Here is a 57,059-nt window from a genome sequence, read left to right as displayed (position 1 = left end):
CATCGGAGTTTGCGGCCGCGGCGGGGCGGATGCGCCACCAACCGTCATGTCCCGCGCCATCGCCTGCAGGGCTGCGATGCGGTTATCGGTGTTTGGGTGGGTGGAAAACAGACTGTCCATGCGCTCGCCGGATAGGGGATTGATGATGAAGAGGTGGGCGGTCGCCGGATTGCGCTCGGCATCCGGGTTGCGGATGCGTTCGGCGCCGCGGGCGATCTTGTCAAGCGCCGAGGCAAGCCAGAGTGGCTGTCCACAGATTTCGGCACCGCGCCGGTCGGCCTCATACTCGCGGGTGCGGCTGACCGCCATCTGCACGATCATGGCCGCGAACGGCGCCACGATCATCGCCACCAGCACGCCGACAAAGCCGAACGGATTGTTGTTGTCGCGGTTGCCGCCGAAAAAGAAGGCGAAATTGCCGAGCATCGAGATCGCGCCGGCAAGCGTGGCGACGATCGTCATGGTCAGCGTGTCGCGGTGCTGCACATGGGCGAGCTCGTGCGCCATCACCGCGGCGACCTCTTCAGGCGACAGCTGCTGCAACAGTCCGGTGGTGGCGGCGACCGCGGCATTCTGTGGGTTGCGGCCGGTGGCGAAGGCGTTGGGCTGCGGGTTGTCGATCAGATAGGTTTTCGGCATCGGCAGGCCGGCCTGTTTGGCCAGGCTCTGCACGATGGCGTAATATTCCGGCGCGTTCCTTTCGTCGACCTCGACGGCGCGGTTCATCGACAGCACCATCTTGTCGGCGTTCCAATAGCTGAACAGGTTCATGCCGGCGGCAATCAGCAATGCGATCACCATGCCGCCCGATCCGCCGATCATATAGCCGACGCCCATGAACAGCGCAGTCATAGCGGCCAAAAGCATGGCGGTGCGAAGTGTGTTCATTGTCTGCTCCGTTTCTGCCTGCGCTGCGTAAAGGGAGTCGATCCTTGTCGACTGATCGCTATATGATGGGAAACACTGGCCCCTGTTTCAATTGGCGCCGGTTTCTCTGTCGGGAATATCGCATGATCGACGAATCCAGTAAAACGGGCCAAACCAGCAATACAAATGCCGATCCCGGCCACGATGCGCCGCGAAAGGCGCTGACGCCGGCAGCCCGCCGCGCTTTGGTGGAAGCGGAAGCACGGCGCGACCGCTATCGCCAGCAGGAAGCCGCGATGCCGCGGGAGGTTGGTGGCCGTGGCGGCAAGGAACCCGGCCGCTATGGCGACTGGGAGGTCAAAGGCCTGACCAGCGATTTCTAGGGCACGATGAGATTCAGGTGATGCCGGCCCGCGAATGGGCGGGCTCCTGCGCTTCCGGTACTCGTGTTGCCGATCACGCATCTCGGAGATTAGCGGGAACGCCCTTCCCATTCGTCATCCCGGGGTCTCCGCTACGTCGCTTCGCTCCTGCTCCGCCCCGGATGACGAAGCTGGGACGGCTTAGAAGGCTGCGGCCGCCAGTTGTTGCGGCTCAAGGGCGATCCAGCCGCGGTCGTCAACGGCGATGCCGATCGCATCGTAACCGGCGATCGCAGCATGCGGCGTTTGCAGCGGGTGCTGATGCGTGGCGCTGATCACCATGACACTAGCCCCTGCGGCCTCGGCCGCCGATATTCCGGCCGGCGCATCTTCGAAAACGAGGCAGTCGCGCGCGTCGACGCCCAGCTGCTCGGCCGCCAGCTGGAAGCAATCGGGCGCCGGCTTGCCTCGGGAAACATCCTCCGCTGCAACGAGCACGGCGGGAAGCGGGATACCGGCGGCCGCGATGCGCAGGAGCGCCAGTTCGCGCGGCGCGGAGGTGACGATGGCCCAACGCTCGGGCGGCAGCGACGCCAGAAACGCCGCGGCACCGGCGATCGGAAGGACACCGTCGACGTCGGCCACCTCGGCCTTCAAAAGCGCATAGGCTTCGCGCATCGGATCGACGCCTGGCAGCGCCAGTCGGGCGATGGTCTCGATCGCCCGCACGCCGTGGATCGTCGGCAGGAATGCGGCAACGTCGAGGCCTTGCCGGCGTGCCCAATCTGCCCAGACCCTTTCTGCCGCGGCAATCGAATTGACCACCGTGCCGTCCATGTCGAAAAGGAAGGCTGCGAATTTCTTGCCTGCGAACATCTGCTATTCCGGTTGTTTGGAGGGTCAAAGCCTGTCGACCGATCGTAACGTCGCTTCGGCTGCATGGGAAGGCGCGAGACCGCGTTTTCAACGATGCCAGGGAACCACGACGAGCCTCTCGCGTTCACCAGACTGTCTTCCATGACACTCAACGGGGGAACCGCGATGCTGATTAGGCTCGGCTACGAAATCGCCATCGATTGTGCCGAAGCCACCCCAGTGATTTCGCTGCTCGAGATCCACAAGGAGCGCCAGGCCGACATCAAGCGGCAGACGCGCGTGCTGACCTCGCCGTCCGTCCCAACCACGGTCTATCACGATCTTTATGGCAACACCTGCCGTCGCTTCACGGCGCCCGGCGGCGGCTTTCGCATTCTCTACGATGCCGTCGTCGAGGACAGCGGCGAGACCGACCAGGTCAACACACTGGCCAGGGAAGTGCCGGTGACGGAGTTGCCCGACGATGTGCTCTGCTATCTGCTCGGCAGCCGCTATTGCGAGACCGACCATCTCAGCGATCTGGCCTGGCAGGTTTTCGGTCCTGTTCCATCCGGCTGGGCGCGGGTGCAGGCGATCGTCGACTATGTCCATAATCGTCTGTCGTTCGGTTACGGCTATGCGCGCCCGACCCGCACGGCCGCGCAGGCACATGAAGAACGCGTCGGCGTGTGCCGCGACTTCGCTCATCTGGCGATCACGCTTTGCCGCTGCATGAACATTCCTGCCCGCTACGTGAACGGCTATCTCGGCGACATCGGTGTGCCGGTCGACCCGGCGCCGATGGATTTTTCGGCGTGGCTGGAAGTGTTCCTCGAGGGCAAATGGTACACGTTCGATCCCCGCCACAACATCCCGAGGATCGGCCGCGTCGTCATCGCGCGCGGCCGTGACGCGACCGACGTGCCGCTGCTGCACAGTTTCGGGCCGCACCGGCTCGGGCTGTTCAAGGTCTGGACCTACGAGCAGGAAAGCAACCTGTTCAACCCGCCCCATCGCGGCGTCGACAGGACCGTCAGCGCGCAGATGCTGGCGTAGGGACGAAAGCGCGAACGGCGGCGTCCCGTGTTTCCATAATCCGGGCTATCCTGCGGTTCTGATGCGCCTGATCCGCTCCGACACAGCATGGGTGTGCCGGATCGGGACCTAGTTCTTGAGCGCCACTGCACATGGCGGGGTTATGGTAAGCGCTTCGTAAACAAAACTGCCGCAGCGGTGTGTCGTTTACCGGCTGTTCACCTTATCGCATTCCGAAACCAAGCAGAAACAATGAGTTGACGACGAGCCGCTGGCGTTGGCCGCTTGGCGGCGCCGTTTCGGCCGGAATCCTGCAATGCGCCTCGCACGGCCTTGAGGTCGTGGCGAACGGAGGCGAAAGCATGCGGCATTTTGGGGGTCTTGTTGACGGGATCGGCGGCTTTGCCAGCGATCGAAGCGGAAACTTCGCGGTTCTGTTCGGCATGGTCGCGTCGGTGCTGGCGCTGAGCGTCGGCTTTGGCGTGAACGTTTCCCAGCTCTACAACGCCAAGTCGAGCCTGCAAGGTGTGGTCGATGCGGCGGTGACCTCGACGGCGCGCGACCTGACCACCGGCGTCATCAAGGAGGCCGATGCCAGCAAGTCGGTGCAGATGTTTCTCGACGCCAACAACGAGGCAGGCATCCTGCAGGCTGACGAGATCGTTCTCGACAAACTGACCGTCGACAGGACCGCCAAGACCGTCCAGGCGGACGTCCACGTCAACGTCGGCCTTTATTTCCCGTTTTTCAGCATGGGCGATACGCGGCGTGTCGCGGCGTCGACCACGGCGCTCTATTCGGACAAGCAGATCGAAGTGGCGATGATGCTCGACGTGACCGGATCGATGGCGGCCAGCTGGTATAAGAAGACCGACAAAATTGGCGACTTGCGGACTGCGGCCTCGAAGGCAGTGACCGATCTGCTTAAATGGAACCGCGACAAGACCAATCCCCGCATACGCGTTGCGGTCGTTCCTTACGCCGAAGCCGTCAATACAGGCGGCCTGGCCAGCACGGTGTTCGTGGAGACGGAACATGGGCCAAGGGTACCGCCGCCAATCGACGCTGCGGTTTCGGCATCGTTGACGCTGGGGCGTGATAAATGCGCCACCGAGCGCAAGGACAAGGATGGCTACGCCGACTATTCTTCCGACGGGCCTTATACGCGGCGCCAGGACAATAATGGTAAAACCTATCTGGCCAAAGTGAATCGGGACTACGATATGGGCAATTGCCCGTCTGCCGCGCTTATCCCCCTGACGGCCGACGAAGACAAATTGCTCACGACAATCGCCCATTTTCAGGCGGACGGCGTCACGGCCGGTGGTATCGCCGCGCAGTGGGGTTATTATATGCTTTCGCCGTCGTGGCGCTCGGCGATTGCCGATGCCGGTCTGGGTGCCGGTCCCGCCAATTTCGACAGCAGAAGAGTGGCCAAGGTCGCCATCCTGATGACCGACGGCCAGTTCAATACTGCCTTTGCCAAGGGGCGTGGGACGCCCAGGTCACAGGGTCAAGGCCAGATCTCAAGAAACAATGCCGAAGCCATCTGCGATAACATGAAGCGCGATGGGATCGAAATCTTCACGATCGGCTTCGATCTGAACGATCCGACCATGACGGTGAACGAGAGGGACCAGGCCAAGAGCGTGCTCAAGAACTGCTCCACGGCGGACACGTCCTCGCTGAAGCACTATTACGAGGCTGCCACAGGCACGGAATTGTCCGCCGCCTTCGACGAGATCACCGGAAATATCGAGAAGCTTACCATCAAACGCTGATCTACCCCTCGTTCGGGCCCGATACGCGAATTCCAACAAGGAAAAGGCCGCCGCTTCTTTCGAAGCCGGCGGCCTTCCGTGTTTCCGTCCATGGCGCGGCTCATGGCGGCGACGTTTTACGTCACCCGCCGCGCATCTCGCGCCTTAACGGGAAGACTGCTTCCCGAAAGTGCAATCCGCTGAGGCCACGTTCTGGAAAACGAAATCACTCGACATCGGATCACCTCCTTTCGATTTGTTGAACACACACTCATGATGGGGTGTCGGTCGGCAAATGGCAAGGCGCGATGGTGAAAATGCCGCGCAAGCGTGTCGCTAGCGGCTTGCGACGATCCGATCGGACAGGCAAAGTCGGCGTAGGGTCGCCAGCGTGCCAACAGGGGAGGACCAGGGATGGAGGCAGCCGAAAGAGCCGCGCGGATCGTTCGAACCGTCATCGAAACGCTAAAGCCCGGTTTCGCGGTCAAGCTGTGGACCGGCGAGCGGATCGGGCCCGCCACCGGCCCCGTGCTCACCATCAACGACCAGGACATCGTCTGGCAGGTGATGCGCCGGCCCAACCTCTCGACGCTGATCGAAATGTGGATTTCCAAGACCATCGACGTGGAAGGCGGATCGCTGTTCGATTTTTACGCGCTGCCTTCCCAAGGCAAGCTCCGGACAAAGCTAAAGTCGCTGCCCAAGCTTGCGGTCCTGCGCGACCTGCCGGCCGTGCTGTTTTCGAGAAAGCAGATGGCGGCGCGGACCGACCTTTCCGGGCGCAATCCTTTCGTCAGCGGGTCGAACAGGCAAGCGATCCAGCACCACTACGACATTTCGAACGCCTTCTACCGGCTCTTCCTCGACGAACGTATGGTCTATAGCTGCGGCTATTTCACCGATTTCGCCAACGGCATCGACCAGGCGCAGGAAGACAAGCTCGACCACATCTGCCGCAAGCTCAGGCTGAAGCCCGGCGAAAGGCTGCTCGACATCGGTTGCGGCTGGGGAGCCATGCTCATCCACGCCGCGAAAAATTACGGCGTCGTCGGCCACGGCGTTTCGCTTTCGGAAGCCCAGACCCAACTCGCCCGCGAGCGTATCCGCGCCGAGGGGCTGGAGGATCGCATCACCATCGAGATAAAATCCTACGCCGAGCTGTCCGGCTCCTTCGACAAGATATCGTCGATCGGCATGTTCGAGCATCTGGGGCTCGCCAACCACGCCACCTATTTCTCGACCATCCATCGCCTGCTCAAACCGGGTGGCATCTATCTGCACCACGCCATCACCCGGCGCGACAAGGGCAACATCAAGAAGACCCTGCGCAAGGGTCCGGAATTCAAGGCGCTGATCAAATACATCTTTCCTGGCGGCGAGCTCGACACGATCGGCATGACGCTCGGCAATCTCGAAGCGCACGGCTTTCTCGTCTGCGATGTCGAGAATCTGCGCGAGCATTACGCCCGCACCTGCCGCCTGTGGGCTGAGCGCCTCCACGCTCGTTTCGACGAAGCGATCGCCGAGGTCGGCGAAGCCAAGGCGCGCCTCTGGCTGCTTTATCTCACCGGCTGCTCGATCACCTTCGAACGCGCTTCGGCGCAGATATTCCAGACCGTCGTAACCAAGCGGGCGCGGGGACCAAGCGGTCTGCCGCCAACGCGGGCGGATTTGTATCGGTAGCGCGAGAGGGGAGGCATAAATGGCTGAGCCGAAGATCCTAAGAATCGGTGTGCCGTGGCTACTGGCCATAGCAACCCTGGTGATGTGGTTTGTTACTATTTCGCTGATGTGGAACCGGCTCAACGTGGATGAGACCACATGGGGCCGCATGATGTCCATCATGACGGCGCTTCAGTCGCTGGCGTTTGCCGCTGCCGGGGCGCTATGGGGCGTCAAAGTGCAATCCGTCGAGACTGACAAGGCCAAGGAGGGTGAGACCAAGGCAAAAGAGGATAAAAGCAAGGCTGTTGATGTTGCCAGGGAAGGCAAGACGCTTGCAGACATGTTGGACCAGGCGTTGGCCAAGGGCGGCTCTGGAACGATCAATCTTCGCGCGGATAATGTTGGCATGTCAGGCCTAAGGGAGCAGGCCCGGAAAGTCCGAGCGATGGCACTGCCCTAAACCAAGCGCATCGTTGCGCCGAGTTCTACCCGCGCCGGCCTGTCCACCGTGCAATAGACGCCAAGATTGTGCGCGTTGTGGCGAACCAGATTGCGCAGGATTGCCGGGTCGTGGTCGAAGCCGTCCTGGGCGATGATGGTGAAGCCACAGCGGCGGCATGGTTCGGAGATGGTCAGCAGCAGATCGCCGATCGCCAGCTTGCGTCCGATCCATTCCGTTTCCGGGAACGACCCCTCGACTGCTGTCATGTCGATGACGATGTTGGGGCGGAAACGGCGCGGGTCGACGGCGCCTTCCGGATGCAGCGCCTTCAGGCGCGCCAGCGAAGCGGTGGTCAGGAGGTGGACGGGCGCCTTGCGATAACGCTCGGCGGTCAGAAGGCCGGCGTAGTCAGGCGCGTCTTTCTGGCGAAACGGCCGGATCGATGCCGCGAAGCCGAGATAGGCGGAAACGGCATAGTCGCTCTCGACGCTCGGCGCCGTCAGCCACTTGCCACCGGGCACGGCAATCTCAAGCGCGCGGTCACCACTCAGCCGGGTCCGGATGAGCGGCACCTTGTGCCATTTCCCCTCGCGGTCAGGCCGCGCGATCTCACCGTCAGAAGCATCGACGAGGCCGAACAGGCGGTCGCCGTCGATGGTATCGAGGGCGACGGAGATCACATCCTGGCGTTCGCCGGCGAGCGAGCTCGCCGGATAGCGCCAGAGCTCGCTGACAGTGCCGATCTCCGTCGAGGCGGGCATCAGGCCCTCTTGTTCTGCCGGTTGGCGACGAGGTCGTCGACGACCGCCGGGTCGGCCAGCGTCGAGGTATCGCCAAGTGCTGAAAAATCGTCCTCGGCGATCTTGCGCAGGATACGCCGCATGATCTTGCCCGAACGGGTTTTCGGCAGGCCGGGAGCGAACTGGATCTTATCGGGCGTGGCGATGGCGCCGATATCCTTGCGGACATGGGCAACAAGTTCCTTGCGCAGCTCCTCGCTCGGCTTCTCGCCTGCCATCAGCGTGACATAGCAGTAGATGCCCTGGCCCTTGATGTCGTGCGGATAGCCGACGACGGCGGCTTCCGAGACTTTCTCGTGCGAAACGAGTGCGGATTCGACCTCGGCCGTGCCCATACGGTGGCCGGAAACATTCATGACATCGTCGACGCGGCCGGTGATCCAGTAGTAGCCGTCGGCGTCGCGGCGGCAGCCGTCGCCGGTAAAATATTTGCCCTTATAGGTCGAAAAATAGGTCTGCACGAAGCGCTCGTGATCGCCATAGACAGTGCGCATCTGGCCTGGCCATGAATCGGCGATGCAGAGGTTGCCGCTTGCAACACCTTCCAGCACCTTGCCGTCACCGTCGACCAATTGCGGCTTGACGCCGAAAAAAGGCCGCGTCGCGGACCCCGCCTTGAGGTGGGTGGCGCCGGGCAGCGGCGTGATCAGGATGCCGCCGGTCTCGGTCTGCCACCATGTGTCGACGATCGGCACCTTGCCGCTGCCGACGACGTTAAAATACCACTCCCAGGCCTCCGGATTGATCGGCTCGCCGACCGTGCCGAGCACGCGCAGCGACTTTCGCGACGTCCTGGCGACGTGTGTGTCGCCGGCACCCATCAGCGCGCGCAACGCTGTCGGCGCTGTGTAGAAGATGTTGACCTTGTGCTTGTCGATAACCTCCCAGAAACGGGACTGCGACGGGTAGTTCGGCACGCCTTCGAACATCAGCGTGGTGGCGCCGTTGGCAAGCGGCCCGTAGACGATGTAGCTGTGGCCGGTAACCCAGCCGACATCGGCGGTGCACCAGTAGATATCACCGTCATGGTAGTCGAAGACATGTTGGTGGGTCATCGAGACATAGACGAGATAGCCGGCCGTGGTGTGCAGCACACCCTTCGGCTTGCCGGTAGAGCCCGACGTGTAGAGGATGAACAGCGGGTCCTCTGCCTTCATCTTCTCGGGCTTGCATTCCGCCTTAACCGTGGCGACCTCGTCGTGATACCAGACGTCGCGTCCGGCCACCCAGCCGGTCTTGCCGCCGGTGCGTCGCACGACCACGACCTTCTCGACTTTCGTTCCGGCCTTGGCGGCGATCTCGATCGCCTTGTCGGTGTTTTCCTTCAAGGGGATCGGCTTGCCGCCGCGCACGCCCTCGTCGGCGGTGATGACGAAGGTCGATTTGCAGTCGTCGATGCGGCCGGCCAGCGCGTCCGGCGAGAAGCCGCCGAAGACCACCGAATGGATCGCGCCGATGCGTGTGCAGGCGAGCATCGCATAGGCGGCTTCCGGGATCATCGGCATGTAGATGGTGACGCGGTCGCCTTTCTTGACGCCGTGTTTCTTCATCACATTGGCGAGCCGGCAGACATGGGCGTAGAGCTCGTTATAGGTGATCTTCCTGTCGTCGTAAGGGTTGTCGCCTTCCCAGATGATGGCGGTCTGGTCGCCGCGCTTCTTCAGATGCCGGTCGATGCAATTCCATGAGACATTGGTTTCGCCGTCCTCGAACCATTTGATCGAGACCTTGCCGTCGAACGAGGTGTTCTTGACCTTGCTGTAAGGCATGAACCAGTCGATGCGCTTGCCGTGCTTGCCCCAGAACTTGTCCGGGTTCTTCACGCTGTCGGCGTACCATTTCAAATAGGTGTCATTGTCGATCAGCGCATTCTTCTTCCACGCCGGCTGGACGCGATGGACATGAACCTCGGACATATTTTCACTTTCCTCCCGAAACCAGGCCGCCCGGCTTGACCGCCAGCGGCATCGCGGCGAAGCGGCCGCGAATTCGCGCGCATTATTAACAGTTCCGCGGTGACGGCAACATTAGACGTTGGATTTGCGCGGCGGGATGCCGCAGAAGCTTTCCTCGCTGCTGTCAGCACTCAGGCTTGATCGCTGCTAACTGTATGTTTTTATGTAGTAAATCCGGTCTACGCCACAAAAAATCAATAGACGATTAAGCAAATAGCGCGCACAATTTCGCATTGGGAGGAAAGGAGAATCAACCCAGAGGATCGAAATGCGCGACCAATCCGAAATGAACCTGATGCTCAGGGGATATGGCTTGACCACGGCCAAGATTCTTTATCATTTCCCCGATCATCCGCATCTGCTGCAGAGCTTCATCTGGCAGGATTACGACATCGCCCCGAAATTTCCGGTGCTGATCCGGTTCATCGAGTTCTGGCAGACCAAGCTCGATGGCCCGCTGCATTCGGTGAGCTATACGCACCAGAAACTGATTGCGCCGAACGAATGGCGCAAGGTCGATGGCGAGTTCGTGCTGCACTAAGGGCTACCTTAAGCCTGTGGCCGTTTCGGCGCGGTTTCGCTGTCATGGTCGGCACTCTACGGCGCCCCCCTCTGTCCTGCCGGACATCTCCCCCACACGGGGGGAGATCGGCAGCTTCGCCGATAGCGCCATTTCTTTCAACGTTGGAGATTGGCGAAAGCCGTTGCGACATCCGATCTCCCCCCGTGTGGGGGAGATGTCCGGCAGGACAGAGGGGGGCGCTGTCCCGCGAACCTCACGTCCTTGCGGCCCGGCGCCGGTCAAACCGCGGGCGGGCTGAGCCTGGCGAAACCTTCCTGCCGGCGATACGGAAAATAAGGATAGGGCGCGGTGACTTCGCTTGCCGCGTCGAGCTTCTTCATCTGGTCTGATGTCAATGACCAGCCGACGGCGCCGAGGTTCTGGCGCAGCTGTTCCTCGTTGCGCGCACCGATGATGACGGACGACACGGTCGGGCGTTGCAAGAGCCAGTTGATGGCGATCTGCGGCACGGTCTTGCCGGTTTCTTCGGCTATCGCGTCGAGCGCATCGACCACCCGGTAAAGCTGCTCGTCCACGACCGGTGGCCCGAAGCTTGCGGTGTCGTGCAACCGGCTTTTCTCCGGCAGCTTCTCGCCGCGGCGGATCTTGCCGGTCAGCCGGCCCCAGCCGAGCGGGCTCCACACCAGCGCGCCGACACCCTGGTCGAGGCCGAGCGGCATCAGCTCCCATTCATAGTCGCGCCCGACCAGCGAGTAATAGACCTGATGGGCGACGTAGCGCGGGTAGCCGTGCTTATCCGCCAGACCGAGCGATTTCATCACTTGCCAGCCGGAAAAGTTGGAGACGCCGACATAGCGCAGCTTGCCGGCGCGCACGAGACTGTCCAGCGTCGACAGCACCTCCTCGACCGGCGTTGCGGCGTCGAAAGCGTGCAGCTGCAGCAGGTCGACGTAATCGGTGCCGAGACGCCTGAGCGCGTCCTCGACGGCCTTGATGAGACGCGAACGGGAGGAGCCGGCATCGTTGGGTCCGTCGCCCATCGGCAGCGAGGTCTTGGTCGAGATCATCACGGCGTCGCGGCGGCCCTTGATGGCCGCGCCGAGCACCTCTTCGGAGGCGCCGTTCGAATAGACGTCGGCGGTATCGAACAGGTTGACGCCGGCCTCCAGACAGATGTCGACCAGCCGCCGCGCTTCCGTAGCATCGCTGTTGCCCCAGGCGCCGAACAGCGGGCCTGAACCGCCGAAGGTTCCAGCGCCGAATGAAAGCGCCGGGACCTTCAGGCCCGATGCGCCGAGACGTCGATAGTCCATGATCTTATCCTTTTGAGTTGCGAGCTAGGCAGCCGATGTTCCGCTCAGTTTTTGACCAGCATATTGAGGTCGATGGCGTCGGCCATGGCCCGGTTTCCGTTGTCACCCGGATGAAGATGGTCGCCGGAATCGAACTCGGGCAGCAGGCGCGTCGGATACGACGGGTCGCGGAGCAAGAGGTCGAAGTCGACGACGGCATCGAAGGCGCCGCTGGTTCTGATCCAGCTGTTGACCTTCTGGCGCAATGCCTCCTTTTCAGGCGTGTAGTAAGCATTGAGAGGCGTGCCGCTCAACGCACCCTCGAACGGGGTCAACGTGCCGCCGACAATACTGAGATTGTGAGCGTGAGCCTGGGCAGCGAGTTGCAGGTATCCGCTAATCAAGGTTTCGAACGAAGGCAGGGATTGTTCGGGCGCGAATGGCGTTCCGGGCCAACTGATGTCGTTGATGCCGATGAGCAGGATCACGGCCTTGACACCGGGCTGAGCAAGGACATCGCGGCTGAAGCGGGCGGATGCTTTCACTCCCATTGCATCGTCCAGCAGCCTGGCCCCGGATATGCCCGCGTTGACCACCGCCATCTGTTTCGGGACGAGGCGCTCGGCGAGGAAGTCGGGCCAACGGTTGTCTGTGTCCAGCGAAGCCCCGTTCCCGTCGGTGATCGAATCGCCGATGGCGACGATGGCACCGTCATTTGCGGGCGCATCGACCACGATTTCGGTAAGCAGGATACGTGCGTCGGTGGTTTGGGTGGTCGCGAATGCTTCCGAAGCCGTCTGGTTGCCGGCGCCGATGTAAGCAGTCTGCTTGCCATCCCAATGGAAGGTGGAGAGCGGCGTTTCCTGCGGCAGATAGACCGACACGGAAAGGTGGCTCAGACCGTCGACGGGCAAGTCCACTGGGTCGCTGGTCAGGGATGCGCCTGACGGAATTATTGCCTTCTCCCGCCCGCCGAAAGTCATTACGCGATCGGTGCCGGACACGATTTTTGAGCCATCGCCGGCGACCGCCACATGAGCTTCGCCGATCTGCACCGGCGTGCTTGCATACTCGTTCGACAACACGACGCGCAACCTCTGGCCGCCAAGGCTGATCCTGGCTGTCTGGCGGATGGTCTGGTTCCCAAGCTTCGGCGGTATCTTAACCGGCAGGGCAAAATCGGCTTCCCATGTCGATTGAGGACTGGCCAGCCAAGTGCCCACCCAAGCCTGCCTTTCGCCGGCGATGGCCGGATCGAATATGAAGGAAGCTACCAATGCGAGCAGAGCGAGCTTCAAGTGCTTGGTTGTCACGGCAGTGATGGCGCGGCGAACCGGGTATCTCATGCTGGTCACAACGGTCTCTCCTCTTGGGTCGTGTCGTGGTTTCTGTCGGGATCGGGCATTCGGATCATTCGGGCAGCAGTTACTCCGTTGTGCCGGGGCAGACAGCGACCGGTGCGAATCGCTCTTCGCTTCTTTCGAGACGCAGCGCCAGTGTGGCGACGCCGAGCGCCGCGACCGGCAGCAGGGCGGCGACCCAGGTGACGGCGCCGAGGCCGGGGCCGTGGGCGATGACCACGCCGCCGAGCCAGGCGCCGGCGGCATTGCCGAGATTGAAGGCGGCGATGTTGAAGGACGAGGCGAGGCTCTGGCCTGCGCCTTGCGCCTTTTCCAGCACCCACATCTGCAGCGGCGCTACGGTGGCGAAGGCGGCGGCGCCGAGCAGGCCGACATAGATGACGGCCATCGCCTGGCTATGCAGGGCAAAGGTCATTGAGCCGAGCACCAGCGCCAGCACGACGAGACTGCCGAGAACGGAAGGCACCAGCCAGCGGTCGGCGAACTTGCCGCCAAGCAGGTTGCCGGCGATGAGGCCGCCGCCGAAGACAAGCAGGATCGGCGACACGGCGGCTTCCCCAAAACCGGTGATCTCGGTCAGCAAGGGGGCGATATAGGTGAAGACGGCGAAGACGCCGGCATAGCCAAGCACGGTGGTGGCGAAGCCGAGCAGAACCGGTGCGCGGCCGAGCACGGCGAGATCGCCGCGCAAATTGCTCTTCTCAGGCGCCGCCTGGCTGCGCGGCACCAACAGCAGAATGATGGCGAAGGCGACGATGCCGACCAGGGTTACCGCCCAGAAGGTCGCCCGCCAGCCGAAGGCCTGGCCGAGCCAGGTGCCGAAGGGCACGCCGAGGATGTTGGCAATGGTCAGTCCGGTGAACATCAGCGCGATCGCCGAGGCCTTCTTGTTCGGCGCCACCAGGCCGGTCGCAACGACCGAACCAACGCCGAAGAAGGTGCCGTGGGCAAAGGCGGTGAGCACGCGGGCACCCATGAGTGTCCAGTAGTCTGGAGCGAGCGCGCAGGCGAGATTGCCCAGCGTAAAGATCGCCATCAGCGCCAGAAGCACGGTCTTGCGCGGCCAGCGGCCGGTGGCGATGGTCAGCAGCGGTGCGCCGATGACGACGCCGAGCGCATAGCCTGAAATCAGCTGGCCGGCGGCCGAGATCGAGACGCCAAGATCGGTGCTGACGTCGAGCAGCAGGCCCATGATGACGAATTCGGTGACACCGATGCCGAAGGCACCGGCGGCGAGGGCATAAAGAGCAAGAGGCATGGCGGTTCCCACTTCGATCGCGGCCGTTTTACGAAGGGACGCCGCGTCCTCCAGCGCCCCGGCCCGAAAGATCATGTCGCCATGTGCTGTGAACCAGTCTTGCATTGGGCACATTGTCTGTGAAATAGATTCACGAATGGCGAGACCTGACATCAACCGCTCCGGCGAGATCGAAGTGTTCGTCCGTGTCGTCGAGGCCGGCAGCTTTTCGGCCGCCGCACGCGCGCTGCGCATGACGCCATCGGCGGTCAGCAAGCTGATCGCGCGGCTGGAGGCGCGTCTTGGCGCTCGGCTGATCAGCCGTTCGACACGCAAGCTGCAACTGACACCGGAGGGAGTGGCCTTCTTCGACAGCGGCGTGCGCATCCTGGCCGACATGGCGGCAGCCGAGCGCGAGGCGGCGGCGGGCGCCGCGCCGCGTGGGCGGTTGCGTGTCAACAGCTACGTGCCGTTCGGGCAGCACCGGCTGATCCCGCTTTTGCCGCGCTTTCTAGAGCGCTATCCGGAAATCGTGATCGATCTGGTTTTGACCGACAGTGTCATCGACCTGATGGAGGAACGCGCCGATATCGCCATCCGCGCCGGGCCGCTCGGCGAATCACGGTTGGTGGCGCGCAAGCTCGGGCAAAGTCCGGTGGTCGTCGTCGCCGCGTCATCCTACCTCGGGAGGCATGGCACGCCGCAAACGCCGGCCGATCTCGATCGTCACAATCGGATGGGCTTCTGTTTCGTGCGCCATGTCGACGGCTGGCCTTTCGTCGACGCGACCGGCAAGGCTGTTGTCGTGCCGATCACCGGAAATGCACTGGTCAGCGATGGCGAGGCGATGCGGCTAATGGCGCTCTCCGGAGCGGGCATCGCCCGGCTGGCGCGCTGGCATGTGGAACCCGACATCGCAGCCGGGCGGCTGGTACCGCTTCTGGAGGACTTCAACCCCGGCGACGAGGAGCTTACCCACGCCGTCTATGTCGGGCAGGGCAAGCATTTGCCGGCGCGGGTGCGGGCCTTTCTCGATTTTCTGGTCGAGACGGTCCGGCTGCCGTGAGGCCAAAAGGGATCGGGAGCCCTGCCGGCTCCCGAAACATCAATCGAAGGGTAAGATTGAATTATTTTTTCGGCGCAAAGGGCGCCGGCCGCCGCCCCGCCGCCTGACGCTCGAGCATCCAGCCCGGATATTCGGCCGGCAGAGCGCTGACCTCGTCGAGGCGAGCAAGATCATCGGCATCGAGCTTCAATTCGGTGGCGGCAAGGTTCTGTTCGAGCTGCTCCATACGGCTGGCGCCGATGATCACGCTCATCACGAACGGTTTGGCCAGCACATAGCCCAGCGCGACCGTGGCGACACTGACGCCGTGCTTGCCGGCGATCTCGCGCATGACGGCAACCGCCGCCCAGGCGCGATCTTCATTGACCGGTGGGAAATTGAAGCTGGCGCGGCGGCCCTCGCCATTGCCGGGAGCACCCGGTCCGTATTTGCCGGAGAGCAGGCCGCCTGCCATCGGCGACCAGACCATCAGCCCAAGCTTTTCCTCGTTTAGCAGCGGCACGATCTCGCGCTCCAGGTCGCGGCCGGCAATCGAGTAATAGGACTGGACGGTCTCGAAACGGGCAAAGCCTTTGCGGTCGGCAATGCCGAGCGCCTTGGCGATGCGCCAGGCTGCCCAGTTCGAGACGCCGACATAGCGGACCTTGCCGCTGGCAACCAGATCGTCGAGCGCCCGCAGCGTCTCGTCGATCGGCGTCACCGTGTCGGTGCCGTGAAGCTGGTAGAGATCGATATGGTCGAGTTGCAGCCGCTCGAGGCTGGCATCGACCGAGTCCATGATGTGGCCGCGCGAGGAACCGCGCTGGTTGGGGCCGTCGCCCATGGCGCCATGGACCTTGGTGGCGATGATCACATCCTGCCGCTTGATGCCGAGGCTCCTCAGCGACTGGCCGAGAAGCCGTTCGGATGCGCCGAAGGAATAGACGTCCGCCGTGTCGAAGAAATTGACGCCGGCCGCGAGCGAGCGCTCGACGATCCTGTCGACGCTATCCTGGTCGAGGCTGGCGATCAGGCCCCATTGGGCGTTTTCGCCAGCGGCGCCGAAGGTCATGGTGCCGAGGCAAAGTTCGGAGACGAACATCCCCGTGTTTCCGAGTTGGTTGTAGCGCATGGTGCGGCTCCAGAAGTTTGGTGGTGACGTCTGGCAAATAGGAACGGAACGTTTCGTTTCAAGTCTGCTAGCGGAACGAATTCGACCCGGCAGAAAGGTGCCGTTACGAACAGCAAGGCGCCGCCTCAACCAGCCAGGCGCGCCACGATCGCAAAGGCCGTCATGCCGAAGGCGACTGCAGCGAGCGCCAGGAGGAGCTCGACCAGCGCGGTCTTGGCGCTCACGCGACCTTGGCCGGTGTCGAATTCGCCGGCGATCCAGTCCTCGAAGCTGTAGGCGGCTGTGCCGCCACGGTGATGGTGCCGAAGCCGGACACGCCCGGCAATGGCCGGCAGCGCCACCGAGATGATGATGAATCCGGTCATGATGACGAGAAGATAATCGGTATAGCCGCCGTCGCCGAAGCCTATCCAGGCCGACAGCGCGTACCATGCAGCAAGCCCGACCATCGCCAGATAGACGTGCGGGTGCAGCCCGTGGGAGACATATCGATTATAGGGAATGCGTTCAGTGCTCATGATGCCCTCCTTCGGCGTGCAAAGGAACGGCCATGCTTGGTCGCTCGGGTTCTCCTCGGAGCTAGCGCGCACCCAGGGCCTCGCAACGCGGTGCTATGACGCGGCCGCATTGTCCCTGCTACCGAAGATCGCCGAGCCGACCCTGACGCTGGTTGCGCCGAAGGCGATCGCCGTCTCGTAATCGCCGGACATGCCCATGGAGAGCTTTTCGACCCCGGCCTCAAGCCCAAGTTTCTCCAGCAACGCGAAATGCGGACCGGGATTCTCGTCGGCCGGCGGAATGCACATCAGGCCCTCGATGGCGAGGCCGTGAACCGTACGGCAGCGCGCGACGAACGCGACGGCTTCGCGCGGTTCGATCCCTGCCTTTTGCGGTTCCGAACCGGTGTTAACCTGGACGTAGAGTTTTGGTGACCGACCTTGTCTGGCGATTTCCTTGGCGAGTTCGGCGGCGATCTTTTCGCGGTCGACCGTCTCGATAACGTCGAACAGCGCGACCGCGTCCTTCGCCTTATTCGATTGCAGCGGGCCGATAAGATGCAGCTCGATGTCGGGGATGACTTCCTTCAGCGTCGGCCATTTTCCTTGTGCTTCCTGGACGCGGTTCTCGCCGAAGATACGCTGGCCGGCCTCGATGACCGGGCGGATATCGTTAGCGTCGAAGGTCTTCGAGACCGCGACCAGCGTCACCGCGCCGGCCTGCCGTCCCGCCTCGCGCTCGGCAGCTGCGATCTTCGCCTTGACCGTGAAAAACTGTTCGACGGCGCTCGTCATGCCTATATCTGCCTCTAGTTTTGACACTCGTCGGATCGCCGCAGTTGACGGGTCCGGCAATCCATGGTGAACACCGCGACGACATTTCCTGAGCCGCCGGGCATTGTCCGGCCGTTTGCGCCTGCTTTTAAGTGAAAAACATCCAATGGCAACCGAACGATACAATCCGCGCGCATCAGAGCCCAAATGGCAGAAGGCCTGGGCTGAAAAGAAGCTGTTTGAAGCGCACAACGACGACCCGCGCCCGAAATACTACATGCTGGAGATGTTCCCCTATCCATCGGGGCGCATCCATATCGGCCATGTGCGCAACTATACGATGGGCGACGTGGTGGCGCGCTACAAGCGGGCCAAGGGTTTCAACGTGCTGCACCCGATCGGCTGGGATGCCTTCGGCCTGCCGGCCGAAAACGCGGCGCGCGACAACAATGTTAATCCACGCGATTGGACCTACGCCAATATCAAAACGATGAAGGGCCAGTTGAAGTCGATGGGTCTGTCTTGGGACTGGGCCCGCGAGTTCGCCACCTGCGATGCGAGCTACTACAAGCACCAGCAGAAGATGTTCCTGGATTTTTGGAAGGCCGGGCTGGCCGAGCGCAAATCGGCGAAGGTCAATTGGGATCCGGTCGATATGACGGTGCTCGCCAATGAACAGGTCATCGATGGGCGCGGCTGGCGATCCGGCGCACTGGTCGAGCAGCGCGACCTGACGCAATGGTTCTTCAAGATTACCTCGATGGCGCAGGAATTGCTGGACGGCCTGTCGACGCTGGAGCGCTGGCCGGACAAGGTCAAGCTGATGCAGGCCAACTGGATTGGCCGCTCGGAAGGCCTGCTGATACGCTGGCCGCTGGCTGCCGCTACGGCGCCCGCCGGCGAGCGCGAGCTTGAGGTCTACACGACCCGGCCCGACACTATTTTCGGCGCCTCGTTCATGGCAATTGCGGCAGATCATCCGCTGGCGAAAAGGGCTGCGGAAGACAACTCCGAGTTGGCCGCCTTCATCAAGGATATTAAGCGCGGTGGTACGGCGACTGCTGAGATCGAGACCGCCGAGAAAAAGGGATTTGATACTGGCATCCGGGTCGTTCATCCGTTTGACGAGAGCTGGACGCTGCCGGTTTATGTCGCGAATTTCGTGCTGATGGACTATGGCACGGGTGCCATCTTCGGCTGTCCGTCTGGCGATCAGCGCGATCTCGACTTCGCCAATAAATACGGGCTGCCGGTCATTCCGGTAGTGATGCCGGAAGGCGCCGACGCCACGACCTTCCAGATCACTGAGGAGGCCTATACCGACGACGGCGTGATGATCAATTCGCGCTTCCTTGATGGTATGACGCCAAAGGCCGCATTCGATGAGGTAGCGACCAGGCTGTCAGGCATCGCTATCGGCAATCGGCCGCAGGCTGAGCGCAAGGTGCAGTTCCGGCTGCGCGATTGGCTGGTGTCGCGCCAACGTTGTTGGGGCGCGCCAATACCGGTGATTTATTGCGACGATTGCGGCGCCGTGCCCGTGCGCGCCGAGAATTTGCCGGTCGAGTTGCCGGATCACCTGTCCTTCGACAAGCCAGGTAATCCGCTAGACAATCATCCGACGTGGAAGCATGTCGACTGTCCGCAATGTGGCAAGCCGGCGCGACGCGACACCGATACGATGGACACGTTTGTCGATTCATCGTGGTATTTCGCGCGTTTCACAGACCCGTGGAACGAGGCTGCGCCGACGACGATGGCCGCGGTCGATGGCAAGAACGGCTGGCTGCCGGTCAACCAATATATCGGCGGTGTCGAGCATGCGATCCTGCACCTGCTCTATTCGCGCTTCTTCACCCGCGCCATGAAGGCGACTGGCCATCTCAATGTGGTCGAAGAGCCGTTCGACGGCCTGTTTACCCAAGGCATGGTTGTGCACGAGACCTACCGTATCGGCAGCGGCGCCAACGGCCAGTATGTCACTCCGGCGGAGGTCAGGGTTGACATGGTCGAAGGGGAGCGAAAGGCGGCTTTGATCAGCGACGGCACGCCGGTAGAGATCGGCGCGATCGAGAAAATGTCGAAGTCGAAGAAGAATGTCGTCGATCCCGACGATATCTTGGCAAACTACGGCGCTGATACCGCACGCTGGTTCGTGCTGTCCGACTCGCCGCCCGACCGCGACGTGATTTGGACGGAAGCTGGCGTCGAGGGCGCACACCGCTTCGTACAGCGCGTCTGGCGTCAGGTGTCGGAGGCAGCGCCCGCGCTGGCAGGGGTATCACCTGCACAAGGCGTTTCCGGTCCTGCGCTTGAACTGTCGCGTATGGCTCATCGTGCCGCCAAGCAGGTGGCGGAGGATATCGAGAGGATCGCTTTCAACAAAGGCATCGCCCGGCTCTATGAATTGGTCAATGCTATCCAGGCGCTTGCGCCCGCCGGCGCCTTCACGGCCAGCAAAAGTGAGCTCAGCGGGGACAATGTCTTGGGTGGCAGAAGTCTGAACCCGGAAAATGCTCCAGCGTTGCGTCAGGCACTGGAAATGCTCGTCATCATGATCGCACCCATGATGCCGCATCTGGCTGACGAATGCTGGTCGACCTTGGGCGGGACAGGATTTGTCGCCGAACGGCCGTGGCCGGTCTATGATCCGGCGCTGGTCGTCGACAGCGAGATCGTGCTGCCGGTCCAGGTCAACGGCAAGAAGCGCGGCGATTTGACAATTGCCCGCGACGCGGACCAAGGTGCCGTCGAAAAAGCGGTTCTGGCTCTCGACTTCGTGCAGAAAGCGCTCGAAGGTAAGGCGCCGCGCAAAGTGATCATCGTCCCGCAGAGGATCGTCAATGTCGTTGCCTGACTTAGGGAAGACAGAAGTGACGCATTTGCTGCGCCGTATCGCCCTTTGCGGCCTGGTCGCTTCGGTTGCGCTGGTTTCGGCCTGCACGGTGCGCCCGCTCTATTCGAGCGCGCCGCTGTCGGCCGGCTCGCAAGTTGGCGCTGCCGCCGAACTCGCGTCCATCTCGATCAAGCCGGTCAACACCCGCTACGCCCAGCAGGTCCGCAACAACCTGATCTTCGCGTTGGGCCAGGGTGCGGGGGAGCCGGCTTCACCTGCCTATTCGCTCGACCTCGGCGTTTCCGAAATTGTTGAGTCCGCCGCAACTGTGCAGATCACGACCGATGAGGACGAGCCGACGGCGGGCACGGTGACACTGACCGCGAATTATGTGCTGACCGACGCCAAAACCGGCACGAGGATTGCGACCGGCAGGCGCTCGATAGCGTCGTCCTACGACAAGCCCCGTCAGGAGTTTGCCACCTATCGGGCGCAGATCGATGCCGAGAACCGCGCGGCGCGCGAACTGGCGGAGCTACTGCGCCTGTCGATCGCCCAGGATCTGGTCAAGCACGGCAAGACGGTGGCGGGTTAACTTTCCGGCCTCGATCGAGACGTTCCGGTTCTCGCCCACAGCCGCTTGCTGGCGCACAAAAAGGCCGATTGCTCGGCCTTTTTTCATGAATGCGGCGTCTTGATTTCAGCCGATCTTCTGGCCGGTCTTGGCCCAATCGGCGAGGAACTGCTCCAGGCCCTTGTCGGTCAGCGGGTGCTTGACCAGCGCCTTCAGCGTTGCCGGCGGCGCGGTGATGACGTCGGCGCCGATCAGTGCGGCTTGCTTGACATGGTTCACGGTGCGCACCGAAGCGGTCAGGATCTCGGTCTGGAAATCATAATTGTCGTAAATGGTGCGGATGTCCGAGATCAGTTCCATGCCGTCCCAGCCGCTGTCGTCGATGCGGCCGACGAAGGGCGAGATGAACGAGGCGCCGGCCTTGGCGGCGAGCAGCGCCTGGGTCGCCGAGAAGCAGAGCGTGACATTGACCATGCGGCCGTCCGACCGGATATCCTTACAGGCTCTCAGGCCGTCGAGCGTCAGCGGCACCTTGATGCAGACATTGTCGGCGATCCTGGCCAGGATCTTGGCCTCCGCCATCATGTCCTTGTATTCGGTGGCGACGACTTCGGCCGAGACCGGGCCCTTGACGATTTCGCAGATCTCCCTGGTGACGTCGGCGATCTTGCCGCCGGATTTGAGGATCAGCGAAGGATTGGTGGTAACGCCGTCGAGCAGCCCCAGATCGTTCAGGTCACGGATTTCCTTGACATCGGCAGTGTCGACAAAAAATTTCATGGCGGGTCTCCTGAAGATTTTCATGTGCATGCCATGCACATTTGGGGTCGGCCTTTGCTCTAGACCAAAGTCGGGGCAAGGTCACGCCTGATGATGGAAGATTCGCCCTATGTCGCGGCTGCGCCGGTGCTGGTGCCGATGCCCGCCGAGCGCCCCTACACCTATGCCGTGCCCGCCGGCATGCGTGTGGTGCCGGGTTCGATCGTGCGCGTGCCGCTCGGCCCGCGCCAGGTTGCCGGCATCGTCTGGGACGGCGCCGTCGAAAAGGTGGATGCCAAAAAACTGCGCCCGATCGAGCAGGTCTTCGACTGCCCGCCCATCGACAGCGCCATGCGCCGCTTCGTCGACTGGATCGCGCAATACACGCTGTCGCCGCCCGGCATGGTGGCGCGCATGCTGCTGCGGGCGCCGGAGGCCTTCGACCCCGAACCGTGGATCGAAGGGCTGCAACGCACCTTCGCCAACCCCGACCGGATGACAGGTGCGCGGATGCGCGTGCTCGAAACCGCCGAAGGCGGGCTCGCCTGGACGCGGTCCGGGCTGGCGCATGCGGCCGGCGTGTCGTCGACCGTCATCGACGGGTTGAAGGCGCAAGGCGTGTTCGAGACGGTCATGATCCCGCCGCGACCGGTGGTCGCAGCACCCGACCCAAGCTACGCCCAGCCTTCGCTGATGCCGGACCAGAGCGATGCGGCCGCCATGCTGCGCGCCAATGTCGCGGCCGGCGCATTCGGCGTCACGCTGCTCGACGGCGTGACCGGGTCCGGCAAGACGGAGGTCTATTTCGAGGCGGTGGCGGCGGCGCTCGACCGTGGTAGCCAAGTGCTGATCCTGCTGCCGGAGATCGCGCTGACCCACGCCTTCCTCGATCGCTTCCAGGAGCGATTCGGCGCCAAGCCGGCGGAATGGCATTCGGACCTGCCGCCAAGGATGCGCGAGCGTGTCTGGCGGCAAGTGGCGGAAGGCGGCGTGCGCGTGGTTGCCGGCGCGCGCTCGGCTCTGTTCCTGCCGTTCCAGGAACTCGGGCTGATCGTCGTCGACGAGGAGCACGACCCTGCCTACAAGCAGGAAGACCGCATCTTCTACAACGCCCGCGACATGGCGGTGGTGCGCGGCCATATCGGCGGCTTTCCGGTCGTGCTCGCCTCGGCGACGCCATCGGTCGAGAGCCGGGTCAATGCGAGCCAGGGCCGCTACAGCAGGGCAGTGCTTTCGGCGCGCTTTGCCGAGGCGGCGCTTCCCGATCTGAAGACGATCGACATGCGCCGCGCCCCGCCGGCGCGCGGCAGCTTCCTGTCGCCGGTGCTGCTTGGCCATATGCGGCAGACGCTGGAGAAAAAGGAACAATCGCTGCTGTTCCTCAATCGGCGCGGCTATGCGCCGCTGACGCTGTGCCGGGTCTGCGGCCACCGCTTCGGCTGCCCGGTCTGCTCGGCCTGGCTGGTCGAGCATCGCTTTCGCGGCCAACTCGTCTGCCACCATTGCGGACATAATGAGCGACGCCCCGAGGCCTGCCCGGAATGCGGCACGCTCGACCATCTGGTCGCCTGCGGGCCGGGCGTCGAACGCATCGCCGAGGAGGTCGTCGCGCATTTCCCCGACGCCCGCACCATCGTCTTGTCGTCCGACCTGATGGGCGGCGTGCGGCGGCTGAGGCTGGAGCTCGAAGCCATCGCCAATGGCGAGGCCGACATCGTCATCGGCACGCAACTCGTCGCCAAGGGCCACAACTTTCCCAATATGACTTTGGTCGGCGTGGTCGACGCCGATCTCGGCCTGGCCAATGGCGATCCGCGCGCCGCCGAGCGCACTTTCCAGCTGCTCAGCCAGGTGACCGGCCGCGCCGGAAGAACCGGCAAGAAGAGCCTCGGCCTGCTGCAGACCTTCCAGCCCGATCACCCGGTGATGCGGGCGATCGTCTCCGGCGATGCCGAGGCTTTTTACGAGCGCGAGATCGCCGAGCGCGAGCGGGCAGCACTGCCGCCCTTTGGCCGGCTCGCCGGCGTCATCGTCAGTGCTGTGACGCGGGCGGAAGCCGAGGGCCATGCAAGAGGCCTGCGCCGCGCCGCGCCAGAAGCCGCCGACCTGTTCGTGCTCGGACCGGCCGAAGCGCCGCTGTCATTGCTCGGCGGACGTCATCGCTTCCGCCTGCTGATCCAGGGCGAGCGGCGCGCCGACATGCAAGGCTTCATCCGCGCCATGCTGGCCGACGGGCCGAAGATACGGGGCTCGGTCAGGGTCCAGGTCGATATCGATCCGCAGAGCTTTTTGTGAGCGTGGGGCGTGACTTAGTCGGGGCTTGGCGGGTCTTGCAGGATATTCCAGCACCAAACGCCAAGCGCTTTAAAATGCCTGACGTTTGCCGTAATTACGGTAAGCTCGTTAGCTGCCGCCGTGGCGGCGATTAGTATGTCCGCGAGGCCAGGATTCTTCCCTTTCGCGGAGGCTGCTTCCTCCATTCTGCCCGCTCTTCGCGCTATGTCCGCATCGACTTCTAGAATTTGATCTGCAAACCCTTCGATGATGTCGTTAAGCCAGGCAGTGAGACTCTCCGCGTGCTTTGTGGCCCCCGCACGATCGAGCTTGCGTATGCCTTTCTCGATTTCCGTGATCGCTATGACCGGTATGAAGAGCCCTTGCTTTTCACCTTGGGCTACGATCCATGTGCCGACATTTTTCGCAAGCGGCGGCCTGCCGGGCGCGAACGTGGATAAGATGGAAGTATCGATAAGATAGCGGCTCAAAGATCGATATCCCGCGACGGTGACTCGTTCCGTTCAAGCTCGATCCCCCCTGGATAGGTCAGAAGAAACTCGCCGAAGTTTCGACGTGCGACCGGATATAGCTTTTGCAAGTCTTCGACCGACACTACAGCCGCTGCTGGCTTACCGTGCTTTGTGATAATAGTGGGCTCGCCGCTCTCCGCAGCCTCGACGAGCGCTGAGAACCCTGCCTTTGCCTCCCGAACCTGCATGGTTTTCATGCGGTTCTCCTTGTGGTCTCATGTGGTCATATATAGGAATTGGACCGCGAAAGGAACAGTTCCTGTGAAAACCCTTGGGACCGAACCAAAGGTGGCCTACATCGACGAAATCGCCCGTAGGCGCGATGAAAAGATCGATGGCATCATCATGGGCTGCACCGAGATCACCATGCCGATCGGCCAGCCGGATTTCGACATTCCGGTATTCGATACGACGCGCATCCATGCCGAGGCGGCGGTAGCATTCGCGCTCTCTTGATGCGCTTTTCCTAAAGTGCCGGCCACCATCTGGCGCCGGGCTTTTCCTCCGCTAGAATGCCCGAAATTTCGAAACGGCAATTTACGAGGGGGACAAGATGGAATTTGCCTTTCCATGGCCGATGAGCCAGGGCGAGTGGCTGGCATGGTCGAGCGCCGTCGTGACCTTGCTGTTCGGGCTGCTGCTGTTCCTGGCGCCGGAGCTGGCCTTCCGCATCCTGCGGCTGCAGGTCAAGCCCGAAAGGGTGGCGGCGATCGCCGAAGGGCGCGGCAGGATGTCGGGCTTTTATCTCGGCGTCAGCCTGTGTTGCATTCTGCTGGCGCAGCCGCTGCTCTACATGGCGCTTGGCTTTTCTTGGCTGTTCACCGCCTTCGGCCGGCTGCTGTCGATGATGTCGGACGGCGCCAACACGCCTTTCAACTGGGTTTCCATCGCGGTGGAACTGGTGCTGGCGGCGCTGCCGCTTGCCTTCGCCTTCGGCTTTGTGTCTTGAATCCAAAGGCTTCGACTGAACTCCGCCGCCGGATGCGACAATAGTGCCTGAAAACCATGCAGGACGACGCATTGCGGTCTTAAAATGCCTGTGCTAGACGGCAATCGACTTTCGGCCGGGGATAGCGGAAGCCGCGCCTCCGTGCTTGGAAAAATGCAGTAAGGTCAAAGATTTAGCCAGAGTTTTCGCTCGCGCCAACAATCTGCGGCCCCTCAGATAAGAGAAAAGACGGTCCGTGGCCCAATCGTCATCGCCAATCTCAGGTGTCGCAGAGCGCTATGCAGGTTCGCTGTTCGAACTCGCGCTCCAGGCGAATTTGGTCGCCAAGGTCGAGGCCGACCTCAACAGTTTCGCGGCGATGCTCGAAGGCAGTGCCGACCTTACGCGCCTGATCAATAGCCCGGTGTTCTCCAGCGAGGATCAGGCCAAGGCCATTGCTGCGATCGCCGACAAGGCAGGGATCACCGGCCTCACCGGCAATTTCCTGCGCGTCGTCGCCCAGAACCGCCGGCTGTTCGCGGTACCAGGCATGATCAAGGCGTTCCGCCAGATCGCCGCCGAGCACCGTGGCGAGACCGCCGCTGAAGTCACTTCGGCGCATGCACTGACGGGCGCCCAGCAAACCGAGCTGAAGGCGGCGCTGAAAAGCGTTGCCGGCAAGGATGTCGCGATCACCGTGACCGTCGATCCGTCGCTGCTTGGCGGGCTGGTGGTCAAGATCGGCTCGCGCCAAATCGATACGTCGCTCAAAACCAAACTCAATTCGCTCAAGCTTGCACTGAAAGAGGTCGGCTGATGGACATCCGCGCCGCGGAAATTTCCGCAATTCTGAAAGACCAGATCAAGAATTTCGGCAAGGAGGCCGAGGTCTCCGAAGTCGGCCAGGTTCTGTCCGTCGGTGACGGCATCGCCCGCGTCTATGGCCTCGACAATGTCCAGGCCGGCGAGATGGTCGAGTTCCCCGGCGGCATCCGCGGCATGGCGCTCAACCTCGAAGCCGACAATGTCGGCGTCGTCATCTTTGGCGCCGACCGCGACATCAAGGAAGGCGACATCGTCAAGCGCACCGGCGCCATCGTCGATACGCCTGTCGGCATGGGCCTGCTCGGCCGCGTCGTCGACGCGCTCGGCAATCCGATCGACGGCAAGGGGCCGATCCAGGCGACCGAACGCAAGCGCGTCGACGTCAAGGCGCCCGGCATCATTCCGCGCAAATCGGTGAACGAGCCGATGTCGACCGGCCTCAAGGCCATCGACGCGCTGATCCCGGTCGGCCGCGGCCAGCGCGAGCTGGTGATCGGCGATCGCCAGACCGGCAAGACCGCGATCATCCTCGACACGATGCTCAACCAGAAATCGGTGCACGACCACGGGCCGGAGAAGGAAAAGCTCTACTGCGTCTACGTGGCCGTCGGCCAGAAGCGCTCGACCGTCGCGCAGTTCGTGAAAGTTCTCGAAGAGCGCGGCGCGCTCGACTATTCGATCATCGTCGCCGCCACCGCTTCCGATCCGGCGCCGATGCAGTTCCTGGCCCCGTTCACCGCCTGCACGATGGGCGAATATTTCCGCGACAACGGCATGCATGCACTGATCAGCTACGACGATCTGTCGAAGCAGGCTGTCGCCTATCGCCAGATGTCGCTGCTGCTGCGCCGCCCGCCGGGCCGCGAAGCCTATCCGGGCGACGTCTTCTACCTGCACTCGCGCCTTCTGGAGCGGGCCGCCAAGCTCAATGACGACAATGGCGGCGGCTCGCTGACGGCGTTGCCGATCATCGAGACCCAGGCCAACGACGTGTCGGCCTACATCCCGACCAACGTCATCTCGATCACCGACGGCCAGATCTTCCTGGAAACCAATCTGTTCTTCCAGGGCGTCCGCCCGGCGGTCAATGTCGGCCTGTCGGTGTCGCGCGTCGGCTCTTCGGCGCAGATCAAGGCGATGAAGCAGGTCGCCGGCTCGATCAAGGGCGAACTCGCGCAGTACCGCGAAATGGCGGCCTTTGCCCAGTTCGGCTCCGACCTCGACGCCGCCACGCAGCGCCTGCTCAACCGCGGTGCGCGCCTGACCGAACTCCTGAAGCAGCCGCAATTCTCGCCGCTCAAGGTCGAGGAACAGGTCGCGGTGATCTTCGCCGGCGTCAATGGCTATCTCGACAAGCTGGCGATCGACCAGGTCAGCAAGTTCGAGCATGGCTTGCTCAGCCACATGCGCTCGGCCGGCAAGGAGGTGCTCGACGGCATCCGCAAGGAGAAGGCGCTGTCGGACGATCTACGCGCCAAGCTGAAGGCGGAGATCGACACCTTCGCCAAGACCTTCGCTTGAACGAAGCCGGACGGACGGGATCAGGTTTGAAGCATGCCTTCACTAAAAGACCTTCGTAACCGTATCGCCTCGGTCAAGGCGACGCAGAAGATCACCAAGGCGATGCAGATGGTCGCCGCGGCGAAGCTGCGTCGCGCGCAGGAGGCGGCGGAAGCGGCGCGCCCCTATTCGGAGCGCATGGGTGCGGTGCTGGCCAACATCACCCAGGCGATCGGCGGCGGCGGCGAAGCCCCGGCGCTGATGACCGGCACCGGCAAGGACGACGTGCATCTGCTCCTCGTCTGCACTGCCGAGCGTGGTCTGTGCGGCGGCTTCAATTCGCAGATCGCACGCTTTGCCCGCGACCACATCCGCAAGCTTTTGGCCAACGGCAAGAAGGTCAAGATCATCTGCGTCGGCAAAAAAGGGTTCGACATCCTGCGCCGCGACTACGCAGAGCTGATCATCGAGCGCGTCGACCTGCGCGAGGTGAAGACGCTGGGCTTCGTCAATGCCGATGCCATTGCCAAGAAAGTCATCCAGCTCTTCAACGAGGGCGGCTTCGACATCTGCACGCTGTTTTATTCGCAGTTCAAGTCGGTGATCAGCCAGGTTCCGACGGCGCAGCAGATCATCCCGGCAGGGGTGCCTTCCGCTGCTACCGAGACGACCAACGGCGGCAATGCCGTCTATGAATACGAGCCGGAGCCGGGCGAAATCCTCTCCGACCTCATCCCGCGCAACATCTCCGTGCAGGTTTTCCGTGCGCTGCTGGAAAACGCGGCCGGCGAGATGGGCGCAAAGATGAGCGCCATGGACAATGCGACGCGCAACGCCGGCGACATGATCAACAAATTGTCGATCACCTATAACCGCCAGCGGCAGGCGCAGATCACCAAGGAATTGATCGAAATCATTTCGGGCGCCGAGGCGCTCTAGGCGCGCTCCCACGAAGGTCAGCGACCTTCAGGCGGATCGCGTGAGAAACAAAGAGACGAAAAGGGTAAAGACGATGGCGAAAGCAGCGACCCCGAAGACCGCCGCGAAGGCGGCAGCACCGGCAAAAGCTCCGGCAGCGGCAGCAAAGGCCGCTCCGGCCAAGAAGGCGGCAGCACCTGCCAAGGCTGTTGCGGCGAAGGCACCGACCGTTGCCATCAAGAAGACTGGCTTGGCCGGCAAGGTTCGCCAGGTCATCGGCGCCGTTGTCGACGTGCAGTTCGGCGAACATCTGCCGGCGATCCTGAACGCGCTGGAAACGTCCAATGTCGGCAATCGCCTCGTGCTTGAGGTGGCCCAGCATCTCGGCGAGAACACGGTGCGCTGCATCGCCATGGACTCGACCGAAGGCCTGGTTCGCGGCCAGGACGTCTATGACACAGGCGCGCCGATCACCGTGCCGGTCGGCCCGGGCATGCTCGGCCGCATCATCAACGTCATCGGCGAGCCGGTCGACGAGGCAGGCCCGGTCGACGGCATCGAGATGCGCTCCATCCACCAGCCGGCTCCGACCTATGTCGAGCAGTCGACGGAAGCGCAGATCCTGGTCACCGGCATCAAGGTTCTCGACCTGCTGGCACCCTATGCCCGCGGCGGCAAGATCGGCCTGTTCGGCGGCGCCGGCGTCGGCAAGACGGTGCTGATCCAGGAACTGATCAACAACGTCGCCAAGGCGCATGGCGGCTTCTCGGTGTTCGCCGGCGTCGGCGAGCGTACCCGCGAAGGCAACGACCTCTATCACGAGTTCATCGAGTCCGGCGTCAACAAGAAGGGCGGCGGCGAAGGATCCAAGGCGGCGCTCGTCTATGGCCAGATGAACGAGCCGCCGGGTGCGCGCGCCCGCGTCGGCCTGACCGGCCTGACGGTCGCCGAATATTTCCGCGACCAGGGCCAGGATGTGCTGTTCTTCGTCGACAACATCTTCCGCTTCACGCAGGCCGGTTCCGAAGTGTCGGCGCTGCTCGGCCGCATTCCTTCGGCCGTGGGCTACCAGCCGACGTTGGCCACCGACATGGGCGCGCTGCAGGAGCGCATCACGACGACGACCAAGGGCTCGATCACCTCGGTGCAGGCGATCTACGTGCCGGCCGACGATCTGACCGACCCGGCGCCGGCGACCTCGTTCGCCCACCTCGACGCGACGACCGTGCTCAACCGCGCGATTTCGGAAAAGGGCATCTATCCGGCCGTCGATCCGCTCGATTCGACCTCGCGCATGCTCGATCCGATGGTCGTCGGCGAAGAGCACTACCAGGTCGCCCGCCAGGTGCAGTCGATCCTTCAGCGCTACAAGTCGCTGCAGGACATCATCGCCATCCTGGGCATGGACGAGTTGTCGGAAGAGGACAAGCAGACGGTCGCCCGCGCCCGCAAGATCGAGCGCTTCCTGTCGCAGCCCTTCTTCGTCGCCGAAGTGTTCACCGGCGCGCCGGGCAAGCTGGTCGATCTCGCCGACACCATCAAGGGCTTCAAGGGCCTCTGCAACGGCGACTACGACCATCTGCCGGAAGCCGCCTTCTACATGGTCGGCGGCATCGAGGAAGCGGTCGAGAAGGCACAGCGCCTGGCGGCTGAAGCGGCGTAAAGAAGCGAATAGCGAATAGGGAGTAGCGAATGGGGGCGATGTGAGCAGGCGAAGTTCTTGGACTATTCGCTACTCGCTATTCCCTACTCGCTAAATTGATCATGGCTGAAGCTTTCCAATTCGAACTGGTCTCGCCGGAGCGCCTGCTGGTTTCCGAGCAGGTCGAATCCGTCGTCATTCCGGGCGCCGAAGGCGAAATGACTGTCATGGCGCATCACGCGCCGGTCATGACCACGATCAAGCCGGGCGTCGTCACGGTGAAGACCGTGGCCGGCAAGGAGGAGCGTTACGTCGTGTTCGGCGGTTTTGCCGACATCGTTCCGGCTGGCTGCACGTTGCTCGCAGAATCGGCGGTCGCCGTCGGCGACATCGACCGCGCCGACCTTGCCCGCCGCATTCAGGAAGCCAGGGAAGACGCCGCCGACGCCAAGGACGATCAGACTCGTACCAAGGCCGAGCAGTTCCTTAGTCAGCTCACAACGCTCGAAGGGGCGATATTGCCGGCATAAGGCAGGTGCACCCAGGGCGAAGCGTAGCCCCGGGATTGATGCTACGACGTCAGCCAAGAGTGCGACGGCGCAGAATAGAGGCCGTTCGTCGCGATCCTTCGCGCCCCCCTCTGTCCTGCCGGACATCTCCCCCACAAGGGGGAAATTGGCAGCTTCGGCGCACTACCCGTTCCTGAAACGTTAGAAATTGGCGAAAGCCGCAGTGACAGCCAATCTCCCCACCTGTGGGGGAGATGTCCGGCAGGACAGAGGGGGGCGCTGTCCCGCCGACGTCAAAGTTCTGGATCGCCCGCTACGCCCTAATCATTCGCTCCCAATGCCCAGCGCCGTGAAAGCAGCGGCCACTCCGCCTTGCCGCAGGCGCCCGAGATGGGCGGCCGCGAGGTCGACCAGCGTCAGGCGCTCGGCACCGCCCCTGGCGAAGCCGGCCAGATCGAACACCGCCATTGCGGCGTCCTTAGCCGACTGGCGCCGGGTGTCGAGCGCGGCCAGCGCCGCATCGAGCGGATCGGTGAAATGGTTTTCCGGCAAGGCATTGCCGCGCGCCTCGCAGGCGGCGATCCAGGCGGCCACCACCAGCATGAGATGCGCGGGCAGGGCGCCGCCGCTCAGCCGTTCCATGGCGGAGGCGACGATGCGCTGCGGCAGTTTCTGACTGCCGTCATTGGCGATCTGCGCCGTCCGGTGGGCAAGCGCGCTGTTCGAAAAGCGCTCGGCAAGCTGGGCCGTGTAGTCGGCCGTATCGAGCCCGACATCTTGCGGCAGCGTGGGGATAGCCTCGGCCCACAATCTGTCGACGAATTGCCGGATCGCCGGATCGGCGAAGGCGCGGTCGACCGTCTCATGGCCGCTGAGCAGGCCGAGATAGGCTATGGCCGAGTGCGAGCCGTTGAGCAGGCGCAGCTTCATGTCCTCGAACGGCCCGACGTCGCTGACCATGGTGACGCCGAACTTTTCCCAGGCCGGCCTGCCCGCCGGAAAATCGTCTTCGACCACCCATTGGCAGAACGGCTCGGTCATGACAGGCCAGGCGTCCTCGACGCCGAGCTGGCCTGATATCCGCGCCCGGTCGGCACCGGTGGTCGCCGGCACGATGCGATCGACCATGCTCGACGGAAACGCCACCTCGTCGGCGATATGGCGGGCGAGATCGGTGTTGCGCAAAGCGGCGAACTCGACCAGCAGCCGGTGCAGCGTGGCGCCATTGGCCGGGAGATTGTCGCAGCAGAGCACGGTAAATGGCTGGACACCGGCGGCGCGGCGGCGCGAAAGCGATTCGACGAGGAAACCGTGCGCCGTTCGCGGCATTTGAGGGTTGGCCAAATCGTGGACGATATCGGGATGGGCTGTGTCCAGTCCGCCACCCGCCGACCTGAGATAGGCCTTTTCGGTGATCGTCAGCGTGACGATGCGTGTGCGCGGATCAGTCAGCGCGGCCAGCACCGCGCCCGGATCCTGCGGGGCCACCAGCATCGACAGGATAGAGCCGACGACGCGCAGGCTTTCGCTGCCGCTGCTCCTGATCGCCAGCGAGTAGAGCCCGTCCTGCGGCCCCAGCGCGTCGCTTGTATCGGCGCTGCGCAGCGAGACGCCGACAATGCCCCAATCCGTCTCTCCTGCCATCAGGCAGTCGTCGATATAGGCTGCCTGATGGGCGCGGTGGAACGCGCCGACGCCGAGATGGACGATGCCCGGCACGATCTGGTCGCGATCGTATCCAGGGATTGCGACCCAAGCCGGCAATGCCTGCAGCGTGTTGTTCGAAAGGCGTCTGTTGGTCATGGTGCGGTGGTCGTCCGGGAGCATGGTTGGCAGCGGCGTAACATCCGTTTCCCTCCCGCACAATGGGTCACTGCGATCAAGTCATCATATAACAATCCGATTTTTGTATGTTGACATTATTTCTTTCCAATCCTACCGATTGCCGCATTGGGAGGATTGATGGTGGCCGTACTGACCGATCCGGATTTGCTGTTTCCATCGGAGACGCGTCCGCGTTCGCTTGCCCGCGATCTTTACGCCGGGGTGAAGGACCTGCCGATCGTCAGCCCGCATGGTCACACCGATCCGCGCTGGTATGCGCTCAACGAGGCATTTGCCGATCCGGCGCAATTGCTTGTTGTGCCGGACCATTACATATTCCGCATGCTGTTCAGCCAGGGCGTGCGCCTCGAGGACCTCGGCGTGTCAACGCTCGACGGCGCACCGGTGGAGACCGACGGCAGGACGATCTGGCGGCGCTTCGCCGAGCACTATTATCTGTTCCGCGGCACGCCGACGCGGCTGTGGCTCGACCATGTGCTTGCGCACCTGTTCGGCATCGAAGAGCCGCTGACGGCCGCAACCGCCGACCGCCATTACGACACGATCTCAACCTTGCTGCAGCGGGAGAATTTTCGCCCGCGAGCGCTGTTCGAGCGCTTCAACATCGAGGTCATCGCGACGACAGAAGGCGCACTCGACGATCTCAGATGGCACCAGATGATCCGCGACAGCGGCTGGGAGGGACGCGTCGTCACCGCCTATCGGCCAGACGCGGTCGTCGATCCCGATTTTGAAGGGTTTTCGGCCAATCTCGACCAGCTCGGAGCAATCACCGGCTGCGACACCGGCAGCTGGGCCGGCTATCTCGATGCTCATCGCCAGAGAAGGGCCTTCTTCAAGAGTTTCGGCGCGACCGCGTCGGATCACGGCCATCCGACGGCGGAAACCGCCAATCTGTCGGATGCCGCAGCGCAGGAGCTGTTCAGCCGTATCCGCCGAGGCTCGGACGACGAGCGCGAGCGAAAACTGTTTCGCGCCCAGATGCTGACCGAGATGGCCAAGATGAGCCGCGACGACGGACTCGTCCTGCAAATCCATCCCGGCTCCTGGCGCAACCATTCGCCGGCTATGTTTCAGAGGTTCGGCAGGGACAAGGGCTTCGATATCCCAACCAGAACCGACTATGTAACGGCGCTGAAGCCGCTGCTCGACTGCGTCGGCCTGGAGCGCGACCTTACCGTCATCGTCTTCACGCTCGACGAGACCAGCTACGCGCGCGAGCTGGCGCCGCTCGCCGGCGTCTACCCGGCGCTGAAGCTCGGGCCGGCCTGGTGGTTCCACGACAGCCCGGAGGGCATGCGCCGGTTCCGCGAGATGACGACCGAGACCGCCGGCTTCTACAACACCGTCGGCTTCAACGACGACACCCGCGCTTTTCCATCCATCCCGGCTCGCCACGATGTGGCGCGTCGGGTCGATTGCGCCTTTCTTGCGCGTCTCGTCGCCGAGCATCGGCTCCGCGAGGACGAGGCGCACGAGCTGGCGCAGGATCTGGCCTATACGCTGGCAAAAAAGGCGTACCGGCTCTAACGGCGCTTGCCGCCATCGTTCAAACGGGAGGAAACCAATGCTGCATTTTTCCAGACTGGCGGGAGCTACGCTGCTTGCCGCCGCACTGATGGCCGGAACGGCAAGCGCTCAGACGGTTCTGCGCTCGTCCGACACGCACCCGGACGGCTATCCGACGGTCGAGGCAGTCAAATATTTCGGCGAACTTGTAAAGGAGCGGACGGCCGGCCGCTATACGGTCGAGCTCTATCATTCCGCGCAGCTCGGCGAGGAAAAGGACACGATCGAGCAGGTGCGCTCCGGCGTGATCGACCTCAACCGCGTCTCGATGGCGCCATTCAACGGGCTCATCCCCGAAACCACCGTGCCTTCGCTGCCCTATATCTTCCGTACGGAAGACCATATGCACAAGGTCATGGACGGTGCGGTCGGCGACCAGATCGCGGCGGCGTTCGAACAGGTCGGGCTGGTGCTGCTCGCCTTTTATGATGGTGGCGCGCGCTCCTTCTACAATTCGAAGAAGCCGATCAACTCTGTAGCCGATCTGGCCGGAATGAAGTTTCGCGTCATCCAGTCCGACATCTTCGTCGACATGGTGGCGGCTCTCGGCGCCAACGCGACGCCGATGCCGTATGGCGAGGTGTATTCGGCGATCGAGACCGGGGTCATCGACGGCGCGGAGAACAATTTTCCGAGCTACGACACCGCCAAGCATGCGGAAGTCGCCAAGTTCTATTCGCTCGACGAGCACACGATGGTGCCGGAAGCCTTCGTCATGGCGAAGTCGAGCTGGGACAAGCTGACGCCGGAAGATCAGGCGATCTTCAAGACGGCCGCCAAGGAAAGCGTCGCCAAGCAGCGTGAGCTGTGGGCCGCCAAGGTCAAGGAATCGCGCGCCAAGGTGGAGGCAGCCGGTTCGCAGATCACGACGCCGGACAAGCAGCCCTTCATCGACGCGATGGGTCCGGTCTACGAGAAGCACGTCAAGGACGACAAGCTGAAGGCGATGGTCGAGGCCATCAAGGCCGTGCAGTGATCTAGCGGCGGCGCGGGCATTCCGCGCCGCCTTTCCTCTTGCGGAGAAAACCGGTGGCCTCCAGCCCAGAACAAAGACCGCTCCTGTCCGGCGTCGCGCGCATGATGTCGCGGGTCAGCACGGCGGCGCTGTGGATTGCCGGCGTCGGGCTGGTACTGATGACCGCCTTCGTCGCCTGGCAGGTGTTCGGCCGCTACGTCCTGAACCGCTCGCCGAGCTGGACCGAGCAGGGTTCGGTGATGCTGATGAGCTGGTTCATTTTCCTCGGTGCCGCCGTCGGAGTGCGCGAGAACTATCACCTCGGCTTCGACGTCCTGCTCTACGTGCTGCCGAAAGGCGGCAAGCGTTGGCTGAGGATGATCTCGGACCTCGTCGCGCTCGCCTTCGGTATCGGCATGATCTGGTATGGCAGCCAGCTGGTCGCCTTGACCTGGGGCGCCACCTTGCCGTCGCTCGGCATATCGGGAGGTTGGGACTACGTCCCGCTTGTGGCGGGCGGCGCGCTCATCGTGCTCTTCACGCTGGAGCGCATCGTGCTTCGCCTGTCCGGTGCGCCGATCGACGATGCACTTGACGAACTGCCGCCGGCGGAAGTCGCAGCCGAACTCGACACAGCTGATGTGAAGGTCTGACGCCATGGAACTCTGGATACTCTTCGGCGTCTTCACCGTTCTGATGCTCATCGGCACGCCGATCGCCTTCTGCCTCGGCGTCGCAAGCTTTGCCACCGTCCTCTATATGGGCCTGCCGCCGCTCATCGTTTTCCAGCGCCTGAATTCCGGCATGAGCGTCTTTTCGCTGCTGGCCATTCCGTTTTTCATCTACGCCGGCGACTTGATGGTGCGCGGCGGCATCGCCAGCAAGATCGTCGCCTTCGCCGGCTCGCTCGTTGGCCACATGCGTGGCGGTCTCGGGCAGGTCAACATCGCAACGGCTACACTGTTCGGCGGCATTTCGGGCTCCGCGGTGGCGGAGGCTGCGGCGGTCGGCGGCTTGATGATCCCGCAGATGAAGGCGCGTGGATATGGCGCGGATTACGCCGTCAACGTCACCTCGATGGCGGCGCTGATCGCGCTGCTGCTGCCGCCGTCGCACAACATGATCATCTACTCGATCTCGGCAGGCGGAAAGATCTCCATCGCCGACCTGTTCACGGCCGGCATCATCCCAGGCCTGCTGTTGGCCCTGGCCCTGATGGTCACCGCCTATTTCGTGGCGCGCTCGCGCGGCTATCCGACCGAGCCGTTTCCGGGTTTCGCCGCCGTCGCGAATCTCTTCGCCGTCGCGGTGCCCGGCCTGCTGCTGATCGCGATCATCTTCGGCGGCGTGCGATCGGGCGTCTTCACGGCCACCGAGAGTTCCTGCATCGCCGTCATCTATGCGTTGCTGGTTACTGTCCTGGTTTACCGGCAGATGACTTGGGAAGGTTTCGTTCATGCCACCCATGGCGCCGTTCGCACCACCGCCATGGTGCTGCTCATCATCGGCATGGCGGCGGCGTTCTCGTGGCTGATGGCCTTCCTGAAAGTGCCGGCATCGATCATAGCCTCGATGAACGCGATCTCGGAGGATCCGCTGGTCGTGCTTCTCCTGCTCAACATCTTGATGCTGTTCCTCGGCACGTTCATGGACATGGGGCCGACGATCATCATCTGCACCCCGATCTTCCTGCCCGTGGCGCAGGCTTACGGCGTCGATCCGGTGCATTTCGGCGTCATTATGATCCTCAATTTCGGCATCGGACTGAACACGCCGCCGGTGGGCGCCGTGCAGTTTGTGGCGTGCGCAGTGGGCAAGATATCGGTCTGGGAAGCCATGCGCTCGATCTGGCCATTCTATGGGGCAGGCCTCGTGGTGCTGGGGCTCGTCACTTACATTCCGGCCATCTCGCTATGGCTGCCGAGCGTCTTCAAATAGGGGTTGGCAATGGCATCGGATACGGCGATCAGCCTGAAGGTCGAACGCAAGCCCAAGCTTTCAGAAACCGTGATTGCGGCGCTTCGAAAGCAGTTGCATGCGGGCGAGATCCAGCCGGGACAGAAGCTGCCGACCGAGGGTCAGCTGACCGAAACCTTCGGGGTCAGCCGCACCGTCGTCCGCGAAGCGCTGGCGAAGCTCGCCGCCGACGGCCTGGTCGAGCCGCGCCAGGGCGCTGGCGTCTTCGTCACCGAGCATATCTCGACGATGTTCGGCGCGCTGGCCGCGGATATGGGTGCCAAAGATTCGATCGCGCTCAACGTGCTCGAGGTGCGCCTGGCGATCGAGATCGAATCCGCCGGGCTCGCCGCCATCCGTCGCAATGCCGCGCAGGAAGCGGCGATCCAGGAGGCGTTCTTCGAGTTCGAGCGATTGCTCTTGAACAGCGAGCCGACGGGCCCAGCCGACCTTGCCTTCCATCGCGCGATCGCCAGCGCCACCAACAACCCGTTCTATGTCGAGATGCTCGACGTGCTCGGCCGGCGGGCCATTCCGTGCGACGTGACTTCACCCTGGTCCACCGAACTCGCCCAATCCGACGCCTACCAGCGGGGGCTGCAAGGCGAGCATCTGGTGATCCTGAATGCCATTACGTCAGGTGACGCGGAGTCCGCGCGCGAAGCCATGCGCTCGCATCTCACCGCAAGCCAGCAGCGCTATCGTGAGCGCCTGCACGCACGCCAGAGTTTTTATGCCGAGTCGGTCAAGGCCGCGGCAACCGAATGACCAATGAGGCAGAAATGAATCACACTCACAATCACACGGACTTCACCTCGCGCTTCGCCATAGACCCTGTTACCGCCGCGGCGATGGGGACGGACGAGCTTCGTCATAATTTCCTGATCGAAGGTCTGTTCCAGCTCGGCCGCATCGGCCTGACCTACACGCATTACGACCGCATGATCGTCGGCGGCGCCATGCCCGCGGGCACCCCGCTGCCGCTGCAGGCGATCAAACCGACCGGGACCAAGAACTTTCTCGATCGCCGCGAAATGATTGCCGTCAACATCGGCGGCGCCGGCACCGTGAAGGCCGATGGTCAGTCCTATGAGCTGCAGCCGCGCGACATGCTGTATCTCGGCATGGGCGCCAATGAGGTGTCGTTCGCCTCGATCAATCCGGCCGAGCCGGCCAAGTTCTATCTGCTCAGTGCGCCGGCGCATCAGAGCCATCCCAGCCAGCTGATCCGGATCGGCGATGCCAAGCGGCTCGATCTCGGCAGCCAGGCGACCTGCAACGAGCGTTCGATCTTCCAGTTCATCCATGCCGACGGCGTCAAAACCTGCCAGCTCGTCGTCGGCATGACCCAGCTCGCTTCAGGCTCGGTCTGGAACACCATGCCGTGCCACGTGCATGACCGGCGCATGGAGGCCTACCTCTATTTCGACTTGGCCGATGCGGCGCGCGTGTTTCATTTCATGGGCGAGCCGGATGAAACGCGCCATCTCGTCATACGCAATGAAGAAGGGGTGCTCTCGCCGGGATGGTCGATCCATTCGGGTGCCGGCACCTCCAACTATGCCTTCATCTGGGCGATGGCCGGCGACAATGTCGACTATACCGATGTCGATCCGGTAACGATGGACGAGCTGCGGTGAGCGGCCTTTCCGCCTTCAGCCTGGCGGGCAAGCGCATCCTCGTGACCGGCGCCAACACCGGCATCGGCCAGGGCATCGCCCTGTCCATCGCCCGCGCCGGCGGTGCGGTGGTCGGCGTCGGCCGTTCGGCGATGGACGAGACGGCCGAAAAACTCGCGGCGGCGGGCGGAAACTTCGAGGCGGTGCGCTGTGACCTTGGCGACCATGCTGCTGCCCAGGCGATGCTCGATCGCATCTGGGACGAAACCGGGCCGCTCGACGGCCTGGTCAACAATGCCGGCATCATCCGGCGCGCCGATGCGGTCGAATTGGCCGAGGCCGATTGGGACGAGGTCATGGACGTCAATCTGAAGACCGTCTTTTTTCTCAGCCAGAGCTTCGCCAGACGCGTGCTTGCCGGCGGACGCAAGGGCAAGATCGTCAACATCGCATCGGTGCTGAGCTTCCAGGGCGGCATCCGCGTCGCCTCCTACACCGCCTCGAAACACGGCGTGCTCGGCATCACGCGGCTGCTCGCCTGCGAATGGGCACCGAACGGCATCAACGTCAACGGCATTGCGCCCGGTTATATCGAGACCAACAACACCGAGGCGCTGCGTGCCGATCCGGACCGCAGCGCGGCCATTCTGGCGCGCATTCCGGCCGGGCGCTGGGGCGAGCCGGAAGACATCGGCGACGCGGCCGTCTTCCTGCTGGCGCCGGCGTCCAACTACATGCATGGCGCCGTGATGCCGGTGGATGGTGGCTGGCTGGCGCGATGAGAAAGCGATGAGGATTTGGCAATGACTGCAACGAAGGTTTTTGCGCATGCCGGTGAGGGCGCATGGACGCCGACCCCCGATGGCAATCGCAGGCGCGTGCTGCTGCACACGGACGAATTGATGATGGTCGAGTTCGGTTTCGACAAGGGCGGTGTCGGGGCGCTGCATTCGCATCCACATGTCCAGGCGAGCTACGTCGCCGAAGGCCGATTCGAGGTCACCATCGACGGCAGGACCGAGCTCCTGGAAACGGGAAGCAGCTTCATTGTCCCATCCAACCTCGTCCATGGCGTCAAGGCGCTCGAGGCCGGGCGCCTGGTCGACAGCTTTACGCCGCACCGCGCCGATTTTATCGGCTGACGTGCGGGAACGGGCGCCGCCACTACGCAGCGACAGTCATCTTCGGAATCGAAAGCCCGCGCCTCCGGAGAGACGCGGGCGTGTTGCCTGGGCGCTTGTGCGCCGCGGTACTCAAAACATCACCGCAGGATCTGAGCCTGCCGAACCATGGTGAAAATAGGATTAATCGGCCAGAGCCGGCGCGATATTCGTGCCCAAAGCGAATGGGGCTGGAATAACGGTCCCATATCAGCCAATGACGATTCTTCAGACGACGCGGAAGGAGGCAGGATTTGAAGGGCGTTCGAATATTCGAGTCCGCGGTCAAGGCAGTCATCTGGCGATTTGCCAGGGAGTTCCGGCGTATCGCGTCGCCACTATCCTCGAAAAGACGAAAGCCAACGCGCGCGAACGGAAACGCAGCGTTTCCCAACAGGATTTTCATCGCCGGTTGCGCACGCAGCGGAACAACGCTGACGCAGCGACTGATGGGATGTTTCGCGGATACATTCGTCCATCCGCCCGAAGCGCGCCACGCGATGTTGGACATGCTGGACCGGCCGGAATCCAACCTGGTCGTCAAGCGCGCCTCCCGCAGCTATGCGCACCTCGCGAAACTGCCGGCCTCCACCGGCCTGATCTACTGCGTGCGTCATCCCTTCGACGTGCTCACCAGTTCGCATCCGCAAACAAGGACGTTGCGCCGGTTCCATGTCACGGCCGAGCGCTGGTTGGCCGAATACGACGCGCTGCTGCAGCTGAAAAAGGCGCAGCCGGATCGACAGGTCCTTTATGTTCGATATGAAGACATGGTCGGCGAGCCGGATGTCGTGCAGGAGAGAATCGCGCGGTCGTTCGGGCTGGCACCGCGCATCCGCTTTAGCCAGGATCCGGCCAATCCGATCCGGGAAACCTCGATCAGGAAATGGGAAAGGAGCGCAGAATTCCTGACCTATCTCAGTAGCCTGCCGCCAGCATTTCTCGCCCGCGTTGAACGCTTCTGCGGTGAGTTCGGCTACGATATGCCGGCCAATCCGGGCGATAAGGTCGCGAACCGGTTGGCGACCTGAATGCACGGTTGATCTGGTCCTGTACGGCTTGACTCACGATCACGCTGCGATCGCTAGCGGCTCCTTCAACTGCTTTGCCTGCTGGAGCATAAGCAGAGCGAGAAACAGTCGCTGCCGCCCTCATTCCGGGTTGCGATTTGTTCTTGTTGTGGTTCGATGACGGCTGCGCTAAGGCAACGTGGCACGCGGAGGGGTAGTTTGACCAGCTTTCAAGTCTTCTCTCATCTGCGGAAAATAAATCCCACCCCATTTTGTGTGGAAGTCGAGACCTGTTGCAAGGCGGCTTGGGTTCCATCCCTGGTCGTTCCGACGCCACCTTCCCAGGCGGCGCCGATCGTAGAACTTCCCTGATGCAGGTATCGGCGGCGAGTATCCCGGCGGAGGATCCCAAGCGGCGCGTCCTGAAGGACGTGTTCGGCTTCGACGATTTTCGCCCCGGCCAGGATGCCGTGATGGAGGCGCTGCTGGCCGGGCGTCATGTGCTGGCTGTCATGCCGACCGGGGCTGGCAAATCGCTCTGCTACCAGGTCCCGGCGTTGGTCCTGGGTGGGCTCACCATCGTCGTTTCGCCGCTGGTGGCGCTGATGCAGGACCAGGTCGCCGCATTGCGCCTTGCCGGCGTGGCCGCCGATACGATCAATTCCTCGCTCGACCGCGATGCCAATGTCGCCGCATGGCGCCGCGTTGCCGCGGGCCAGACGCGCCTGCTCTATCTCGCGCCCGAGCGGCTCATGACGGCGCGGATGCTCGAGGCGCTGGCCAGGCTCGATATCAGGCTGATCGCTGTCGACGAGGCGCATTGCATCTCGCAATGGGGTCCGGCGTTCCGACGCGAATATGAAGAGTTGTCGCGGCTCTCCGGTATCTTCCCCGATGTGCCGATCATCGCGCTGACGGCGACAGCGGACGAAGCCACGCGCAACGACATCGCCGCGCGGCTGTTCGCTGGGCCCATTGAGAGCTTGGTGCTGGGTTTCGACCGGCCGAACATCAGGCTTGGCATCGAGGCCAAGCAGAACAGCAAGCGCCAGTTGCTGGATTTCGTGCAGCGTCAGGCCGGCCGCAGCGGCATCGTCTACTGCCTGTCGCGCAAGAAGACGGAAGAAATGGCGGCGTTCCTCGAACAGAACGGCGTACGCGCGCTCGCCTACCATGCCGGCATGAGCAAGGACGCGCGTGAAGCGAACCAAAACGCTTTCATGACGCTCTCCGGCGTGGTGATGGTGGCGACCATCGCTTTCGGCATGGGCATCGACAAGCCTGACGTCGCCTATGTCTTCCACACAGATATGCCGGGCAGCCTGGAGGCTTACTATCAGGAGATCGGCCGTGCCGGCCGCGACGGAAGGGAGGCGGTGGCGCATATGCTGTTCGGGCTGGGCGACATCCGCATGCGGCGTCTGTTCATCGACGAGGAGGATGCAGCGGCGGAGCACAAAAGACGGGCGCATCGCCGGCTCGATACGCTGATCGGCTATTGCGAGACGGCGCAGTGCCGCCGCCAGGTGCTGCTTGGCTACTTCGGCGAGGAAGCGTCAACGTGCGGCAATTGCGACAATTGCCTCGATCAGGTGCCGCGCGCAGATGGCACTGCTGAGGCGCGCATCATCCTGGGGGCGGTCGCTGAGAGCGGCGAACGCTTCGGTGCGGCCCAAGTCATCGACATTCTGCTCGGCCATGAAACCGAGAAGGTGCTGGCCAGAGGCCATGAGAGGCTCGCCAGCTTTGGCGCCGGAGTGGCGCACAAGAAGGATTTCTGGCTATCGCTGATCCGTCAGCTTGTCGCGGGCGGGTTCCTGGAGCCGGATCCGTCCGGCCATGGCGGTCTTGCCATCGCCGAAAAGGGCCATGCGCTCGGCCGTGGCGAGGTGCCGTTCCAGTATCGTGTCGAAACGCGGCATCGCGCCGCGCGCGGCAAGCTGCGTTCCGCCGGAGGTACCGCCGCTGGCACTACAGGCCTCGATGCTTCGCTATTGGCCGCGCTCAAGGCGCTGCGGCTGCGCCTCGCCAAGGAACGCCAGGTGCCGGCCTATGTGATCTTCTCCGATCGTACGCTGATCGACATGGCCGAACGCTGCCCGCGCGACCTCGACGCCTTCGCCGCAATCAACGGCGTCGGCGCCGCGAAGCTCAGGGAATTCGGCCAGATTTTTCTGAGTGCAATTGCCGAGCATCAATCCGGGGTGTCGGGCTGAGGGCTGTATCAACGCGACCATGCCGACAGCCACCAGACCACGTCGTCGGCGCAATCAGCACTTGCTTCGTCTCACCGCCGCAATCGCAGCCTCCTGCTGCCGCAACCGCTCGATTTTCGCGCTCTGGCGGGCAGTGACGGTAGAGGCGACACGCCGGGCTCCCAATAGCCAGCCCGGAATATTGGTTTGCGCGACTTTGCCCCGGGTGATCGCTGTCGCCGACATCTCCTTGGCGACTTCGCCCATGGCCACGTTGAGTTCGACGCAGCTCATCTTGTCGTATTTCGCGGCATCAAAGGATCCACTGAAGGGCGACGCGCAACCTCCTACAATCACGAGGCTGCATATCATCGCTGTAGAGATCGCCTTTGTTATCAAGCATGTTTGACGCCGGACGGCCAAATACCAGAGAGACCCTCGATCCCGGACCGCCGAGCATCCCCGAGATCCCGTGCAACTGAGGCATGTGAACCATTACAATATCCCCACTCTGTCCTATGCGTCATTCCCCTATTTACCCTCCCCTATTTATCCTCGAAGAATTTCGAGAGAGCCGCTGCGGTCTGACGAGGGTGCTCCTCCGGAAAGAAGTGCCCGCCCGGGACAGGGCTTCCTTCGACGCTGTCGGCCCATTCTCTCCATATAGCCAGCGGTCCGCCTTCCTCCGCATACCAGTTCTCCAGGCCGCCTTTAATACTCCACAGTGCCAGTAGCGGACACCCGATGCGACGACCGTTTGCCTGATCCAACGCGTCATGTTCACGATCGATCGTGGCGGCGGCCCGATATTCTTCACATATCGCGTGAACATGAACGGGATCGCGAAGCGCATCGACATAGGCGTTCCTGACCTTCGTAGAGAATATTTCTGCCGGCGACCCCCACTGTACAATCGCATTGTCGACGATGGCGTCGGGCGCTGCGCCTATCAGCCGCTCCGGCAGCGGCTCCGGTTGCGCGAGAAGGCTCCAGGGCCAGAAGCTCAGAGCCAGTCTGGCGTCCGCCCTATCCCATGCGGTGGCGGTGGGGATGACGTCGAGGACGGCGACTTTGGAGATTTCATCGGGATGGTCGAGCGCCAGACGATAGGCGACCCGACCGCCACGATCATGTCCGGCAACCATGAACTGCCCAAACCCCAGTTGCTTCATGAGTTGGACCATGTCGCTGGCCATGGCGCGCTTGGCGTATGGGCCATGATCGGCAGAGGAGACCGGGCACCCGCTTTGCCCATAACCCCGAAGATCGGCGGCGATCACCGTAAAGCGGGGCGCCAATGCTATGGCGAGATCCCTCCACATCAGATGCGTTTCGGGAAAACCATGAAGCAGCAGCAGCGGCGGACCCGTCCCGCCGACCCTTGCGAAAATGGCCGTGTCGTCCAGTTGCAAGCTGGTGGCTTTGAAACCCGCAAACACCGTTCGTCTCCTCGGTGGGCCTCAGGCAACAACGCACAAAGTGACAGAAGGATCACGGCCAGCTGCCGTGCCTGGTGGAAGGGCGGTCCTGGAATTCTCCTCAATCTTGAATGCGGAAGGTGCGGGCCACTGATATTTCGATCGGCGCACCCCATATGAGCGGCAAGAGTGTCGCTTGAGGGTTTTCTATGATGATTTCGCGTTCGAGCCGGGTTGCCGTTTTGTTTGCAGGACTGTTCCTGGCACTTTCCATGGTCACGGCTGATTACGCCGAGGCGCGCCGTGGCGGCAGCTTCGGCAGCCGCGGCACGCGCACCTTCCAGTCGGTCCCGCCGACCAGGACGGCGCCACAGCCGGCCGCGCCGGTCGAGCGCTCGATGGCGCCCGCGACGAACAATGCGGCCCGCCAGACGCCGGCATCCCAACGACCAAGCTTCTTCAACGGCCTCGGCGGTTCGATGATGCGCGGCCTGCTGCTGGGTGGTCTGATCGGACTTCTTTTGGGCCAGGGGTTCGGCGGCCTGGCTGGCATGTTGGGTCTGCTGCTTCAGGGACTGCTGATCGGCGGCGCGATCATGTTGGCCATCCGCTTTTTCCGGTCGCAATCGGCACGCAACCAAGCGCCCGCCATGGCCGGTGTTCCGCGCAGCATGGGGAACTTTGGGCGAAACGCCGCAACCCAGCCCGACGCTGGCAACGTCTCGTCTTTCCCCATTCCAGGCATTGGGTCTGGATTTGGCGGGTCTGGATTTGGCCGGACGGCTCAAGCCTCCGATGAAATTACAATGACGCCGGCCGACCTCGACACATTCCAGCAACGGTTGACGGAGGTTCAGGAAGCATTCGGGCGCGAAGATCATGCTGGCTTGCGCCGGCTGGCGACGCCCGAGATGGTGTCGTACCTGTCCGAGGAACTTGCCGATAATGCCAAAAACGGCATCAGGAACGAGGTGTCGAACGTCAGCCTGCTTGAGGCCGATATTGCGGAGAGCTGGCGGGAAGACGATCGCGACTACGCCACGGCTGCCTTGCGCTACGAGTCCCACGACGTGATGCGCGATCGCGCCAGCGGCAAAATCGTCGCCGGCGAAGCCGATCGGCCGACGGAAACAACCGAATTGTGGACTTTCACGCGCCAGAACGGTGGCGACTGGAAACTTGCAGCAATACAGCAACCCTGACCCGTTACACCGGGCCCTGACGAACAGGAAAGCGCCCAGCAATTTTTTAGTCAGGGCAACCGATGCCGCAGCAGTCGGCGGCGCCGTACCGTTTGCCGAGCTATCGATCTATCGGGAATATGATGATCGACGTTGCGACCGGCGAGGGCGCCCCTGGTGCCAAGCCCTTCGGGGTCAATAAGTTGACCTTTTCACACATGTTTGATAGCGCAGTATCTCCGCTGCGTCTCGGCGGTGTGGTCTGGTGGGTTCCTGTGACAATCGCGTGCTCGGGATGTTCCTGTGTTCTGCTCTTCCAGACAAAGAGAAGAGGGATGCATGTCGCTGCCGGTCAATTCACGGCTTCGGCAAGCGTGTGATGCCGCCCAACCTGACAACCATCTTTCTCTCCGAGAAGCGCTCGCTGATGGGCAGTGTCATGCGCATCGTTCGGGATCCCTCGACGGCGGAAGATCTTGCGCAGGAAACATATCTGCGCACCCGAAAGGCGCTTGAGGCGGGGCCGATCGATCGCATCGAAGCCTTCCTGCATCACACCGCGCGCAATCTAGCACTTGACCATGAGAGGCGCCGCAGGACACGCGCGCGCTATGAGCGCACGGACCTGGAGGTCCAGGATTGTACCGAAATTCCAGCCGAAACACCGTCGCCGGAAGCCATAGCCATCGAGCGCGAACGGGTGCGCCACCTGGCCGCAGCACTCGAAAAATTGCCGGAGCGGACCAGGCGCGCCTGGATGCTGGCCCGCGTGGAGGGATGGTCCTACCCGAAAATAGCCGAGCATTTGGGCGTTTCGCAGAACACGGTTTTCAACGACGTCAAACTGGCGATGGGTCATTGTCACGACGCCATGCGAAAGCTTGGCAGCCTCTAGCCCTTGGCAGCCAGTAGACAGGCCGATCGAAATCCTCGCGTTTCTGATCATAAGGGGTCGATTTTAGGAGATCGACCGTTCTAGTACGTCAAGGATATGACGATCAAAAAAAGGACCGCAAGGTGGGGAGACAGGATACCGATCCGTACCGACATCAGGATTCCGTTGTCGACGCGGCCCTTGATTGGTTTGTGCGCCTGGAAGCCAATTCCGATGCTTTGACACGCCTCGAATTCGAACGCTGGCTTGAGGCCGATCCGAATAACGCGAAGGCCTTCGAGCAAGTCCAGGATATGTCGAGCTCGGCAGCCCTGCGCGAGGCGTCGGCGATCGATGCGGAAAAGCTGGCATCCCTCGACCGATCGAATGTCGCAAGCACAGCACACAAGCAGCGGGCTGGGCGGCGATTCGGCGCGAAGGCATGGTTTTCCATGGCCGCGGCGCTGGCGGTTGTTGCGATCGGAGCCGTACAGCTTCCCGGTCTGATGCTGCGCTGGCAAGCCGATTACATGACCGCCACCGGAGATTTCCGCCAGGTTTCACTGCCCGACGGCTCGGTCATGATGCTGAATACGGCCTCTGCCGTCGCCATCGATTTCGGCAACGGACGGCGCGGCGTGCAACTGCTGGAAGGCGAGGCGTTCTTCGAGGTTGTGCCTGATCCAGCCCATCCGTTCGTCGTATCGGCGGCCTTCAGCCACGTGCGGGTAACGGGCACCGCCTTTGCCGTGCGGGCCGGATCGCAACTGGATACCGTCACCCTGGAACGAGGCCATGTCGAAGTAAGCCGCCTCAACGATGCGGCCGATGCGGCTTCACTCGACCCCGGTGAAATGATCGAGGTGACGTCTGATGCTCTTTCGCCGGTAACGCCCGTGGATGCGAAAAGCGCCCTGGCATGGATAGATGGACGCATTGTCTTCCAGAACAAACTTTTGTCGGCTGCGGTGCGGGATCTGGGACGTTATTATCCGGAGCCGATCTTTGTCCTGGGTTCCAACGTCGGCGATATCAGGATAACCGGCAACTATCGCCTTGACGATCCGGAAGGCGCGATCCGAAATCTGGCCGAAGCCGCGGGAGCCAAAGTCAGTCGCCTTCCCGGCGGTGTTTTAATCCTGCGTTAATTCATCAACTTTTTTTGTGAGATGCACGCCAGCCATGCGTCTTCTCATTGAAGGGGCGTTTGTCGAGCGGGCAGGCGCCCTTGCATTGATGGAAGGGCGCCTGGCGATGGGGACTGAGGGAACAGCACGTGGCGGAGGGCCTGTCGGCAGCCGTGACGACAAAGGAAGGCGCCGCAAAGCGGCGTTGCTGCAAGCGCTGATCGCGATATCGGCAGCGGCGCTGCCCATGCCGGCCTTGGCGCAGCAGGCTTCCGTCAGCCAGCCGGTACGGTTCTCCATTCCCGCCCAGCCGCTGCCGTCGGCCATCGAAGCCTTCATCCGGACGACAGGCTGGCAGGTCGGCTATGCGACGGGCGTTGCCGGCGCAAAGAGATCGAACGCGGTATCCGGCACCATGCCGCCGCGGCAGGCATTGCAGGCGATGCTGAGCGGGACGGGCCTTCAGGTGCGGATGACGGGCGCCACGATTGCCGCCGTCGTCGCGCCGCGGGCCGACACGACCGGCGCCGTCGCGCCTGCCGATGGAGCGCAGGTGGTGCTTGATCCCATCGACGTCCAGGGGCGCATCGAAACGGCCTGGGGGCCGGTCAAGGGTTATGTCGCGACCCGCAGCGCATCCGGCAGCAAGACCGATACCCCACTGATCGAGACGCCACAGTCGGTGTCGGTGGTCACCGCGGATCAGATTGCCAACCAGAAGGCGGTGTCAGTGGCCGAGGCGCTGTCCTACACGCCTGGAATCACCATGCAGTCGCAGTCCTTCAGCCGGATGGTCGACGACGTGAACATACGCGGCTTCGATGCCGCAGGGCCGAGCGGCAATCTGCTTCGCGACGGCATGAAATATCAATCCGCCGTCTATGACCTTGCAACAGAACCCTACGGACTGGAACGGCTCGACGTGCTGCGAGGCGCCTCCTCGATGCTTTACGGTCAGCTTGCGCCTGGTGGCGTCATCAACGGCATATCCAAGCGCCCAACCGACACGCCGCTGCATGAAGTAAACGTCGAATATGGCAGTTATAACCGCAAGCAGGTTTCGGGCGATTTCGGTGGGCCGCTCAATGCCGACGGCACGCTGCTCTACCGCCTCACAGGGCTTGTCCGGGACGCGGACAATTGGGTGGAGGACACGCCGGACGACAAGGTCTACATCGCCCCGGCGCTGACCTTCAAACCCGATGACGCCACGCAGCTTACGCTTCTCGCCAACTACCAGCATGTGAAGACGCGGTTTTCGACACCGCTCATGCTGGAGGATGTCTCAACCGGCCGCATCCCGCGCGACCTGTTCCTGGGCGAGCCGGATTTCGACACCTATGAGGGCGACAGCTGGTCCGCCGGCTATCTGTTCGACCACGAGTTCGACAACGGAATCAAATTCCATAGCAAGGCTCGATATTTTGCTTCCGACGTCCAGTGGGACTACATGATCGGCAACCTCGCGCCCGTTACTGACGGGCAGCTTTACCGACTTGCCAGTGTCCGTGACGAGAAATCCAGTGGCCTGACGGCCGACAACTCGCTGGAGAAGACCTTCGAGTTTGGCGATTGGGAACATAACGTGCTGGCCGGCTTCGACTACTACCGGCGCGGCTATGATACGCACCGTTATCGCGGAACCGACTACATTCCTCTGGATGTCGATAATCCCGTCTATTCCGGCGCGCCCGTTATCGACTATTCGATCGACAGGGGTACCGATACGACAGCCAACAATTACGGCGTCTATCTGCAGGACCAGATCAAGTTTAGGGAAAAATGGGTCTTTCTGTTCGGCGGGCGCTATGACCGGGCGGACAGCGAGACGACGTCCTATCAGAGCGGCGATGTGACGGAGCAGGACGATGACGCCTTCACCGGGCGTGCTGGGCTCGTCTATCTCTTCGACAACGGCATTGCCCCCTATGTCAGCGTCAGCCAGTCCTTCCTGCCGCAGGCGGGTGTGGATTCGCGAACAGGCGACGCGCTGGTCCCGACCAAGGGTCTGCAATATGAGGTCGGCGTCCGCTATCAGCCGGCCGATTCCAACCTGCTGCTCAGCGCCGCGATCTATGACCTCACCCAGACCGATCTCGTCAGCTATGATCCCTTTACCTTCCTGCCCTATCAAGTGGGCAAGGTGCGCTCGCGAGGCCTTGAGCTCGAAGCGCGCGGGCAGTTCGACGAACTCGGCCTGGTTGCGGCTTACGCCTATACGGACACCAGGATCCTGGAGAGCGCCGTGCCCACCGAAATCGGCCAGCAGGAAGAGCTCACGCCGCGCAATACGTTTTCCATCTGGGCCGACTACCGCATGGATACGCTCGGGCTGACAGGGCTGACGCTGGGCGGCGGCCTGCGTTACATCGGCAAGACGAACCTGCTCGATAGTGCCGAGGACGTGCCTGGCTACCTGCTTGCCGACGCCATGGTCAAATATGATTTTGGGGCAGTCGATCCGAAGTTCGAGGGTACGACGCTGAACGTCAATGCCCGCAACCTGTTCGACAAGCAATATTACACCTGCGCAGGCGCAACCGGCTGCCGCTATGGCGAGCCGCTGACGGTGACGGCAACGCTTTCGCGCAAATGGTGAAGTCGTGCGGCGAGGTCTCCTTCACCGGCGGGCTCTGATCGGGGCGGCACTCACCGCCCCTTTCGTCTTGTCCGGCCAGTGCAAGGCGCTTGCCGCGTCAGCGCGGCGGGTGGTTTGCCTCGATCTGCTGCCCACGGAGCTTTTGCTGACGCTGGGCATAACGCCGCTGGCCATCGCCAACCGTGCCCTTTACATCAGGCTGGTGGCAGAACCCGCTTTGCCGGAAGGGGTCGACGATCTCGGGCCGCTGACTGAGCCCAATGCCGAGTTCCTGCAGATATTGCGGCCGGAGCTTATCCTGCTCGCATCATGGCAGCAGCCGGTGCTGCAACGGCTCTCGGCAATAGCTCCGCTGCTCCCGCTGCAGAGTTCCGCCGGGAAGACGCCGGCGGTCGCCCATATGATCAACCTGCTGCGCGAAGTCGGTTCGGTCACGGATCGGACGACTGAGGCAGCACTCTGGGCGGAGCGCGCCGAGGAAACTCTGGCGCAGGCGAAGCAGGCGTTGGCGTCGCGCTCGGGAAGAGCGCTCTATGTCTGCCGCTTTGCCGCCAATGGCCGCAATGTGGCGGTGTTCGGCGGCAACGGCCTGATCGGCGACGTCCTCCTGCAGCTCGGCTTGAAGAATGCCTGGCAAGGCAGGGTGAACGCTTCCGGCGTGGTTTCCGCCGGTATCGAGCAGCTGGCCGCCGATCCCGAAGCGCGGATCGTCCATTTCGATCGTGGCGCCGAGACGATCGAAGCCATGCGCAACCTCGCGCAGAGCTCGCTGTGGAATGCGCTGCCGGCGGTGCGCCAAGGGCGCGTCACCGCCATGCCGGTGATCTATCCGAGCGGCGGCGTCTTCAGCGCCATCCGCTTGGCGCGGCAGCTTGCCGAGATCCTCCCGCAAGAGAGGAACGCCAATGGCTGACACGGTTCTTGTCCAGCCCTTGTCCGGGGTCAACCGTGCGCCGCTGTTGGGTACCGTCATCATCCTGGTGGCAACGCTGTTTCTCGCCGCCAATCTGCATGCGCTGCTGCCGTTCAATGCCTGGAGCAGCGTGTTGCTGACGCAGGAGGAGGGCAATCTTCGCCAATTGATGGCGCGCGACGTTCTGCTGCCGCGTTTTGCGGTGGCGCTTTGCTGCGGGGCGGGGCTTGGTCTCGCGGGCACGCTTTTCCAGCAGGTGCTGCGCAATCCGCTGGCCGAGCCCAGCACTTTGGGCGTCTTTGCCGGCGCTAAATGCAGTCTGGTCGTAGCCACGCTCTGGGCGCCGCAGCTTCTCGTCCTGGGCTGGGATTTCGCCGCGCTCATCGGCGCTACCGCAGCGATACTCCTCGTATTCGCTCTGTCGGCGCGGCGCGGGTTTTCGCCGCTGTCGCTCGTTTTATCCGGCCTGGTCGTTTCGCTGAGCCTCGGTTCTTTCGGATCGATGCTGATGATGACCCATTTCGATGCGGTCAACGATCTCTATATGTGGGAGGCGGGGTCGCTGGTGCAGAACAGCTGGAGCACCACGCTTGGCCTGCTGCCGCGACTGGCTGTAGCGCTGGCGGCGGCCGCATTGCTTTCGCGGCGGCTCGCACTGCTCGACCTCGATGAGGCGGGCGCGCGCAGCCTTGGCGTGCCGCTGCTTTCTACCCGTTTGCTGGGGCTTGGCATTGCGGTGGTGCTCAGCGCCATGATTGCGGCGGCGGTCGGCCTCATCGGCTTCGTCGGCCTTGCCGCCCCGACGATCGCGCGCCATGCCGGGGCGCGGCTGTTCGGTGAAAGGCTGCTGACCGCGCCGCTGATCGGCGCCGGCCTGCTTGCGGTTACCGACCAGGCGCTCGTCTTCATGACCGGCGGCGTGGAAGTGCCGGCGGGTGCGATCACGGCCATTTTCGGCGCCCCGCTTCTCATCTGGCTGATGAGGCAGATTCGCCCGGCCGCCGAGGGGCCGGCACCGAGCGGGCCTACAGCCCAGGCTTTTCCCATGGCCGTCACCGATCGGTCGAAAATCCTGCTTGGGCTTGCGGTGCTTTTGGTGATTGCCACAGCACTTTTCGTCGGCCGAACCGCTGAGGGCTGGCACATCGCTTTCGGTGGGGATTTTGCCGATCTCATGCCGTGGCGGCTGCCGCGTGTTGCCGCGGCTGCGATGGCGGGGCTCATGCTGGCGCTCGCCGGCCTGCTGATCCAGAAGATCACCGGAAATGCGCTGGCCAGCCCCGAGCTGCTCGGCGTTTCCTCCGGTGCTGGGATTTTCCTGATCCTCGCAGCGTTCCTGCTGCCGCCGATGGATCGCGTCTCAATGGCGCTTTTCGCTTCCTGCGGCGCCTTCGTAATGCTGATGACGGTGCTGTGGCTCAGCCGTCGCTCGACCTTTTCGTCCGAGCATCTTCTTTTGACCGGTGTGGCGCTCGGCTCGATCGTCGCCTCGATGCTGACCTATCTCACCGCCCTTGGCGATCCCCGCATTCTCAACGTGCTCGTCTGGCTGTCGGGTTCGACCTATGCCGTAACGCCGGGCCAGGCGGCCTTCGCCTGTCTTCCTGCCCTCGCGGCACTGGCCATTGTGCCGTTCGTATCGCGCTGGCTCGCCATTCTGCCGCTCGGCCGTGCTGCCAGCGCTGGGCTCGGCGTGCCGGAATGGCAAAGCCGGATCCTGCTGCTTCTGGTTGCGGCGGTCTTGACGGGCGCCGCCACCGTGCTCGCAGGACCGTTGAGTTTCGTCGGCCTGATGGGGCCGCATCTCGCCAGGCTGAGCGGGTTCAGGAAACCGGTCGCGCAGGCCTATGCCGCCGCCCTCATCGGCGCGGCGCTGATGGTGCTCGCCGACTGGATCGGCAGGACGATCGCCTTTCCGTGGCAGGTGCCGGCCGGCTTGGTGTCGACTGTCATTGGAGGGGCGTTCTATGCGGCGCTGCTTGCACGGCGATGATCCCGGCATTGGCCGCGTTCTTTCCCGGCAAGCTTGCCGCGATTGCTGAGTCGCTGGTGCTGGAGGACGACCCCCGGCCTCATGTGCTGGGAGCCGCATTCCTGGATGGAGACAGACTGCGGCAAGTGCTTGACGCCTTCGCGGCGAACTATGCCGAGCCGGACGAGCAGGCCGTGGCGACGCAATGGTCGAAATGGCATTTCTCGCAGTTGCTGCCTCCCGTCCTCGTTGCCAATATCGCGGCCGATTGGCAACTGCCGACCGCCATCGATCGCATCGGCATCGTGCTTTCGCCGGACAGAAGGACATTGGCCATTCGCTTGCCCGGCGAAGGCGCGCGCCGGCCCGTCTCAGGCGCGCAGAGATTTTCGCCGCTCATCGAAGATCATCTGGCGCCTTTGATCGCCGCGATCTCGCGCGCCAGCGGCCTGCCAGTCAAGACGTTGTGGAGCAATGCCGGTAATGTCGCGGAGACCGTGGTCAGCGAATGCGCGGCTTTCCTCGGCGAAGCGCATCCCGGCGTCACCGATGCCAGAGCGTTGCTTGCCGCGCGTCTCTGGCCCGACGGCCGCAGGAACGAACTGTTCGAACCCATCCGCTACCGCGAAGGCCGGCGCCGTCGCCGAATCTGCTGCCTCAGATACCGCATAGCCTCGCTGCCGCTGTGCAAGTCATGCCCGCTGGACAGCATACCGCCCAGGAGCCGCCGCAGCCGGGAGGAACAACAGGGGACGAGCTAGAGGTCACCAGAACCGCCACGGGCTTGCGCTACGCCGAGCGGAATTCGCGTTCATGCGCCGTGGCGGCAGTTTTGGTAGCCGCGGCACTTCACGCGCCAGATCGGTGGCGACTGGAAGCCCGCGGCAATACAGCAGCCCTGAACGATACACTGCAGCGGCGGCCGTTCACGTCCTCTTGCGAGCCACGATGTAGGGGCGGTTGTCGTTGCCCTTCGTTGCGTGGTTTTCGCTGGCAAGAACGTCGAAGCCCGCGGCAAATATATGCTGGTTCAGGTCTGCCGCCCGAAAGACGCCTGCATGGGGTGCCTTGCCGATCGCGCGCATCGCGGGCAACAAGGCAAGCCGGATGAGTGGGTTCATATCGCCGACGCAGGGTGTCTTGGAGATGAACAAGCCCTCCGCTGCAAGTAAGACGTGGATGCGGCGCAGGGTGCCAGGCAGGTCGCGGACCAGATGGAGATAGTTGAATCCCAGAACCGCGTTAAACTGTGCCGCGTCAGGCGTAAGCTGTTCCACGGTCGCTATGCGGAAGACAAGGTTCGGGATGGGACCGGCGGCGTGTTTCTCATTGGCGATCGCGATCATTCCAGCGGAAATATCCGTCGCAAGATAGTCTTGAACATCGCCCGCAAGCTGAAGCGCTGTTGTTCCTGTTCCGCAGCCCAGTTCCAACACCCTGTCGCCTGGTCCCAACAGGGCGCGGGTCCGGTCCAGCGTGCGCTCATATCCGGCCTGATCCGCAATCGCGCCCATGGCGTACTTCCGTGAACTCCGGTCCCAGAAACGGGCGTCGCTCCTTATGCTCATGATGGTTGCTCCTCAGATCGCGACCTTGCCCTATTCGGCATTGAAGTCGGCAATCAAGAATGGTCGGAGGCGAGTCGAGTCCGCCTAAGCCGCGCAGAAGTTCGCTCGGCTATCGACGGTGATCTCTCGCAGAATAGCGTGGAATCGCGGAATCTCGAGCCGAGTGCAATGAAAATGGCAACTATGTCTACGCCACAGCTGCTCCCGTTGCGCGGGGCTTGACAGCCATCCTACCAGAAGGTAGGTAAAGGCATGAGTAACTTATCTACCACCTCTGACGACATCCTGGCTTGCGCGCGTTCTCTGATCGTCGCTGGTGGCTACAACGGTTTCAGTTATGCCGACATCGCTGATGTGGTCGGGATTCGCAAGGCGAGCATCCATCACCATTTCCCAAGCAAGGTCGATCTGGTCCGAACGCTGGTTGCGCGGTATCGGGAAGAAGCTGATGCGGGGATGGCGAATCTCGAACATCAGGTATCCGATCCGCTCGAACAGCTTCGGCTCTACGCAGGCTATTGGGAAGCCTGCATCGCGGATGCCACCGCTCCGTTTTGTGTCTGCGCCCTGTTGGCAAGCCAGCTGCCCGTTCTGCCCGAAGAGGTTGGCCTTGAGGTTCGGGCGCATTTCCGCTCCCTGTCTGCATGGCTGACATCCGTGCTGGAGCGCGGTGCGCGGCACGGCCAACTCCAACTGATGAGTACCCCTCGTGCCGAGGCTGACGCATTTATGGCGACGGTCCACGGCGCGATGCTTTCGGCGCGGGCCTATGGCGATCCGAAGATATTCGGCGCCGTGACAGGCCCGCTCTTGGAGCGACTCGCTCCGCGCTTGCCTCCAGCTACGGCCCTAGCACTCGGATAGCCAAAGCCGTGATCGCTCGGCACGCTCGTCTACCATCCCTACCTACTAGTCGAAAGGACAATCCAATGACGGTTTACAGTGGCGATCTTTCCCGCGCCAGCCAGGAACAATGGCTCAAGCTCTATTACTTCGCCCGGACAGCGTTCTCGGCCGTCTGGGTTGCGGCTGCTTTTACGGTGGGGCAGAATTCCTGGGTGATCGCGGCGGTTTTACTCGTGGCCTATCCTGCATGGGACGCCTTTGCCAATTTTGTCGACGCGTCGCGCAGCGGAGGATTGGGACAAAACCGCACGCAGACCATCAACGTCGTGGTCAGTGTGGCGACGACGCTCGCCGTCGTTTTCGCGCTGACGCTGAGCATGAATTGGATGCTCGGGGTGTTCGGCGTATGGGCGATCCTGTCTGGCCTGCTTCAACTCGGCACCGCAATCCGTCGTTGGCAGAGCTATGGCGCGCAGTGGGCGATGATCCTGAGCGGCGGGCAATCAGCGCTGGCAGGCACGTTTTTCATCGTGCAGGCGCGGATGCCGATGCCGCCATCCATCACCAACGTCGCCGGCTATGCCGCAGTAGGCGCCCTCTACTTCCTGGTTTCGGCGGTGTGGCTGAGCGTGAGCCAATTGCGGCGGAAGGCTGCATAGAACCGCGATCTTAAGCCATACTGACCCCGATCGAGGCGCGCCGTGGCGGCAGCTTCGGCAGTCGCAACCGAGGCGGCAAGAAAATTGAACTTTACAGCGATCGTATCAATCTCGCTCCAGGAACAGGTTAGTTCACCGCGCAACGATCGTCTGACCAACCGCGAGCCCTTTGTTCAGGTGAACAAACTGAACCGTTGCCGCTGCTCGGATATGCGGGTTGTTGATAAACTGGGGGGCGATAAACCGGGGCGGAGCGTCTCACTGGCGTATAGCGTCGCGGAGGAGGAGTGTACGGTGCTGGAACGAACACCCCCATCCCTTGAGCCATTCCCTCAGCGAATTGATTCGTCTGCATTGTTGAGCAACCCTGAAGGGCGCATAACGAAATCGCACAGGCAATGACACGCTTGTGTTTCACAACGGACTCCCCTCTTTGCAGAGGCAAATTTTAAAGGAGACCAATTTTTTGTCGCATGACCCGTTTGGGTTATGCGGACCCGCTGAAGGACTGAACAACAACACCCCCTATGAGGAGCGTGGTTGATCGCCGGCATGCGGGTTGAGCAGATCCTGCCCGTCGATCGCAAAGCCAACCATTGCACAGCCGCCCTTCGACATGCGAGTTTATCAACCAATTGGCTCATCGTGGGAGTCTCGTCATGTCTATTCGCCGGATTGCGTTGACCTCGGCAG

General features: G+C 62.7%; 54 protein-coding genes (2 of these 54 cut by a window edge). 37 read left to right on the top strand and 17 right to left on the bottom strand.

The annotated features are described in order from the left end of the window. Positions 1–888, bottom strand: the 5' portion of a protein-coding gene (htpX, locus tag NKH73_RS04310; RefSeq protein ID WP_352928427.1) for a zinc metalloprotease HtpX. Its footprint begins 144 nt before the window's first position; 888 of the gene's 1,032 nt are visible here — the first part of the coding sequence; its start codon is at positions 886–888; its stop codon lies beyond the left edge, outside the window. Positions 889–1,010: 122 nt separating this feature from the next. Here htpX and NKH73_RS04305 point away from each other — a divergent pair, with 122 nt between their 5' ends. Further along, positions 1,011–1,250: a DUF1674 domain-containing protein gene (locus NKH73_RS04305; RefSeq protein ID WP_352928425.1), complete on the top strand. Its 240-nt coding sequence runs from the start codon at positions 1,011–1,013 to the stop codon at positions 1,248–1,250. Positions 1,251–1,430: 180 nt separating this feature from the next. Here NKH73_RS04305 and NKH73_RS04300 read toward each other — a convergent pair whose 3' ends face one another. Further along, the gene (locus NKH73_RS04300; RefSeq protein ID WP_352928423.1) at positions 1,431–2,105 is read right to left on the bottom strand and encodes an HAD-IA family hydrolase; all 675 of its coding nucleotides are present in this window, start codon (positions 2,103–2,105) and stop codon (positions 1,431–1,433) included. Between the two features lie 165 nt (positions 2,106–2,270). Between NKH73_RS04300 and NKH73_RS04295 the strand changes: the two genes are divergently transcribed. The 4 genes from NKH73_RS04295 (at position 2,271) to NKH73_RS04280 (ending at position 7,004) form a co-directional block, all read left to right on the top strand. Beyond that, on the top strand, positions 2,271–3,140 hold the full coding sequence (locus NKH73_RS04295; protein ID WP_352928421.1) for a transglutaminase-like domain-containing protein: 870 nt from the start codon (positions 2,271–2,273) through the stop codon (positions 3,138–3,140). A gap of 341 nt (positions 3,141–3,481) precedes the next feature. Beyond that, positions 3,482–4,900 carry a pilus assembly protein TadG-related protein gene (locus NKH73_RS04290; protein WP_352928419.1) on the top strand — a complete coding sequence of 473 codons (1,419 nt, stop codon included), beginning with the start codon at positions 3,482–3,484 and terminating at the stop codon, positions 4,898–4,900. Between the two features lie 393 nt (positions 4,901–5,293). Continuing rightward, on the top strand, positions 5,294–6,562 hold the full coding sequence (locus tag NKH73_RS04285; RefSeq protein ID WP_352928417.1) for a class I SAM-dependent methyltransferase: 1,269 nt from the start codon (positions 5,294–5,296) through the stop codon (positions 6,560–6,562). Between the two features lie 19 nt (positions 6,563–6,581). Continuing rightward, entirely contained in the window at positions 6,582–7,004 is a 423-nt protein-coding gene (locus NKH73_RS04280) for a hypothetical protein (protein WP_352928415.1), read from the top strand. On the opposite strand, the gene NKH73_RS04275 is transcribed toward NKH73_RS04280, so the two are convergent. Both NKH73_RS04275 and acs read right to left on the bottom strand, forming a co-directional pair. Next, entirely contained in the window at positions 7,001–7,747 is a 747-nt protein-coding gene (locus NKH73_RS04275; protein WP_352928413.1) for an MOSC domain-containing protein, read from the bottom strand. The two genes, NKH73_RS04280 and NKH73_RS04275, sit on opposite strands and share 4 nt — an antisense overlap. Further along, positions 7,747–9,702, bottom strand: a complete 1,956-nt coding sequence (gene acs / locus NKH73_RS04270) for an acetate--CoA ligase (RefSeq protein WP_352928411.1) — start codon at positions 9,700–9,702, stop codon at positions 7,747–7,749. The genes NKH73_RS04275 and acs overlap by 1 nt, the downstream gene beginning before the upstream one ends. A gap of 307 nt (positions 9,703–10,009) precedes the next feature. On the opposite strand from acs, the gene NKH73_RS04265 reads away from it, so the two are divergent. Next, entirely contained in the window at positions 10,010–10,282 is a 273-nt protein-coding gene (locus tag NKH73_RS04265; protein WP_352928409.1) for an usg protein, read from the top strand. A 260-nt stretch (positions 10,283–10,542) separates the two neighbouring features. Here NKH73_RS04265 and NKH73_RS04260 read toward each other — a convergent pair whose 3' ends face one another. From NKH73_RS04260 to NKH73_RS04250, 3 genes are all read right to left on the bottom strand, one after another. Continuing rightward, positions 10,543–11,577, bottom strand: coding sequence for an aldo/keto reductase (locus NKH73_RS04260; protein ID WP_352928407.1), 1,035 nt, complete (start codon positions 11,575–11,577; stop codon positions 10,543–10,545). Between the two features lie 44 nt (positions 11,578–11,621). Continuing rightward, the gene (locus tag NKH73_RS04255; protein WP_352928405.1) at positions 11,622–12,854 is read right to left on the bottom strand and encodes an SGNH/GDSL hydrolase family protein; all 1,233 of its coding nucleotides are present in this window, start codon (positions 12,852–12,854) and stop codon (positions 11,622–11,624) included. A 127-nt stretch (positions 12,855–12,981) separates the two neighbouring features. Next, a complete protein-coding gene (locus NKH73_RS04250) occupies positions 12,982–14,175 on the bottom strand; it encodes an MFS transporter (protein ID WP_352928403.1) in 1,194 nt (397 codons plus the stop codon). 136 nt (positions 14,176–14,311) lie between these two features. On the opposite strand from NKH73_RS04250, the gene NKH73_RS04245 reads away from it, so the two are divergent. Beyond that, positions 14,312–15,220: a LysR family transcriptional regulator gene (locus NKH73_RS04245; protein ID WP_352928402.1), complete on the top strand. Its 909-nt coding sequence runs from the start codon at positions 14,312–14,314 to the stop codon at positions 15,218–15,220. 61 nt (positions 15,221–15,281) lie between these two features. On the opposite strand, the gene NKH73_RS04240 is transcribed toward NKH73_RS04245, so the two are convergent. From NKH73_RS04240 to NKH73_RS04230, 3 genes are all read right to left on the bottom strand, one after another. Continuing rightward, a complete protein-coding gene (locus tag NKH73_RS04240; RefSeq protein ID WP_352928400.1) occupies positions 15,282–16,331 on the bottom strand; it encodes an aldo/keto reductase in 1,050 nt (349 codons plus the stop codon). Positions 16,332–16,456: 125 nt separating this feature from the next. Further along, positions 16,457–16,849, bottom strand: a complete 393-nt coding sequence (locus tag NKH73_RS04235; protein ID WP_352928399.1) for a hypothetical protein — start codon at positions 16,847–16,849, stop codon at positions 16,457–16,459. A 93-nt stretch (positions 16,850–16,942) separates the two neighbouring features. After that, positions 16,943–17,623, bottom strand: coding sequence for a YggS family pyridoxal phosphate-dependent enzyme (locus NKH73_RS04230; protein WP_352928398.1), 681 nt, complete (start codon positions 17,621–17,623; stop codon positions 16,943–16,945). A 145-nt stretch (positions 17,624–17,768) separates the two neighbouring features. On the opposite strand from NKH73_RS04230, the gene leuS reads away from it, so the two are divergent. Both leuS and NKH73_RS04220 read left to right on the top strand, forming a co-directional pair. Continuing rightward, on the top strand, positions 17,769–20,459 hold the full coding sequence (gene leuS / locus NKH73_RS04225; protein ID WP_352928396.1) for a leucine--tRNA ligase: 2,691 nt from the start codon (positions 17,769–17,771) through the stop codon (positions 20,457–20,459). Next, positions 20,446–21,033 carry an LPS assembly lipoprotein LptE gene (locus NKH73_RS04220; protein ID WP_352928394.1) on the top strand — a complete coding sequence of 196 codons (588 nt, stop codon included), beginning with the start codon at positions 20,446–20,448 and terminating at the stop codon, positions 21,031–21,033. Before leuS ends, NKH73_RS04220 begins: the two co-directional genes overlap by 14 nt. 105 nt (positions 21,034–21,138) lie before the next feature. Here the strand turns inward: NKH73_RS04220 and fsa are convergent, their stop codons facing one another. After that, entirely contained in the window at positions 21,139–21,792 is a 654-nt protein-coding gene (gene fsa, locus NKH73_RS04215) for a fructose-6-phosphate aldolase (protein ID WP_352928393.1), read from the bottom strand. A gap of 90 nt (positions 21,793–21,882) precedes the next feature. Between fsa and NKH73_RS04210 the strand changes: the two genes are divergently transcribed. After that, positions 21,883–24,066, top strand: coding sequence for a primosomal protein N' (locus NKH73_RS04210; RefSeq protein ID WP_352928391.1), 2,184 nt, complete (start codon positions 21,883–21,885; stop codon positions 24,064–24,066). Positions 24,067–24,080: 14 nt separating this feature from the next. On the opposite strand, the gene NKH73_RS04205 is transcribed toward NKH73_RS04210, so the two are convergent. Continuing rightward, positions 24,081–24,536, bottom strand: a complete 456-nt coding sequence (locus NKH73_RS04205) for a type II toxin-antitoxin system VapC family toxin (protein ID WP_352928389.1) — start codon at positions 24,534–24,536, stop codon at positions 24,081–24,083. Then, positions 24,533–24,775, bottom strand: coding sequence for a type II toxin-antitoxin system Phd/YefM family antitoxin (locus NKH73_RS04200; protein ID WP_352928388.1), 243 nt, complete (start codon positions 24,773–24,775; stop codon positions 24,533–24,535). Before NKH73_RS04200 ends, NKH73_RS04205 begins: the two co-directional genes overlap by 4 nt. 64 nt (positions 24,776–24,839) lie before the next feature. On the opposite strand from NKH73_RS04200, the gene NKH73_RS04195 reads away from it, so the two are divergent. From NKH73_RS04195 to NKH73_RS04165, 7 genes are all read left to right on the top strand, one after another. Next, positions 24,840–25,034 (top strand): hypothetical protein, encoded by a 195-nt coding sequence (locus NKH73_RS04195; protein ID WP_502893881.1) that lies wholly within the window; start codon positions 24,840–24,842, stop codon positions 25,032–25,034. Between the two features lie 97 nt (positions 25,035–25,131). Then, positions 25,132–25,527 carry an AGROH133_08824 family phage infection protein gene (locus NKH73_RS04190; RefSeq protein ID WP_352928386.1) on the top strand — a complete coding sequence of 132 codons (396 nt, stop codon included), beginning with the start codon at positions 25,132–25,134 and terminating at the stop codon, positions 25,525–25,527. 235 nt (positions 25,528–25,762) lie between these two features. Continuing rightward, complete coding sequence (locus tag NKH73_RS04185; protein WP_352928385.1) at positions 25,763–26,323, top strand: F0F1 ATP synthase subunit delta; 561 nt, start codon at positions 25,763–25,765, stop codon at positions 26,321–26,323. Beyond that, positions 26,323–27,852, top strand: coding sequence for a F0F1 ATP synthase subunit alpha (gene atpA, locus NKH73_RS04180; RefSeq protein WP_127206280.1), 1,530 nt, complete (start codon positions 26,323–26,325; stop codon positions 27,850–27,852). The genes NKH73_RS04185 and atpA overlap by 1 nt, the downstream gene beginning before the upstream one ends. 33 nt (positions 27,853–27,885) lie before the next feature. Further along, a complete protein-coding gene (locus NKH73_RS04175) occupies positions 27,886–28,770 on the top strand; it encodes a F0F1 ATP synthase subunit gamma (protein WP_352928383.1) in 885 nt (294 codons plus the stop codon). 73 nt (positions 28,771–28,843) lie between these two features. Next, the gene (gene atpD, locus NKH73_RS04170; RefSeq protein WP_352928381.1) at positions 28,844–30,412 is read left to right on the top strand and encodes a F0F1 ATP synthase subunit beta; all 1,569 of its coding nucleotides are present in this window, start codon (positions 28,844–28,846) and stop codon (positions 30,410–30,412) included. Positions 30,413–30,513: 101 nt separating this feature from the next. After that, positions 30,514–30,921 (top strand): F0F1 ATP synthase subunit epsilon, encoded by a 408-nt coding sequence (locus tag NKH73_RS04165; RefSeq protein WP_352928380.1) that lies wholly within the window; start codon positions 30,514–30,516, stop codon positions 30,919–30,921. A gap of 303 nt (positions 30,922–31,224) precedes the next feature. Here NKH73_RS04165 and NKH73_RS04160 read toward each other — a convergent pair whose 3' ends face one another. Then, on the bottom strand, positions 31,225–32,703 hold the full coding sequence (locus NKH73_RS04160; protein WP_352928379.1) for a mannitol dehydrogenase family protein: 1,479 nt from the start codon (positions 32,701–32,703) through the stop codon (positions 31,225–31,227). Positions 32,704–32,865: 162 nt separating this feature from the next. Between NKH73_RS04160 and uxaC the strand changes: the two genes are divergently transcribed. The 10 genes from uxaC to recQ all read left to right on the top strand — a co-directional run bounded on the left by uxaC (position 32,866) and on the right by recQ (position 43,230). After that, the gene (uxaC, locus tag NKH73_RS04155; protein ID WP_352928775.1) at positions 32,866–34,275 is read left to right on the top strand and encodes a glucuronate isomerase; all 1,410 of its coding nucleotides are present in this window, start codon (positions 32,866–32,868) and stop codon (positions 34,273–34,275) included. Positions 34,276–34,312: 37 nt separating this feature from the next. After that, positions 34,313–35,290, top strand: coding sequence for a TRAP transporter substrate-binding protein (locus NKH73_RS04150; RefSeq protein ID WP_352928378.1), 978 nt, complete (start codon positions 34,313–34,315; stop codon positions 35,288–35,290). 101 nt (positions 35,291–35,391) lie between these two features. Next, positions 35,392–35,922 carry a TRAP transporter small permease gene (locus NKH73_RS04145; RefSeq protein ID WP_352928773.1) on the top strand — a complete coding sequence of 177 codons (531 nt, stop codon included), beginning with the start codon at positions 35,392–35,394 and terminating at the stop codon, positions 35,920–35,922. Positions 35,923–35,926: 4 nt separating this feature from the next. Beyond that, the gene (locus tag NKH73_RS04140) at positions 35,927–37,207 is read left to right on the top strand and encodes a TRAP transporter large permease (protein WP_352928376.1); all 1,281 of its coding nucleotides are present in this window, start codon (positions 35,927–35,929) and stop codon (positions 37,205–37,207) included. A 9-nt stretch (positions 37,208–37,216) separates the two neighbouring features. Beyond that, positions 37,217–37,993: a FadR/GntR family transcriptional regulator gene (locus tag NKH73_RS04135; protein WP_352928374.1), complete on the top strand. Its 777-nt coding sequence runs from the start codon at positions 37,217–37,219 to the stop codon at positions 37,991–37,993. Between the two features lie 14 nt (positions 37,994–38,007). Continuing rightward, positions 38,008–38,865 carry a 5-dehydro-4-deoxy-D-glucuronate isomerase gene (gene kduI / locus NKH73_RS04130; RefSeq protein ID WP_352928372.1) on the top strand — a complete coding sequence of 286 codons (858 nt, stop codon included), beginning with the start codon at positions 38,008–38,010 and terminating at the stop codon, positions 38,863–38,865. Next, a complete protein-coding gene (gene kduD / locus NKH73_RS04125; protein ID WP_352928370.1) occupies positions 38,862–39,626 on the top strand; it encodes a 2-dehydro-3-deoxy-D-gluconate 5-dehydrogenase KduD in 765 nt (254 codons plus the stop codon). The genes kduI and kduD overlap by 4 nt, the downstream gene beginning before the upstream one ends. 21 nt (positions 39,627–39,647) lie before the next feature. Then, positions 39,648–39,986 carry a cupin domain-containing protein gene (locus tag NKH73_RS04120; RefSeq protein ID WP_352928366.1) on the top strand — a complete coding sequence of 113 codons (339 nt, stop codon included), beginning with the start codon at positions 39,648–39,650 and terminating at the stop codon, positions 39,984–39,986. A 272-nt stretch (positions 39,987–40,258) separates the two neighbouring features. Next, positions 40,259–41,035, top strand: coding sequence for a sulfotransferase family protein (locus NKH73_RS04115; RefSeq protein WP_352928364.1), 777 nt, complete (start codon positions 40,259–40,261; stop codon positions 41,033–41,035). 350 nt (positions 41,036–41,385) lie between these two features. Continuing rightward, positions 41,386–43,230, top strand: coding sequence for a DNA helicase RecQ (recQ, locus tag NKH73_RS04110; RefSeq protein WP_352928362.1), 1,845 nt, complete (start codon positions 41,386–41,388; stop codon positions 43,228–43,230). 54 nt (positions 43,231–43,284) lie between these two features. Here recQ and NKH73_RS04105 read toward each other — a convergent pair whose 3' ends face one another. Continuing rightward, positions 43,285–43,503, bottom strand: a complete 219-nt coding sequence (locus tag NKH73_RS04105) for a hypothetical protein (RefSeq protein WP_352928360.1) — start codon at positions 43,501–43,503, stop codon at positions 43,285–43,287. Between the two features lie 251 nt (positions 43,504–43,754). Then, complete coding sequence (locus tag NKH73_RS04100) at positions 43,755–44,648, bottom strand: alpha/beta fold hydrolase (RefSeq protein ID WP_352928358.1); 894 nt, start codon at positions 44,646–44,648, stop codon at positions 43,755–43,757. A 191-nt stretch (positions 44,649–44,839) separates the two neighbouring features. Here NKH73_RS04100 and NKH73_RS04095 point away from each other — a divergent pair, with 191 nt between their 5' ends. The 7 genes from NKH73_RS04095 to fhuF all read left to right on the top strand — a co-directional run bounded on the left by NKH73_RS04095 (position 44,840) and on the right by fhuF (position 54,054). Further along, on the top strand, positions 44,840–45,829 hold the full coding sequence (locus NKH73_RS04095; protein ID WP_352928771.1) for a Tim44 domain-containing protein: 990 nt from the start codon (positions 44,840–44,842) through the stop codon (positions 45,827–45,829). Positions 45,830–46,187: 358 nt separating this feature from the next. Next, positions 46,188–46,703, top strand: coding sequence for an RNA polymerase sigma factor (locus tag NKH73_RS04090; RefSeq protein ID WP_352928356.1), 516 nt, complete (start codon positions 46,188–46,190; stop codon positions 46,701–46,703). 122 nt (positions 46,704–46,825) lie between these two features. After that, positions 46,826–47,830, top strand: coding sequence for a FecR family protein (locus tag NKH73_RS04085; protein WP_352928354.1), 1,005 nt, complete (start codon positions 46,826–46,828; stop codon positions 47,828–47,830). Positions 47,831–47,864: 34 nt separating this feature from the next. Further along, the gene (locus tag NKH73_RS04080; protein WP_352928352.1) at positions 47,865–50,408 is read left to right on the top strand and encodes a TonB-dependent siderophore receptor; all 2,544 of its coding nucleotides are present in this window, start codon (positions 47,865–47,867) and stop codon (positions 50,406–50,408) included. A gap of 4 nt (positions 50,409–50,412) precedes the next feature. Further along, entirely contained in the window at positions 50,413–51,321 is a 909-nt protein-coding gene (locus NKH73_RS04075) for an ABC transporter substrate-binding protein (protein ID WP_352928350.1), read from the top strand. Continuing rightward, positions 51,314–53,314 carry a Fe(3+)-hydroxamate ABC transporter permease FhuB gene (gene fhuB, locus NKH73_RS04070; protein WP_352928348.1) on the top strand — a complete coding sequence of 667 codons (2,001 nt, stop codon included), beginning with the start codon at positions 51,314–51,316 and terminating at the stop codon, positions 53,312–53,314. The genes NKH73_RS04075 and fhuB overlap by 8 nt, the downstream gene beginning before the upstream one ends. Positions 53,315–53,322: 8 nt before the next feature. After that, complete coding sequence (gene fhuF, locus NKH73_RS04065; RefSeq protein ID WP_352928346.1) at positions 53,323–54,054, top strand: siderophore-iron reductase FhuF; 732 nt, start codon at positions 53,323–53,325, stop codon at positions 54,052–54,054. Between the two features lie 165 nt (positions 54,055–54,219). Here fhuF and NKH73_RS04060 read toward each other — a convergent pair whose 3' ends face one another. Then, on the bottom strand, positions 54,220–54,861 hold the full coding sequence (locus NKH73_RS04060; RefSeq protein ID WP_352928344.1) for a class I SAM-dependent methyltransferase: 642 nt from the start codon (positions 54,859–54,861) through the stop codon (positions 54,220–54,222). A gap of 252 nt (positions 54,862–55,113) precedes the next feature. Between NKH73_RS04060 and NKH73_RS04055 the strand changes: the two genes are divergently transcribed. From NKH73_RS04055 to NKH73_RS04045, 3 genes are all read left to right on the top strand, one after another. After that, entirely contained in the window at positions 55,114–55,725 is a 612-nt protein-coding gene (locus tag NKH73_RS04055) for a TetR/AcrR family transcriptional regulator (protein WP_352928342.1), read from the top strand. Between the two features lie 65 nt (positions 55,726–55,790). Next, the gene (locus tag NKH73_RS04050; RefSeq protein WP_352928340.1) at positions 55,791–56,366 is read left to right on the top strand and encodes a DUF308 domain-containing protein; all 576 of its coding nucleotides are present in this window, start codon (positions 55,791–55,793) and stop codon (positions 56,364–56,366) included. Between the two features lie 659 nt (positions 56,367–57,025). Then, a protein-coding gene (locus NKH73_RS04045; RefSeq protein ID WP_352928338.1) for a hypothetical protein crosses the window boundary here: on the top strand, positions 57,026–57,059 show its start. The gene runs 263 nt beyond the window's last position; the window shows 34 of its 297 coding nt (coding positions 1–34); its start codon is at positions 57,026–57,028; its stop codon lies beyond the right edge, outside the window.

Origin of the sequence: Mesorhizobium sp. M0938, from assembly GCF_040319125.1 — a bacterium.
Lineage (GTDB): Bacteria > Pseudomonadota > Alphaproteobacteria > Rhizobiales > Rhizobiaceae > Mesorhizobium > Mesorhizobium robiniae.
Note: the sequence above shows the minus strand (reverse complement) of the source record. Positions and strands in the feature narration are given on the sequence as shown.

Bases quoted from the DNA above. Each gene is read 5' to 3' on its own strand.
- NKH73_RS04305 (WP_352928425.1), top strand. From the start codon at position 1,011: ATGATCGACGAATCCAGTAAAACGGGCCAAACCAGCAATACAAATGCC.
- NKH73_RS04300 (WP_352928423.1), bottom strand. From the start codon at position 2,105: ATGTTCGCAGGCAAGAAATTCGCAGCCTTCCTTTTCGACATGGACGGC.
- NKH73_RS04295 (WP_352928421.1), top strand. From the start codon at position 2,271: ATGCTGATTAGGCTCGGCTACGAAATCGCCATCGATTGTGCCGAAGCC.
- NKH73_RS04290 (WP_352928419.1), top strand. From the start codon at position 3,482: ATGCGGCATTTTGGGGGTCTTGTTGACGGGATCGGCGGCTTTGCCAGC.
- NKH73_RS04285 (WP_352928417.1), top strand. From the start codon at position 5,294: ATGGAGGCAGCCGAAAGAGCCGCGCGGATCGTTCGAACCGTCATCGAA.
- NKH73_RS04280 (WP_352928415.1), top strand. From the start codon at position 6,582: ATGGCTGAGCCGAAGATCCTAAGAATCGGTGTGCCGTGGCTACTGGCC.
- NKH73_RS04275 (WP_352928413.1), bottom strand. From the start codon at position 7,747: ATGCCCGCCTCGACGGAGATCGGCACTGTCAGCGAGCTCTGGCGCTAT.
- acs (WP_352928411.1), bottom strand. From the start codon at position 9,702: ATGTCCGAGGTTCATGTCCATCGCGTCCAGCCGGCGTGGAAGAAGAAT.
- NKH73_RS04265 (WP_352928409.1), top strand. From the start codon at position 10,010: ATGCGCGACCAATCCGAAATGAACCTGATGCTCAGGGGATATGGCTTG.
- NKH73_RS04260 (WP_352928407.1), bottom strand. From the start codon at position 11,577: ATGGACTATCGACGTCTCGGCGCATCGGGCCTGAAGGTCCCGGCGCTT.
- NKH73_RS04250 (WP_352928403.1), bottom strand. From the start codon at position 14,175: ATGCCTCTTGCTCTTTATGCCCTCGCCGCCGGTGCCTTCGGCATCGGT.
- NKH73_RS04245 (WP_352928402.1), top strand. From the start codon at position 14,312: ATGGCGAGACCTGACATCAACCGCTCCGGCGAGATCGAAGTGTTCGTC.
- NKH73_RS04240 (WP_352928400.1), bottom strand. From the start codon at position 16,331: ATGCGCTACAACCAACTCGGAAACACGGGGATGTTCGTCTCCGAACTT.
- NKH73_RS04235 (WP_352928399.1), bottom strand. From the start codon at position 16,849: ATGAGCACTGAACGCATTCCCTATAATCGATATGTCTCCCACGGGCTG.
- NKH73_RS04230 (WP_352928398.1), bottom strand. From the start codon at position 17,623: ATGACGAGCGCCGTCGAACAGTTTTTCACGGTCAAGGCGAAGATCGCA.
- leuS (WP_352928396.1), top strand. From the start codon at position 17,769: ATGGCAACCGAACGATACAATCCGCGCGCATCAGAGCCCAAATGGCAG.
- NKH73_RS04220 (WP_352928394.1), top strand. From the start codon at position 20,446: ATGTCGTTGCCTGACTTAGGGAAGACAGAAGTGACGCATTTGCTGCGC.
- fsa (WP_352928393.1), bottom strand. From the start codon at position 21,792: ATGAAATTTTTTGTCGACACTGCCGATGTCAAGGAAATCCGTGACCTG.
- NKH73_RS04210 (WP_352928391.1), top strand. From the start codon at position 21,883: ATGATGGAAGATTCGCCCTATGTCGCGGCTGCGCCGGTGCTGGTGCCG.
- NKH73_RS04200 (WP_352928388.1), bottom strand. From the start codon at position 24,775: ATGAAAACCATGCAGGTTCGGGAGGCAAAGGCAGGGTTCTCAGCGCTC.
- NKH73_RS04190 (WP_352928386.1), top strand. From the start codon at position 25,132: ATGGAATTTGCCTTTCCATGGCCGATGAGCCAGGGCGAGTGGCTGGCA.
- atpA (WP_127206280.1), top strand. From the start codon at position 26,323: ATGGACATCCGCGCCGCGGAAATTTCCGCAATTCTGAAAGACCAGATC.
- NKH73_RS04175 (WP_352928383.1), top strand. From the start codon at position 27,886: ATGCCTTCACTAAAAGACCTTCGTAACCGTATCGCCTCGGTCAAGGCG.
- atpD (WP_352928381.1), top strand. From the start codon at position 28,844: ATGGCGAAAGCAGCGACCCCGAAGACCGCCGCGAAGGCGGCAGCACCG.
- NKH73_RS04165 (WP_352928380.1), top strand. From the start codon at position 30,514: ATGGCTGAAGCTTTCCAATTCGAACTGGTCTCGCCGGAGCGCCTGCTG.
- NKH73_RS04160 (WP_352928379.1), bottom strand. From the start codon at position 32,703: ATGACCAACAGACGCCTTTCGAACAACACGCTGCAGGCATTGCCGGCT.
- NKH73_RS04150 (WP_352928378.1), top strand. From the start codon at position 34,313: ATGCTGCATTTTTCCAGACTGGCGGGAGCTACGCTGCTTGCCGCCGCA.
- NKH73_RS04145 (WP_352928773.1), top strand. From the start codon at position 35,392: ATGATGTCGCGGGTCAGCACGGCGGCGCTGTGGATTGCCGGCGTCGGG.
- NKH73_RS04140 (WP_352928376.1), top strand. From the start codon at position 35,927: ATGGAACTCTGGATACTCTTCGGCGTCTTCACCGTTCTGATGCTCATC.
- NKH73_RS04135 (WP_352928374.1), top strand. From the start codon at position 37,217: ATGGCATCGGATACGGCGATCAGCCTGAAGGTCGAACGCAAGCCCAAG.
- kduI (WP_352928372.1), top strand. From the start codon at position 38,008: ATGAATCACACTCACAATCACACGGACTTCACCTCGCGCTTCGCCATA.
- NKH73_RS04120 (WP_352928366.1), top strand. From the start codon at position 39,648: ATGACTGCAACGAAGGTTTTTGCGCATGCCGGTGAGGGCGCATGGACG.
- recQ (WP_352928362.1), top strand. From the start codon at position 41,386: ATGCAGGTATCGGCGGCGAGTATCCCGGCGGAGGATCCCAAGCGGCGC.
- NKH73_RS04105 (WP_352928360.1), bottom strand. From the start codon at position 43,503: ATGAGCTGCGTCGAACTCAACGTGGCCATGGGCGAAGTCGCCAAGGAG.
- NKH73_RS04095 (WP_352928771.1), top strand. From the start codon at position 44,840: ATGATTTCGCGTTCGAGCCGGGTTGCCGTTTTGTTTGCAGGACTGTTC.
- NKH73_RS04090 (WP_352928356.1), top strand. From the start codon at position 46,188: ATGCCGCCCAACCTGACAACCATCTTTCTCTCCGAGAAGCGCTCGCTG.
- NKH73_RS04080 (WP_352928352.1), top strand. From the start codon at position 47,865: ATGCGTCTTCTCATTGAAGGGGCGTTTGTCGAGCGGGCAGGCGCCCTT.
- fhuB (WP_352928348.1), top strand. From the start codon at position 51,314: ATGGCTGACACGGTTCTTGTCCAGCCCTTGTCCGGGGTCAACCGTGCG.
- NKH73_RS04060 (WP_352928344.1), bottom strand. From the start codon at position 54,861: ATGAGCATAAGGAGCGACGCCCGTTTCTGGGACCGGAGTTCACGGAAG.
- NKH73_RS04055 (WP_352928342.1), top strand. From the start codon at position 55,114: ATGAGTAACTTATCTACCACCTCTGACGACATCCTGGCTTGCGCGCGT.
- NKH73_RS04050 (WP_352928340.1), top strand. From the start codon at position 55,791: ATGACGGTTTACAGTGGCGATCTTTCCCGCGCCAGCCAGGAACAATGG.